Annotated in this window: 50 protein-coding genes and 1 pseudogene (2 of these 51 only partly in view); 31 read left to right on the forward strand and 20 right to left on the reverse strand. The window is 71.8% G+C overall.

The genetic code is table 11. From position 1 onward, the window contains the following. The 3 genes from ACFQ79_RS08120 to ACFQ79_RS08130 all read right to left on the reverse strand — a co-directional run. On the reverse strand, positions 1–700 hold the 5' portion of the coding sequence (locus ACFQ79_RS08120; RefSeq protein ID WP_383580118.1) for a crotonase/enoyl-CoA hydratase family protein. The gene continues 185 nt to the left of window position 1, outside the view; the window shows 700 of its 885 coding nt (coding positions 1–700); the start codon lies at positions 698–700; its stop codon lies off the left edge, out of view. 35 nt (positions 701–735) lie between these two features. Then, entirely contained in the window at positions 736–1,710 is a 975-nt protein-coding gene (locus tag ACFQ79_RS08125; RefSeq protein WP_383580120.1) for an NAD(P)H-dependent flavin oxidoreductase, read from the reverse strand. 295 nt (positions 1,711–2,005) lie between these two features. Next, a complete protein-coding gene (locus ACFQ79_RS08130) occupies positions 2,006–2,653 on the reverse strand; it encodes a TetR/AcrR family transcriptional regulator (protein ID WP_383580122.1) in 648 nt (215 codons plus the stop codon). A 192-nt stretch (positions 2,654–2,845) separates the two neighbouring features. Between ACFQ79_RS08130 and ACFQ79_RS08135 the strand changes: the two genes are divergently transcribed. The 8 genes from ACFQ79_RS08135 (at position 2,846) to ACFQ79_RS08170 (ending at position 13,501) form a co-directional block, all read left to right on the forward strand. Further along, on the forward strand, positions 2,846–3,601 hold the full coding sequence (locus ACFQ79_RS08135) for an SDR family oxidoreductase (RefSeq protein ID WP_383580124.1): 756 nt from the start codon (positions 2,846–2,848) through the stop codon (positions 3,599–3,601). Further along, on the forward strand, positions 3,601–4,644 hold the full coding sequence (locus ACFQ79_RS08140) for a phosphotransferase family protein (RefSeq protein ID WP_383580126.1): 1,044 nt from the start codon (positions 3,601–3,603) through the stop codon (positions 4,642–4,644). The genes ACFQ79_RS08135 and ACFQ79_RS08140 overlap by 1 nt, the downstream gene beginning before the upstream one ends. 2 nt (positions 4,645–4,646) lie before the next feature. Beyond that, positions 4,647–5,921, forward strand: a complete 1,275-nt coding sequence (locus ACFQ79_RS08145; protein WP_383580127.1) for an acyl-CoA dehydrogenase family protein — start codon at positions 4,647–4,649, stop codon at positions 5,919–5,921. Continuing rightward, complete coding sequence (locus ACFQ79_RS08150) at positions 5,918–7,462, forward strand: flavin-containing monooxygenase (protein WP_383580129.1); 1,545 nt, start codon at positions 5,918–5,920, stop codon at positions 7,460–7,462. The genes ACFQ79_RS08145 and ACFQ79_RS08150 overlap by 4 nt, the downstream gene beginning before the upstream one ends. Further along, entirely contained in the window at positions 7,462–8,394 is a 933-nt protein-coding gene (locus tag ACFQ79_RS08155; protein ID WP_383580130.1) for an alpha/beta hydrolase, read from the forward strand. The genes ACFQ79_RS08150 and ACFQ79_RS08155 overlap by 1 nt, the downstream gene beginning before the upstream one ends. A 102-nt stretch (positions 8,395–8,496) precedes the next feature. Then, positions 8,497–10,050, forward strand: coding sequence for a GMC family oxidoreductase (locus ACFQ79_RS08160; protein ID WP_383580132.1), 1,554 nt, complete (start codon positions 8,497–8,499; stop codon positions 10,048–10,050). After that, positions 10,050–11,765 carry an aldehyde dehydrogenase family protein gene (locus tag ACFQ79_RS08165; RefSeq protein ID WP_383580135.1) on the forward strand — a complete coding sequence of 572 codons (1,716 nt, stop codon included), beginning with the start codon at positions 10,050–10,052 and terminating at the stop codon, positions 11,763–11,765. Before ACFQ79_RS08160 ends, ACFQ79_RS08165 begins: the two co-directional genes overlap by 1 nt. Positions 11,766–11,965: 200 nt before the next feature. Beyond that, positions 11,966–13,501, forward strand: coding sequence for a class I adenylate-forming enzyme family protein (locus tag ACFQ79_RS08170; protein ID WP_383580137.1), 1,536 nt, complete (start codon positions 11,966–11,968; stop codon positions 13,499–13,501). Between the two features lie 97 nt (positions 13,502–13,598). On the opposite strand, the gene ACFQ79_RS08175 is transcribed toward ACFQ79_RS08170, so the two are convergent. Continuing rightward, positions 13,599–14,180 (reverse strand): TetR/AcrR family transcriptional regulator, encoded by a 582-nt coding sequence (locus ACFQ79_RS08175; RefSeq protein ID WP_383580140.1) that lies wholly within the window; start codon positions 14,178–14,180, stop codon positions 13,599–13,601. Between the two features lie 286 nt (positions 14,181–14,466). On the opposite strand from ACFQ79_RS08175, the gene ACFQ79_RS08180 reads away from it, so the two are divergent. Further along, positions 14,467–15,798 (forward strand): NAD(P)/FAD-dependent oxidoreductase, encoded by a 1,332-nt coding sequence (locus tag ACFQ79_RS08180; protein WP_383580143.1) that lies wholly within the window; start codon positions 14,467–14,469, stop codon positions 15,796–15,798. 117 nt (positions 15,799–15,915) lie between these two features. Here the strand turns inward: ACFQ79_RS08180 and ACFQ79_RS08185 are convergent, their stop codons facing one another. The 3 genes from ACFQ79_RS08185 to ACFQ79_RS08195 form a co-directional block, all read right to left on the reverse strand. Continuing rightward, complete coding sequence (locus ACFQ79_RS08185; protein WP_383580146.1) at positions 15,916–16,224, reverse strand: hypothetical protein; 309 nt, start codon at positions 16,222–16,224, stop codon at positions 15,916–15,918. A gap of 300 nt (positions 16,225–16,524) precedes the next feature. After that, on the reverse strand, positions 16,525–16,836 hold the full coding sequence (locus ACFQ79_RS08190; RefSeq protein ID WP_383580149.1) for a hypothetical protein: 312 nt from the start codon (positions 16,834–16,836) through the stop codon (positions 16,525–16,527). A gap of 563 nt (positions 16,837–17,399) precedes the next feature. Beyond that, positions 17,400–18,536 carry a zinc-binding dehydrogenase gene (locus tag ACFQ79_RS08195; RefSeq protein WP_383580151.1) on the reverse strand — a complete coding sequence of 379 codons (1,137 nt, stop codon included), beginning with the start codon at positions 18,534–18,536 and terminating at the stop codon, positions 17,400–17,402. A 259-nt stretch (positions 18,537–18,795) separates the two neighbouring features. Here ACFQ79_RS08195 and ACFQ79_RS08200 point away from each other — a divergent pair, with 259 nt between their 5' ends. The 6 genes from ACFQ79_RS08200 (at position 18,796) to ACFQ79_RS08225 (ending at position 26,579) form a co-directional block, all read left to right on the forward strand. Further along, positions 18,796–19,365: a helix-turn-helix domain-containing protein gene (locus tag ACFQ79_RS08200; protein ID WP_383580154.1), complete on the forward strand. Its 570-nt coding sequence runs from the start codon at positions 18,796–18,798 to the stop codon at positions 19,363–19,365. A 202-nt stretch (positions 19,366–19,567) separates the two neighbouring features. After that, on the forward strand, positions 19,568–21,004 hold the full coding sequence (locus ACFQ79_RS08205) for a gamma-aminobutyraldehyde dehydrogenase (RefSeq protein ID WP_383580157.1): 1,437 nt from the start codon (positions 19,568–19,570) through the stop codon (positions 21,002–21,004). 214 nt (positions 21,005–21,218) lie between these two features. Then, a complete protein-coding gene (locus ACFQ79_RS08210) occupies positions 21,219–22,649 on the forward strand; it encodes a flavin monoamine oxidase family protein (RefSeq protein ID WP_383580160.1) in 1,431 nt (476 codons plus the stop codon). Positions 22,650–22,717: 68 nt separating this feature from the next. After that, entirely contained in the window at positions 22,718–24,247 is a 1,530-nt protein-coding gene (locus ACFQ79_RS08215; protein ID WP_383580162.1) for a flavin-containing monooxygenase, read from the forward strand. Positions 24,248–24,259: 12 nt separating this feature from the next. Next, positions 24,260–25,195 carry an alpha/beta fold hydrolase gene (locus ACFQ79_RS08220; RefSeq protein WP_383580165.1) on the forward strand — a complete coding sequence of 312 codons (936 nt, stop codon included), beginning with the start codon at positions 24,260–24,262 and terminating at the stop codon, positions 25,193–25,195. Positions 25,196–25,316: 121 nt separating this feature from the next. Further along, the gene (locus ACFQ79_RS08225; RefSeq protein WP_383580167.1) at positions 25,317–26,579 is read left to right on the forward strand and encodes a PucR family transcriptional regulator; all 1,263 of its coding nucleotides are present in this window, start codon (positions 25,317–25,319) and stop codon (positions 26,577–26,579) included. A gap of 42 nt (positions 26,580–26,621) precedes the next feature. On the opposite strand, the gene ACFQ79_RS08230 is transcribed toward ACFQ79_RS08225, so the two are convergent. The 3 genes from ACFQ79_RS08230 to ACFQ79_RS08240 form a co-directional block, all read right to left on the reverse strand. Beyond that, a complete protein-coding gene (locus ACFQ79_RS08230) occupies positions 26,622–27,308 on the reverse strand; it encodes an FAD-dependent oxidoreductase (RefSeq protein ID WP_383580169.1) in 687 nt (228 codons plus the stop codon). Further along, a complete protein-coding gene (locus tag ACFQ79_RS08235) occupies positions 27,305–27,793 on the reverse strand; it encodes an SRPBCC family protein (RefSeq protein ID WP_383580170.1) in 489 nt (162 codons plus the stop codon). The genes ACFQ79_RS08230 and ACFQ79_RS08235 overlap by 4 nt, the downstream gene beginning before the upstream one ends. Positions 27,794–27,879: 86 nt before the next feature. Then, the gene (locus ACFQ79_RS08240) at positions 27,880–28,488 is read right to left on the reverse strand and encodes a TetR/AcrR family transcriptional regulator (protein WP_383580174.1); all 609 of its coding nucleotides are present in this window, start codon (positions 28,486–28,488) and stop codon (positions 27,880–27,882) included. A gap of 108 nt (positions 28,489–28,596) precedes the next feature. Between ACFQ79_RS08240 and ACFQ79_RS08245 the strand changes: the two genes are divergently transcribed. Continuing rightward, positions 28,597–30,789 carry an MMPL family transporter gene (locus ACFQ79_RS08245; RefSeq protein ID WP_383580177.1) on the forward strand — a complete coding sequence of 731 codons (2,193 nt, stop codon included), beginning with the start codon at positions 28,597–28,599 and terminating at the stop codon, positions 30,787–30,789. An 88-nt stretch (positions 30,790–30,877) separates the two neighbouring features. Here ACFQ79_RS08245 and ACFQ79_RS08250 read toward each other — a convergent pair whose 3' ends face one another. Then, positions 30,878–32,527, reverse strand: coding sequence for a cation acetate symporter (locus tag ACFQ79_RS08250; RefSeq protein ID WP_383580180.1), 1,650 nt, complete (start codon positions 32,525–32,527; stop codon positions 30,878–30,880). Next, entirely contained in the window at positions 32,524–32,862 is a 339-nt protein-coding gene (locus ACFQ79_RS08255; RefSeq protein ID WP_383580183.1) for a hypothetical protein, read from the reverse strand. Before ACFQ79_RS08255 ends, ACFQ79_RS08250 begins: the two co-directional genes overlap by 4 nt. 581 nt (positions 32,863–33,443) lie before the next feature. Between ACFQ79_RS08255 and ACFQ79_RS08260 the strand changes: the two genes are divergently transcribed. Continuing rightward, a complete protein-coding gene (locus tag ACFQ79_RS08260; protein WP_383580186.1) occupies positions 33,444–34,307 on the forward strand; it encodes a phytanoyl-CoA dioxygenase family protein in 864 nt (287 codons plus the stop codon). A gap of 20 nt (positions 34,308–34,327) precedes the next feature. Here ACFQ79_RS08260 and ACFQ79_RS08265 read toward each other — a convergent pair. Beyond that, positions 34,328–34,465: pseudogene (locus ACFQ79_RS08265) on the reverse strand (DNA-binding protein); the annotation flags it as partial. Positions 34,466–34,758: 293 nt separating this feature from the next. Between ACFQ79_RS08265 and panD the strand changes: the two are divergent. From panD to ACFQ79_RS08285, 4 genes are all read left to right on the forward strand, one after another. Next, complete coding sequence (panD, locus tag ACFQ79_RS08270) at positions 34,759–35,196, forward strand: aspartate 1-decarboxylase (protein ID WP_383580188.1); 438 nt, start codon at positions 34,759–34,761, stop codon at positions 35,194–35,196. 28 nt (positions 35,197–35,224) lie between these two features. Continuing rightward, positions 35,225–35,569, forward strand: a complete 345-nt coding sequence (locus tag ACFQ79_RS08275) for a GNAT family N-acetyltransferase (protein ID WP_383580191.1) — start codon at positions 35,225–35,227, stop codon at positions 35,567–35,569. Then, positions 35,563–36,234, forward strand: coding sequence for an arylsulfatase (locus tag ACFQ79_RS08280; RefSeq protein ID WP_383580193.1), 672 nt, complete (start codon positions 35,563–35,565; stop codon positions 36,232–36,234). The genes ACFQ79_RS08275 and ACFQ79_RS08280 overlap by 7 nt, the downstream gene beginning before the upstream one ends. 384 nt (positions 36,235–36,618) lie before the next feature. Further along, a complete protein-coding gene (locus ACFQ79_RS08285; protein ID WP_383580195.1) occupies positions 36,619–38,046 on the forward strand; it encodes a transglycosylase family protein in 1,428 nt (475 codons plus the stop codon). Here the strand turns inward: ACFQ79_RS08285 and ACFQ79_RS08290 are convergent. Then, on the reverse strand, positions 37,927–38,934 hold the full coding sequence (locus tag ACFQ79_RS08290; RefSeq protein WP_383580197.1) for a DMT family transporter: 1,008 nt from the start codon (positions 38,932–38,934) through the stop codon (positions 37,927–37,929). The two genes, ACFQ79_RS08285 and ACFQ79_RS08290, sit on opposite strands and share 120 nt — an antisense overlap. 246 nt (positions 38,935–39,180) lie before the next feature. On the opposite strand from ACFQ79_RS08290, the gene ACFQ79_RS08295 reads away from it, so the two are divergent. The 3 genes from ACFQ79_RS08295 to ACFQ79_RS08305 all read left to right on the forward strand — a co-directional run bounded on the left by ACFQ79_RS08295 (position 39,181) and on the right by ACFQ79_RS08305 (position 41,934). Then, positions 39,181–39,894 carry a (2Fe-2S)-binding protein gene (locus tag ACFQ79_RS08295; protein WP_383580199.1) on the forward strand — a complete coding sequence of 238 codons (714 nt, stop codon included), beginning with the start codon at positions 39,181–39,183 and terminating at the stop codon, positions 39,892–39,894. A gap of 86 nt (positions 39,895–39,980) precedes the next feature. Beyond that, positions 39,981–41,465, forward strand: a complete 1,485-nt coding sequence (locus ACFQ79_RS08300; RefSeq protein WP_383580201.1) for an SDR family NAD(P)-dependent oxidoreductase — start codon at positions 39,981–39,983, stop codon at positions 41,463–41,465. A 298-nt stretch (positions 41,466–41,763) separates the two neighbouring features. After that, positions 41,764–41,934, forward strand: a complete 171-nt coding sequence (locus ACFQ79_RS08305; protein ID WP_383580204.1) for a hypothetical protein — start codon at positions 41,764–41,766, stop codon at positions 41,932–41,934. 55 nt (positions 41,935–41,989) lie between these two features. Here ACFQ79_RS08305 and ACFQ79_RS08310 read toward each other — a convergent pair whose 3' ends face one another. From ACFQ79_RS08310 to ACFQ79_RS08320, 3 genes are read right to left on the reverse strand one after another with little or no spacing between them, the layout of a single operon-like run. Beyond that, on the reverse strand, positions 41,990–43,414 hold the full coding sequence (locus ACFQ79_RS08310) for a lipase maturation factor family protein (protein ID WP_383580207.1): 1,425 nt from the start codon (positions 43,412–43,414) through the stop codon (positions 41,990–41,992). A 22-nt stretch (positions 43,415–43,436) separates the two neighbouring features. Next, the gene (locus tag ACFQ79_RS08315; protein WP_383580209.1) at positions 43,437–43,988 is read right to left on the reverse strand and encodes a DUF1990 family protein; all 552 of its coding nucleotides are present in this window, start codon (positions 43,986–43,988) and stop codon (positions 43,437–43,439) included. Further along, positions 43,985–44,905 (reverse strand): YndJ family protein, encoded by a 921-nt coding sequence (locus ACFQ79_RS08320; protein ID WP_383580256.1) that lies wholly within the window; start codon positions 44,903–44,905, stop codon positions 43,985–43,987. The genes ACFQ79_RS08315 and ACFQ79_RS08320 overlap by 4 nt, the downstream gene beginning before the upstream one ends. A gap of 195 nt (positions 44,906–45,100) precedes the next feature. Here ACFQ79_RS08320 and ACFQ79_RS08325 point away from each other — a divergent pair, with 195 nt between their 5' ends. From ACFQ79_RS08325 to ACFQ79_RS08335, 3 genes are all read left to right on the forward strand, one after another. Beyond that, positions 45,101–46,528 carry a DUF6777 domain-containing protein gene (locus ACFQ79_RS08325; protein ID WP_383580211.1) on the forward strand — a complete coding sequence of 476 codons (1,428 nt, stop codon included), beginning with the start codon at positions 45,101–45,103 and terminating at the stop codon, positions 46,526–46,528. Positions 46,529–46,688: 160 nt separating this feature from the next. After that, a complete protein-coding gene (locus tag ACFQ79_RS08330; RefSeq protein WP_383580259.1) occupies positions 46,689–48,668 on the forward strand; it encodes a SpoIIE family protein phosphatase in 1,980 nt (659 codons plus the stop codon). 142 nt (positions 48,669–48,810) lie between these two features. Next, entirely contained in the window at positions 48,811–50,157 is a 1,347-nt protein-coding gene (locus ACFQ79_RS08335; protein ID WP_383580214.1) for a wax ester/triacylglycerol synthase family O-acyltransferase, read from the forward strand. Between the two features lie 9 nt (positions 50,158–50,166). Here ACFQ79_RS08335 and ACFQ79_RS08340 read toward each other — a convergent pair whose 3' ends face one another. From ACFQ79_RS08340 to ACFQ79_RS08350, 3 genes are all read right to left on the reverse strand, one after another. Beyond that, positions 50,167–51,828 (reverse strand): alpha/beta hydrolase, encoded by a 1,662-nt coding sequence (locus tag ACFQ79_RS08340; protein ID WP_383580217.1) that lies wholly within the window; start codon positions 51,826–51,828, stop codon positions 50,167–50,169. Positions 51,829–52,100: 272 nt separating this feature from the next. Then, positions 52,101–53,477 (reverse strand): sensor histidine kinase, encoded by a 1,377-nt coding sequence (locus ACFQ79_RS08345; RefSeq protein ID WP_383580220.1) that lies wholly within the window; start codon positions 53,475–53,477, stop codon positions 52,101–52,103. After that, entirely contained in the window at positions 53,474–54,148 is a 675-nt protein-coding gene (locus ACFQ79_RS08350) for a response regulator transcription factor (RefSeq protein WP_383580223.1), read from the reverse strand. Before ACFQ79_RS08350 ends, ACFQ79_RS08345 begins: the two co-directional genes overlap by 4 nt. 106 nt (positions 54,149–54,254) lie before the next feature. On the opposite strand from ACFQ79_RS08350, the gene ACFQ79_RS08355 reads away from it, so the two are divergent. From ACFQ79_RS08355 to ACFQ79_RS08370, 4 genes are all read left to right on the forward strand, one after another. Next, positions 54,255–55,127 carry an Fpg/Nei family DNA glycosylase gene (locus tag ACFQ79_RS08355; protein WP_383580225.1) on the forward strand — a complete coding sequence of 291 codons (873 nt, stop codon included), beginning with the start codon at positions 54,255–54,257 and terminating at the stop codon, positions 55,125–55,127. A gap of 127 nt (positions 55,128–55,254) precedes the next feature. Next, positions 55,255–56,022 carry a LytR/AlgR family response regulator transcription factor gene (locus ACFQ79_RS08360; protein WP_383580228.1) on the forward strand — a complete coding sequence of 256 codons (768 nt, stop codon included), beginning with the start codon at positions 55,255–55,257 and terminating at the stop codon, positions 56,020–56,022. A gap of 100 nt (positions 56,023–56,122) precedes the next feature. Beyond that, positions 56,123–56,539, forward strand: coding sequence for a hypothetical protein (locus ACFQ79_RS08365; RefSeq protein ID WP_383580231.1), 417 nt, complete (start codon positions 56,123–56,125; stop codon positions 56,537–56,539). Between the two features lie 7 nt (positions 56,540–56,546). Next, on the forward strand, positions 56,547–57,142 hold the 5' portion of the coding sequence (locus ACFQ79_RS08370) for a cation acetate symporter (RefSeq protein WP_383580234.1). The gene runs 1,183 nt beyond the window's last position; 596 of the gene's 1,779 nt are visible here — the first part of the coding sequence; the start codon lies at positions 56,547–56,549; its stop codon lies beyond the right edge, outside the window.

Here is a 57,142-nt window from a genome sequence, read left to right on the forward strand (position 1 = left end):
TGCGGACCGTCATCTGCCGGGTGAGGGCGGTCGCGACGCGCGAGCGTCCCAGCGTCCAGCGGTCCGCCAGCGCCCGTGCCTGCGCGTACAACTGGTCCGGGGCGTGGACCGCTTGGGTGATTCCGGCGGTGGCGGCGGCCTCGGCGTCGAGGATCTCCGCGGAGTACAGCAGGTCCAGGGCCTTCGGCAGGCCGACCAGGCGGGGCAGGAACCAGGTGGAGGCGGCCTCGGGCGTGATGCCGAGCCGGCCGAAGACCAGACCGAAACGTGCCGTCGTCGACATCAGCCGCGCGTCCATCGCGAGTGTCATCGTCGCCCCGATGCCCACGGCGGGGCCGTTGATCGCGGCGATCACGGGCTTCCGGCAGCCGTGGATCGCCAGCGTGACCCTGCCTCCGGTGTCCCGAACCCGGCGGATGTCGGGGCTGTCCAGGTCGGCCATGTCGGCCAGCGTGGGGGAGCGTGACTCGTCGAGGCCGAAGACGTTGCCCTCCGAGCTGAGGTCCATGCCGGCGCAGAAGGCCTTTCCGGCGCCGGTCACGATGACGGCGCGCACGTCGTCGTCTTCGTTGACCTCGGTGAACGTCTGCTCGAGCTCCGCGGCCATCGTGGGCGTGAACGCGTTGAGGTGCCCGGGCCGGTCGAGGGTGACGGTGAGGATGCCGTCGTCGACGCGGTGGTGGAGGGTGGTCCAGGTCATGGTGTGCTTCCTGTTGTCGTCAGGGGTGTACGGGCTCATCCGCGCAGTCCGGCGAGCTGGTCGATGATCTTCTCGGCGTCGGTCACGATGCCGCTGACGATCTCGTCGCAGGTGGCGACGGACTCGATGAGCCCCTGCGCCTGGCCTGCCCACCACAGACCGTCGTCCATCCGCCCTTCCTGGAGCACGCGGGTACGGCCGCGGATGCCCGAAGCCAGCTCGGCGACGTCCTCGAAGACGGCTCCGGGGCGCCGAGACCGGATGACGATCTCCTCGGAGATCGCGTTGCGGGCGACTCGGCCGGTGTTGCCGAACTCCCGGAAGACGAGCTGGGTGGCCCGTTCGTCGTGGGCGACGATCTGCGCCTTGACGTTGGGGTGCACCGGCGCCTCCGTGCTGGCGACGAACCGTGTGCCCATGTTGATGGCGCAGGCCCCGAGCGAGAGGGCGGCGGCGAGGCCGCTGCCGGTCGCGAAGCCGCCGCTGGCGATGACCGGGATGTCCAGCTGTCGCACGGCGGCGGGGATGAGGACGAGGCCGGGGATGTCCTCCTCGCCCGGGTGCCCCGCGCACTCGAAGCCGTCGATGCTCACCGCGTCCACACCGAGCTTCTGCGCCTTGACGGCATGGCGCACGGCCACCGCCTTGTGGATCACCTTGACGCCCGCCGCCTTGAAGGCGGCCACGTGCTCGGCCGGATTGCTGCCGGCCGTCTCCACCACCTTGATTCCGCTCTCGATGATCGCTGCCCGGTACTCCGCGTAGGGCACCGGCTCGAGGGTGGGGAGGATGGTCAGATTGATGCCGAACGGCTTGTCGGTCATCTCGCGGCATCGCGCGATCTCCCGCGCCAGCGCCTCCGGAGTGGGCTGGGTCAGGGCCGTGAGGAACCCCAGGGCGCCGGCCTCGGCCACGGCGGAGATGAGCTCCGCCGTGCCGACGCCGGTCATACCGCCGCAGACGACCGGGTGGTCCACCCCGAATGTCTCGGTGAAGCGAGTCGCGATCATGTGAGTCCTTCTCCGTCTGGCGCCGTCGCCGATGGGCGAGCAGCAGGGCATAAACTTGATATCGAATCAAAGTCGAGTTTTGACTCTAGAGGTCTCCGCCGAGAGCCTGTCAAGCTCCGTCCGGCCGGTGGAATGCGGAAGCGCGCCGGCGGCACAGCGGTCGGAGCCCATGCGTGGCAGCAGCGCGTGGACCGGCCCGGAAACGGTGGGGGGAGGAGATCGTCGGCACGGTGCAGACGGTCAGCCGCCTCTGAGGGCATGCTCCGGTCTGCGCGGTGTCGGACGTCCAGGAGGGTCAGTCCCGCCCGGCGCGCCCTTCGGTGACGTAGGACTCCACGTACGCGATCACGATGCGGCGTGCTTCGCGGATGGTGGCGTCGTTGCCCTCCGGTGAGCGTCGGAAGGCCGCTTCGAAGAGCCGGTTGCCCACCTCGAAGGCGAGCTGCACGACGAGGAGGGGCAGGTCGGTGGGGACGAGGTCGCGTGCGACCAGGAGCTTCCAGACCCGCTCGGCTTGGGCCTCGTCGAAGGCGCGAACGTGTGCGCCGACCGTCTCGGAGCTCCCCTTGAACCACAGTTCGGTACAGCTGGGGTGGCCGCGGAAGTAGTCGAGCAGCGGGTCGATGACCGCGTCGGCCACGTCGGAGAGCGTGCGCGGCCGCTTGCCGGCCGGCGTGGCGCCGATGCGGGTGTCGAGCTCGTGGGCATGGCGCCGCAGGAGTTCGGCCTCGACCTGATGGCGGTGAGAGAAGTAGTGGTAGACGGAGGCGACGGGAATGCCCGCGCGCTCTCCGATCGCCTTCAGCGTGGCCGCCTCGTAGCCCTGCCCGCCGAGCAGTGCCTCGGCGGCGTCGAGTATGGCCCGCCGCCGTGCGATCCCGCGCCGCTGCGTCGCCCCGACGGGTCGCGAGGGTGTCTGCACCGTCAAGCTTTTCTCGAACACGATTCGAGATCATATCAGGCGCACCTGCTGATCCCTGCTGTCCGGAGGGTTGACAGCTCGGAGGTGCGCCCTAAACTCAAATTCAAGTCGATTTTGGGTTCTGTTACGAGGTGAGCGGCTCCACCCGCGGGCGACTTCCTGCCGACGGCCACCTCCGCAGTCCACTCCCCGTTCGAGGAGAAGCAAGGAACCATGTCCGACAGATTCGCGGGACAGACCGCGATCATCACCGGCGCCAGCCGTGGCATCGGTCTCGCGATAGCCGAACGACTCGTCGCCGAAGGTGCGAAGGTCGTGATCACCGGACGCAAGGCGGACGCACTGGCCGATGCCGTCGCCCGCCTCGGCGGGCCCGACCACGCCCTCGGCGTCGCCGGGCACGCCGCCGACACCGCCCACCAGGACGAAGCCGTCACCCGGGCCATCGACACCTTCGGCAGCGCCGACCTGCTGGTCAACAGCACCGGCGTCAACCCGGTGTACGGGCCGCTGATGGAGCTCGATCCCACGGTGGCCCGCAACGTGGTCGAGGTCAACGTCCTCTCCGCGCTGTCATGGGTCCAGAAGACCTACAAGGCATGGATGTCCGGACACGGCGGCGCGATCGTCAACGTCGCCTCGCTCAGCGGGATCCGGCCGGAGCCCGGCATCGGAATGTACGGCGCCAGCAAGGCGATGCTGATGCACCTCACCAAGGAACTGGCCGTCGAGATGAGCCCGCGTGTCCGGGTCAACGCGGTCGCGCCCGCCGTGGTGAAGACGCGGTTCGCCGCCGCGCTCTACGAGGGGCGGGAGGACGCCGTCGCGGCGGAGTATCCGCTGATGCGGCTCGGAGCCCCCGAGGACATCGCCGGCGTCGTGGCGTTCCTGCTCTCCGGGGACGCGGCGTGGATGACGGGTCGGACCCTGGTCGTCGACGGCGGCCTCGCAGCCGCGGGCGGTGCCTGATGGGAGTGCACGAGGAGGACGCGACTCCGGGGCTCGACCTCGCCCGGCTCCGCCCCTGGTTCACCGAGACCGTGCCGGCGGCGCGGGCAGGCATGCTGACGGCCACCCTGATCACCGGCGGCAAGTCCAATCTGACCTACCGCCTCACCGACGGCGCGTCCCACTGGATCCTTCGCCGGCCGCCCCTGGGCCACATCCTCGCCACGGCCCACGACATGGGACGCGAGTACGCGGTGATGGCGGCGCTCGCCGACACCCCCGTCCCCGTACCCGCCATGCACGGACTCTGTCTCGACACCGGCGTCCTGGGCGCCGAGTTCTACGTGATGGAAGCGGTACCCGGCAGGCCGTACCGCACGGCGGCCGACCTGAAGCCGCTCGGCCCACACCGGGTCCGGCGGATCTCCGGCGCCCTCGTCGACACCCTCGCCGACCTCCACACGGTGGACCCGGACGCAGTCGGGCTCGGCGGCTTCGGCCGCCCCGAGGGCTTCCTCACCCGGCAGGTCGCGCGCTGGCGACACCAGTTGGGTGCCTCGTACTCCCGCGACCTGCCCGACGCCGTCACCCTGCACGCCGCGCTGGAGGAGCGGGCCCCGGCGGCGGACGCCGCGGCCCGGCCCGGAATCGTCCACGGCGACTTCCGCCTCGACAACGCCCTGGTCGACGGCGACGACCGGCTCCGCGCGGTCGTCGACTGGGAGATGGCCACCGTCGGCGACCCGGTCACCGACCTGGCGCTGATGCTGCTCTACACCCGGCTCGCCCGGCTCGTCGGCGCCGAGGTCGCCCCCGACGCCGGCCTGGCGCCCGGCTTTCTGACCGAGACGGAGATCGTCGCCCGCTACGCCACCCGCAGCGCACGCGACCTGGGCGACCTCGGTTTCCACCTCGGCCTCGCCGCCTTCAAGCTCGCCGCGATCCTCGAAGGCATCCACTACCGCCACCTCAAGGGGCAGACGGTCGGCCCCGGCTTCGACCGGATCGGCGACGTGGTCCTCCCCCTTCTGGACGCCGGACTCGCCGCACTCAAGGAACACTGACCATGCACTTCGCGTTCGACCGCCGCACCGAGATGCTCCGCGAGAACCTCCAGGACCTGATGTGGAGCCACATCCACCCCGCGGAAGCCGTGTTCGAGCGGCAGCTCGGGGTTCTGGAGGAGCGCTGGGCCTGGGACTCGGTACCCGTGCTCGACGAGCTGCGGGCCGAGGCCCGTCGCCGCGGCCTGTGGAACCTCTTCCTTCCCGGTGAGGAGGGCGCCGGGCTCACCAACCTGCAGTACGCGCCCCTCGCCGAGATCACCGGCCGCTCGCCGGAACTCGCGCCCGCCGCACTCAACTGCGCGGCACCGGACACCGGCAACATGGAAGTGCTGTCCATGTTCGGCACCGGGGCCCAGCGCAAGGAGTGGCTGGAACCGCTGCTCGCGGGCGAGATCCGCTCCGCCTTCGCGATGACGGAGCCCGACGTCGCGTCCTCCGATGCCACGAACATCGCCACGTCGATCGTCCGTGACGGCGACCACTACGTGATCAACGGGCGGAAGTGGTGGATCACCGGGGCGATGAACCCCAACGCCCGGGTGTTCATCGTGATGGGCAGGACCGACCCAGAGGCCGATCGGCACCGTCGGCAGTCGATGATCCTCGTCCCCCGCGACACTCCCGGCCTCGAGATCAGGCGGTCCATGGAGGTCTTCGGGTACGACGACCATGACCACGGCGGCCACGCCGAGATGGTGTTCCACGACGTACGGGTCCCGGTGGCGAACCTCATCGGCGGGGAAGGCGACGGATTCACGATCGCCCAGGCCCGCCTCGGCCCGGGACGGATTCACCACTGCATGCGCTTCATCGGCGTCGCCGAGCGGGCCATCGAGCTGATGTGCGCCCGGGCCGAGGAGCGGGTGGCCTTCGGCAAGCCGCTCGCCCGCCAGGGCGTGATCCGCGACTGGATCGCCGAGTCGAGGGTGCGGATCGAGCAACTGCGCCTCCTCGTCCTCAAGACCGCCTGGCTGATGGACACCGTCGGCAACAAGGGCGCCCACACGGAGATCCAGGCCATCAAGATCGCCACGCCCCGGACGGTCCAGTGGATTCTCGACAAGGCGATCCAGATCCACGGAGCCGGCGGCCTGTCCCAGGACTTCCCGCTCGCCCGCGCCTACGCCGGCTGCCGCTCGCTGCGCTTCGCCGACGGTCCCGACGAGGTGCACAAGAACGCCCTCGCACGAACCGAACTCGCCCGGAGGGCCACTCGGGCGGCGGGCGCCGGACCTGCGCATTCCCTCACCCCCGCGGCCAGGAGGCACCTGTGACCAGCACGACCACCAGCGGAACGTCCTCCGGGGCAGCCGCTCACGATGACGTCGACGTACTGATCATCGGTGCGGGGATCTCGGGCATCGGCATGGCCAGTCACCTCCGTGCCCATCGCCCCGGCACGTCGTTCGCGATCCTGGAGGCACGGGACGAGGTCGGCGGCACGTGGAGTCTGTTCCAGTACCCCGGCATCCGCTCCGACTCGGACATGCCGACGTTCGGGTTCGGATTCAGGCCGTGGACCCACCAGAAGTCGATCGCCGACGGGCATCTCATCCTCGACTACCTGCGGCAGACGGCCGCCGAGAACGATCTGACCGGACACATCCGTCTCGGTCACCGCGTGATCGGTGCCGACTTCTCGAGGGCGACCGGTCGCTGGACCGTCACGGCCCAGCCGTCCGGTGGCCGCACGACGGTACGGTTCACGGCGCGGTTCCTGTTCGTGGGCACCGGTCCGTACGACCACGACGCCGGCTTCACCCCCGAGTTCCCCGGCATCGAGGACTTCGCAGGCCAGGTCGTCCACCCGCAGCACTGGCCGCACGAACTGGACTACGCGGGCAAGCGGGTGGTGGTGATCGGCAGCGGCGCCACCGCCGTCACCCTGATCCCCTCCATGGCCCGCACGGCGGCCCACGTCACGATGCTCCAGCGGTCGCCCGGCTACGTGTTCTCGATGCCGGCCGAGGACGCGATCGCCAACGCGCTCAGGACACTGCTCGGCCACCGACGCGCCCACGAGGTCATCCGGCGCAAGAACGTCCTCGTCACCCGCGGGCTCTTCAAGGCCTGCCGTCGCGCGCCGAGGCTGACGCGCAAGCTGCTGATCGCCGGTGTGCGACGGCAACTGCCCCGGCACTTCGACGTCGACACCCACTTCACGCCGCACTACGCGCCCTGGGACCAGCGGCTCTGCGTGGTACCCGACGGAGACCTCTTCAAGGCGATCTCATCCGGCCGTGCCTCGGTCGTCACGGACCACATCGAACGCTTCACCGAGACCGGCATCCGGCTGAAGTCCGGCCAGGAACTCGCCGCCGACGTCGTCGTCACCGCGACCGGACTCACCATGGCGGTGTTCGGCAAGATCCGGCTGAGCATCGGCAGGCAGCGGGTGCACGTACCGGACACGACGGCGTACAAGGCCATGATGCTCTCCGGTGTGCCCAACTTCGTGTACGCGCTGGGCTACACGAACCTCTCCTGGACGCTCAAGGTCGACCTGGTCTGCGCGCACTTCTGTCGCCTGCTCGACCACATGGACGCCCACGGCTACTCCACCGTCGAACCGGTCCTGACGGACCCCTCGATGGACCGCCTGCCCTACATGGACCTGACCTCGGGCTACGTCCAGCGCGGGATCGGAGCGTTCCCCCGCCGCGGGACCAAGGGACCGTGGACGGTCGAGATGGCGTACGAGAAGGACATCGAGCGGCTGCGCGAGGAGCCGGTCGACGACGACGCGCTGCAGTTCACCAGGTGCGCCGCCCCCGTGGCGCCCGCCCGGTCGCGGTCCCGGTCGGAGGGAGCGTGATGAAGAGGGAGATCCGCTTCACCAGCCACGGCGTCACCTGCGCGGCCTGGCACGTGCCCGCCGTGAACGAGGCACTGGCGGGTCCGGGCGGGCGGCCGTGCGTCGTGATGGCCCACGGCTTCGGCGGGACCCGTGACAGCGGCCTGCTGAACTACGCCGAGCCCTTCGCCGAGGCCGGCATCGACTCGCTCGTCTTCGACTACCGCGGCTTCGGGGACTCCGGCGGCAGGCCACGCCAGGACGTCTCGGTCCGGCGCCAGCGGCAGGACTACCACGCGGCCCTCGCGGCCGCCCGCCGGCTGCCCGGCGTCGACCCGGACAGGGTCGCGCTGTGGGGCGCCTCGTACGCCGGCGGTCATGCCCTGGTGGTCGCGGCGCAGGACGGCCGGACCGCTGCGGTCGTGTCCCTGACGCCGGTGACGGACGGCCTCGCCTCGCTGGCACATCTCCTGCGTCACGCCGGGGTCCGCCCGCTGCGCCGCCTGGCCGGGCACGGGTTGCGGGACGCCGTTCGCGCCCTCGCCGGCCGCCCGCCGCACCACGTGCCGGTCGTGGGGGATCCCGGCTCCCTCGCGATGATGACCCTCCCCGACGCCCTGAAGACCGCCGCCTCGTTCGCGGGCCCCACCTTCCGCAACGAGGTGTGCGCCCGTGCGGCGCTCAAGGTCGGACTGAACCGGCCCAGCACCTTCGTCGGACGTCTGACCTGCCCGATTCTGGTGCAGGTCGGCACGGACGATCGCATCGCGCCGCCCGAGGCGGCGCGCCGGACGGCCGCCAGGGCCGGCACGCCGGCACAGCTGCGCGCGTACCCGGTCGACCATCTCGACGTCTACGACGGACCGGGACAGGCGCGGGCACTCGCCGATCAGCTCGACTTCCTGACGCATTGCCTCGATCCGCGGAGTTCACCCCGGCGCCCCGGGCGCTGACGGCCCCCGGAGACAGCCGCATGCCGGAGTGCGCATGGCCCCCAGCACGTGCTCCTCACACCCCTTCGTTCGTGACCACGCACGCTTCATTCAAGGGACGGGATGAATTTGTACGACTACGTCATTGTCGGTGCAGGATCCGCAGGCTGTGTCCTCGCGGCGCGACTCTCGGAGGACCCTGCGGTCCGAGTGGCCCTGATCGAGGCCGGCGGCCCCGACACGGCACAGGAGATCCACGTCCCGGCGGCCTTCCCGCAGCTGTTCAAGTCCGGCGTCGACTGGGACCTGGACACCGACCCTGAGCCGGGCATCGGCGGACGGCGGGCCTACCTGCCCCGGGGCAGGGTGTTCGGCGGTTCCAGCTCGATCAACGCGATGATCTACATCCGGGGCAGCCGTGCCGACTACGACGGCTGGGCCGCGGCCGGGGCGACCGGCTGGTCGTACGACGAGGTGCTGCCGTACTTCAAGCGGGGCGAGGACAACGAGCGGGGCGAGGACGCCTTCCACGGCGTCGGCGGTCCGCTGGCGGTCAGCGACGGCAGGTCCGGGCACCCGCTCTCCTCCGCCTTCGTACAGGCCGCCCAGCAGGCCGGGCACAAGACCAACGACGACTTCAACGGCGAAACGCAGGAAGGCGTCGGCCGCTACCAGCTGACCCAGCGGGGCGGACTGCGCTGCAGCGCCGCTGTCGCCTACCTCCACCCGGCCCTCACGCGTCCCAACCTCACGGTGCTCCCCGAGGCCCACGCCCACCGCGTGGTGATCGAGGGCGGCCGGGCGACGGGCGTCGAGGTGGAGCGGGACGGCAGCACGGAGGTCGTCCGCGCCGAGCGAGAGGTGATCCTCTCGGCGGGCGCCTACGAGTCGCCCAAGCTGCTCATGCTCTCGGGCGTCGGGCCCGGCGCGGCCCTGTCCGCCTTCGGCATCGACGTCGTCCAGGACCTGCCGGTCGGCCAGGGCCTCCAGGACCACTACATGACCCTGCTGAACTTCCGTACCGACACCGAGTCGCTCATCGGAGCGGCCACCGCGGAGAACGCCGCCCTGCTGCAGAGCGAGGGGCGCGGCCCGCTGACCTCCAACATCGGTGAGGCCGGCGGCTTCTTCCGCAGCCGGCCCGAACTGGAAGCTCCGGACGTGCAGTTCCACGCAGCACCCGTGCTCTTCCACCAGGAAGGGCTCGGCGCCCCCGTCGGGCACGGCTTCTCCTTCGGCCCGTGCGTGCTCGCCCCGACGAGCCGGGGAGCGGTGACGCTCCGCTCCGGACGCCCGGACGCGGCGCCGCGGATCGTGCACAACTACCTGACGACGGACGAGGACCGGGACGCGATCGTCGCGGGCATCCGGATCGCCCTGGAGATCGCCGCGCAGTCGGCCGTCGCCGACCTGGTCACGGAGCCGTTCGACGTACCGGCCCCGGACTCCGACGCGGACCTCCTCGCCTGGGCCCGGCGGTCCGGCCAGACGCTGTTCCACCCGACGTCGACCTGTGCCATCGGCTCGGTGGTCGACTCCGAGCTGCGCGTGTTCGGCGTGCGGGGCCTGCGCGTCGTCGACGCCTCGGTCTTCCCGTCGGTGCCGCGCGGCAACACCAACGCGCCCACGATCATGGCCGCGGAGAAGGCGGCCGACCTCATCAGGGGAGCCGTCTGATGGCCACGTCGTCGCCGACCACCGAGCAGGTGTGGGAGATCGACCGGGCCGTCGAGGACCTGGTCCGCGGCGAGGCCGCCTGGGCCGCCTGCGACCTGGCGGAACGGCGCGCGCTCCTGGAGCGGATGCGTGTCGCCACCGCCGAGCACGCGGAGGAGTGGGTGCGCGCGGCCGTCGCGTACAAGCACCTGCCGGAGGACAGCTCGCTCGTCGGCGAGGAGTGGATCACCGGCCCGTACCCCGTCCTCACGTCCCTGGGTTCGCTCGCCGCCAGCATCGAGGCCCTGGAGGAGAGCCGCAGCCCCGTCGACGGCTTCTCCTTCGGCCGGGCGCCCGGCGGGCGCGTGTTCGTCCGAGTGCTGCCGCACAGCATCTGGGACCAGTTGCTCCTGAACGGCTTCAGCGCCGAGGTGTGGATGCCTCCCGGCGTCACCAAGGAGGAGGTACGGACGCGCGCGGGCCTCGCCCAGCTCCGCCCGGCCGAGACGAACGGCGTGGGCGTCGTGCTCGGCGCGGGGAACATCACCTCGATCCCGATCCTGGACGTGCTGTACGAGCTGTACGCGAACAACCGGGTGGTGGCCCTCAAGCTCAACCCGGTCACCGACGGCCTCCTCGACGTCTTCCGCGAGGTCCTCGCCCCGCTGATCGACCTGGGCGCGGTACGGATCCTCACCGGCGGCGCCGACGTGGGCGGGTACCTCGTGAACCATCCGAAGGTCTCCCACGTCCACATGACCGGCAGCGCCGCCACCCATGACGCGATCGTCTTCGGGCCGGGCGCGGACGGCGCCGCCCGGAAGGCGGCCGGCGCTCCGCTGCTCGGCAAGCCGGTGACGAGCGAACTGGGAGGGGTCTCCCCGACGATCGTGATCCCGGGCGCCTGGTCGGAGGCGGACCTGCGCTACCAGGCCGAGCACATCGCCACCCAGAAGCTGCACAACGGCGGCTACAACTGCGTCGCCAGCCAGGTCGTCGTCATCAGCTCCGACTGGGCACAGAAGGACCGCTTCCTCACCCATCTGCGGCAGGCGCTGTCCGACGCGCCGGTGCGCCCCGCCTACTACCCGGGCAGTGACGCCCGTGTGGGCCGGGCCGTCGACGCGTACGCCCACGCGCGGCGCCTCGCCGGGGGCAGGGTGCTCCTCACGGACCTCGACCCGGCCGATCCTGGCCCCGCCCTGACCACCGAGTACTTCGGACCGGTGCTCGCCGTGCTGGAACTCCCCGGAGACATGGGACAGTTCCTCGACGAGGCGATCCACACCGCGAACGCGAGGCTCGCCGGAACGCTCGGCGTGAACCTGATCGCGCACCCCCGGACCATCGCCACGCTCGGAGAGGCGCTCGACAAGGTCATCGCCGAACTCCGTTACGGGACGGTCGCCCTGAACGCCTGGACGGGTGTCGGCTACCTCACCGCGACCGCCAGCTGGGGCGCCTACCCCGGCCACACCCTCGACGACGTGCAGAGCGGCATCGGCGTCGTGCACAACGCCCTCCTCCTGGACGGGCCGGAACGCACCGTCGTCCGCGGTCCGTTCCACCCGGCGCCCCGGGCCATCCTGCACGGAGAGACGACCCTGTCTCCCAAGCCCCCGTGGTTCGTCAGCAACCGCACGGCGGCCACCACGGGCCGGCTCCTCGCCGACTTCGCGGCCTCGCCCCGCTGGACGGCCCTGCCGAAGATCTTCGCCTCCGCCCTGCGCGGATGACCAGGTGCCGGCCCGATCCGCGCCGGCACCCCGCGCCACCAAGACGTCGAGTCGGCGCCCCAGGGAGGCTCCCGACCCGACTCCGACCAGGGCGTCGCCGCGACCTCGCACCGGGGAGGTCGAGTCGCCGCGACGTCCTGGTCACCCCGCACACCGTGCGTACGCCGACGGTCCACGCCCTTCCGAGGAGAGCCGCTGCCATGCCCCACGCCATCATTCCCCTCACGCGCGCGCGTGATCCCTTTCCCCAGGACGACCTGACGAGGGACGCGAACGGCCACCCTCACTACACGGACCTGCCCGCGACGCTCCTCGACCTGCTCCGCAAGCACGTCGAGGAACGGCCCGACGCCGAAGCCCTCGTCGAGCTCGGCGGGGAACGACTCACCTACGGGCAGCTGTGGGAGCGCGCGACGCGCGTCGCCGGCGGGCTTCGCGCCCTCGGCGTGGCACACGGGGACCGGGTGGCCGTGCGATACCCGGCCGGTACGAACTGGGTGCTCGCCTTCTGGGGCACCGTCATGGCCGGCGGCATCGCCGTCGCGGTCAACACCCGGTCCGCCCGGCCGGAGGTCGAGTTCGTCCTCGAGGACGCCGGCGTGCGGGTGGACCTGTCGGCCGACGCCCCGCTGCCCGACGGGCTCCCGTACGTGACGGCGGACCCCGACCGCGACGATGTCGCCGCGCTCTTCTACACCTCGGGGACGACCGGGCATCCCAAGGGGGTGCCGACCACCCACGAGGCATTCGTCAGCAGCGCGGAGAACATGGTCCGCTGCCTCGGCATACCGCGCGACGCGGGTCCCGGCCTGCGGACGCTGATCTCCGTGCCGTTGTTCCACGTCACCGCCTGCAACGCGCAGCTCATGGTTGCCGCGTACGTCGGCGGCACGTCCGTGATCATGCCCGCGCTGGACCTGCCGGCGCTGCCGGAGGCGATCACTTCCGAGCGGATCTCCTTCCTGGTCACCGTGCCCGCGGTGTACGCCCTGCTGCTGCGCCACCCGGCGTTCACCGGTGCCGACGTGTCGGGCGTGCGCACGGTGGCGTACGGGGGCGCGCCGATCGCCCCCGTCCTGGTGCGGTCCCTCAGAGAGGCGTTTCCGCAGGCCAGAGTCATCAACGGGTACGGCATGACCGAGACGGCCTCGCTGATCACCGTCCTGCCCGACGAGGACGCGGTGGAGCACGCGGATTCCGTGGGCTACGCGGTCCCGTCGGTGGACCTCGGCATCGTCCCCATCGGGGACGACGTGAGTTTCGGGGAACTGGTGGTCCGCGGGGCCAACGTGACGGTCGGCTACTGGCGAAGGCCGGGGGCCACGGCAGCGGCGGTCGTGGACGGGTGGCTGCACACCGGCGACGTCGTCCGGGTGGACGACGCCGGACGTGTCCGCATCGTCGACCGGATCAAGGACATCATCAACCGCGGCGGCGAGAACGTCTCCAGCGTGGAGGTCGAGGCGGTCCTGCTCTCCGCCCCCGGCGTCACGGACGCCGCGGTCCTCGGTGTGCCCGACGACGTGATGGGCGAGAAGGTCGGGGCAGTCCTCCACGGCGACCCGGGCGCGATCGACCTCGCCGCCGTCCTTGCGCACTGCCGGGACCGGCTCGCCGACTTCAAGGTCCCCCAGTACGCCACTGTCGTGACCGAGGCGCTCCCGCGCAACGCGGGGGGCAAGCTCCTCAAGGGCCGGATCCGTGAAGAGGTGCGGTGGGGCGCCCCGCTGCGGTGACGTACCGCCGGGGGCGGGCCGTCGACGGCCCGCCCCGCCCTCGGCGTGCGGCGCCGCGGAAGGGCCCGGGCACCGTCTGGTGCCCGGGCCCGGGATGTCAGTCGGCCCGGTCGGCCGTGCCCTTCTCCGCGTAGGTCTCGAGATAGGCGGTCACCATCCGCTTCGCCTCGGTCATCGTCCTCTCGTCCCCGTTCGGGTCCTGCTGGAAGGCGACGTCGAAGAGGCGTCCGCCGGCTTCGAACGCCAGCCTCATCACGAGGAGCGGTGTGTCGACGCGCAGCAGTCCGCGACCGATCCCCAGCCGCCACAGGCGTTCCGCGACCTGGTCATCGAACTTCTGGAACTGGGCACTCAGGGCCTCGTGACGACCGGAGAACCAGAGCTGGACACAACTCGGGTGCGCCCGGAAGTACTCGACGATCGGGTCGAACGCCAGACCCACGACCTCGGAGACCGATCCGAACGCCTCGCCGTCGACGCCGTCGAGCACGCCGAGCAGCGCGTCGCTGTGACGCGTGATGATGGCCGCGTCCACCTGGTAGCGGTCCTTGAAGTAGTGGTAGACGGACGGCGTCGGGATGCCCGCCCGTTCTCCGATCGCCTTGAGGGTGGCCGCTTCGTAGCCGCCCTCGGCCAGGATCTCCTCCGCGGCGTCCAGGATCGCCTTGACCCGGGCCACCCCGCGACGCTGCAGTGCCGCTTCCGGGCGCGCAGGGGCCTGAGGCACTCCCGCGGTGGCGGTTGCCGAGCGGCCGCGTTTCGGCTCGTCGGTACGTTCCTCAGCCACGCGAACCCCCGGCCGGAGAAGCAAAGTCGATCATGAGTCGACAGTCTAGCAAGCAGCCCTCCGGCGGCATCGCGTCCTTGCGCTTGACATCGTTGGGCCTCGATATCAAACTCGAATCGAGTTTGATATCGAGGAATGCCCGCACCACGGGTGCGGCGCACGCGCAAGGAACGGTGAGATGGCGAGCCACAGCATCGACTACAGGACGTTCACCGGATGGATCGAGGAGCCCTGCGACGTGGGTCCAGCGCTGGAAGGCCGGCTGACCTGTGAAGTGGTGGTCGTGGGCGGCGGGCTCGGTGGTATGTCGACCGCCCTGCGTCTGGCCGAACGCGGAGTCGACGTCGTTCTGCTCGAGGCGGAGTTCTGCGGCCATGGCTCCAGCTCGCGAAACGCCGGACAGCTGGCCGGCGGGCCCGGCGGCGACATCCAGCTGCTCAACCTCCTCTACCCCAAGCGCCTGCCCGCCATCGTGAGGTTCGCCGAGAACTCCGCCCACTTCATCGAGGCCCTCATCGACCGCCTCGGCATCGAGTGCGACTACGAGCCGACGGGCAACGTCGGCGTCGCGGTGTCGAAGGGCCAGATGGGCAGGGTCCGCAGGGTCGCCAGGATCCTCGCCGCGGCGGGTGCGACGGTCGAGGTCGGGGACAGCGCCGAACTCGGCATCCCGCGGGGCTTCATCGGCGGGGTGCGCGAACCGGTGGGCGGCATGCTGGACCCGGGGAAACTGACCATGGGCGTGCGTCGCGCCCTGCTCGCCTCGACGGTACGCGTCTACGAACGCACACGTGTCGAGAACGTCGAGGCGTCCGCCGCCGGTGTACGGGTCTCGGTGCCCGGTGGTCACGTCCGGGCCGACCGGGTGGTGCTGGCCGCGAACGCCTTCGGCGGAGAGCTGGCGGTCACCCCGAAGCGACTCGCCTCGCCGATCTGGGTCACGGAGGCCGAGACCGCGCCGATCGATCCCGCCCGCCTCGCCGCTCTGGGCTGGACGAGCCGGTCCGGACTCGTCACGCAGCACGCCATCATGCAGAACTTCCGGCTGACTCCGCGCAACACGATCGTCACCGGCGTGCGCAGGCTCCAGCGCGGGAAGTACCCGCTGTCGCCGGGGCGCACGGCCGACGAGGCGGTGGTCGTCGGCCTCCTGGAGGGGTTCAGGAGGCACTTCCCCTCCCTCGCGGACGTCGAGTTCGACCGCGCGTGGGGCGGCTGGGTGGCGGTCACGCCCAGCTGGCTGCCCGTGGCGGGCCGGGTCGCCGACAACATCCACTACTCGATCGGCTGCAACGGACACGGCCTGGGGCAAGCCCCCTACCTCGGGCAGCTGATCGCCGACCAGATCGCCGGCGATGCCCCGCACGAGGACCTCCTCGCCCTGTGGCGCGAGAAGCCCCGTTTCCTCCCCGCGCCGGCCATGTCCAGGGCCGGTCTCCGTGCGGTCTGGCTCGTGGATCGCATGGCCGATCGATTCAACGGCGGCCGACGCGACGGCCGGCGGGCCTGAGGGGGCAGCCGTGGAAGGGGCAACCATGGAAGGCGGGGGCGGGCGCTGCGGGCGGAACCCGGCGTAGCCGAGGAGGTTCGGGGTCGGAAGGCCGCCGAAGTGAACGCGGTGTGGGCTTCAGACCCGCTCCCACCAGCCGAGCGCCAGGACGACTCCCTTCTTGGCCGCGCATCTCGGCGTGTGCCCCCTGAAGGAGAAGAAGAGCGAGGAGAGTGCGGCCGCTCCAGCGGTCACCGCGATGATGGCTGTGCCCATCTCCCAGGAGATGAAGAATCCCAGGAGCAGGGCCGGTATGAGCATGATCAGGCTTCCGACGGCCGCTTCACGGAGTACCCGGTTCCAGCTCGCCTTCTGCCATTCACGCGCTCTGCCGGAGTACCCCCGAAGGTCGACGTGTCGGGTGGTGCCGCAGGCTTCGGTGTTCATCGGGGTGCGCTCGCGACGGCATGGCTGTCGATGGTCCCGTTCATGGGTTCGTGCTCCTGCCTGCCCAGCCGTGCGGACCGGCGCGCTGACCGACGATCCGCGCGGCCCGGCCACGATCAGCTGAGATCTCGCTGGTGGGTGGTGAGTCAAGAGAAGCGAAGTTCGAATTTGATTCCACTTCGAGTTTAAGGTGTTCCGGCGAGGGGTTGTCAAATGTCGATCGAGCGTTGCCCCGGTCCCCCCGGGGCGGGCGGGCCGGGGTCCTCCCGCCCGGGCGACGGCTCCCTGGACGCGGCCTCGCTACTGCCCGGCGGTCGGGAGAGATGCGGCGCTTCGGCGGGGGGTGACCGCGGGGCCGGAGCTGTAGAGCGTCGACATCCAGATGTTGTAGAGGACGTCGACGACGACCCCTGGATCGGCGCGCGGTTCGCGGCCGAGGGCTTCGGAGAGGTACCGCTCGTCCATCCAGATGAGCGCACGGGCCGTCTGCTCGACATCCGCGAGTTCGCCGATTCGACCGCGGGCCTGCTCGTCTCGGATGTGCCGGACGGTGGCGTCGATGAAGCGCTGCACGAGCGCGTTGTAGGCGCGCTCGACCTTCTCGTCGCTCAAAGATCATGGTGTTCCTCTGTGCCCTTAGGCCTCGCAGGGTGGGACTTTTGCCAATTTATGGAGGAGTGAGTGCCGGGTTCTGCGCCGACTTGCTGCGCTTTTCGCGGCTCGTGGTGCAGGTTGTTGCATCGCGGGCAGGCCGAGGGCGATGTGGGGGAGTGGGGTGCGACTGTTCACAGCACGGCGTCCAGTGCGTAGGTCCTGGACATAGCGACCGCGCACCTTCCGCGCCTTACCTGCGCCACGCCAAGTCGGTGGAAGGGGGCGGCACATCTGCGGATCCCTCACCGAGAGCTAGGGCGTCCGATACGCCGACGAGGGCAAGACTGTCTGGGCGGACTGGCCGTGGACACGGCTGGATCGTCCCGCTCACGCTGCCGACGGCGGCGCGGCTTCCCGCCGTCAGGAAGCCGCGTGCAACGTGAATGTCGCAGACGTCCAGCACTGCGTGTGGGCCCATGGCCGTGACTGGAAAGGGGTCAGTGTGCCCTGCCTCGCCCTGCGGGCGGAGGGCTCAGGTGCCCTGCGAAGTGGGTGTTCGTCGGATCCAGCGATCCTGCGGGCTATGCGTCCTTGGTAGTGAGCAGGGTGCGCAGGGCGCGGCCGGCGGCGAGGTCGTCGAGTGCGGCCTGGGCCTGGTCGAGCGGGCGGCGGGTGGAGATCATGGATTCCAGGTCGAGCAGGCCGTCCATGTAGAGGTCGACCAGGTGCGGGATGTCTCGCTGGGGATCGACGGATCCGTAGTTCGACCCGAGGATGCGCTGGTTGGCCTCGGCCAGGGTGAGGGGGTCGAACCGGGCGGTGGAGCCGGTGGGAGGCAGGCCGACGATGACGGCGGCCCCGCCCTGGCCGAGCGCGGCGAGGGCCTGCTCGGTGGTGGCGATCTTGCCGATGGCGTCGAAGACGTAGTCCAGGCCCTCGGGCACGGCGGCCCTCAGCGCGTGGTCGGCATCCACCTGTGAGGAGTCGACGGTGTCGGTGGCCCCCAGGTGGCGGGCGGTGTCCAGCTTCGAGCTGTCGATGTCGACGGCGACGATCCGGGAGGCCCCTGCCAGCCGGGCGCCCTGGACGCACGACAGGCCCACTCCGCCGCAGCCGATCACGGCGACGGTGGCGCCTTCCTCGACCGCGGCGGTGTTGCGGACGGCCCCGACGCCGGTGGCTACGGCGCAGCCGATCAGGGCGACGACGTCCAGGGGTGCGTCCCGCCGGATCCGTATGGCGCCCGATGCCGGGACCACGACGCGCTCGGCGAAGGAGGAAACGCCCAGGTAGTGGTGGAGGGTGCCTCCGTCGCGGCTCCAGCGGCTGGTGCCGTCGAACAGAACGCCGCCGGATGCGATGACGGAGGCAACGGGCTCGCACTGCCACGGCCGGCCGAGTCGGCACTGCCGGCAGGCTCCGCAGCTGGGAACCCACGAGAGCACCACGTGGTCGCCCACCTCCAGGCCGGTCACGTCGGCACCGAGGGCGGTGACGATCCCCGCGCCCTCGTGGCCGAGCACCGCGGGTGCGGGGACTTCCCACTCGCCCTTGAGGACGTGCAGGTCGGAGTGGCAGACGCCGGCCGCGGTGATGGCCACTTCGACTTCTCCGGGGCCGGGGGCGGCCAGTTGGACGTCAGTTATCTCGAGAGGTACTCCCGGGCGGCTGAAGACGGCGGCGCGGACGGTGCGTCCAGGGCGTGGAGGTGTGCTCATGGCGTACTCCAGGGCTGTGGCCGCGGCGAGGGCGGCAGGAGGGCGGAGGACGGGGGCCGGCCGGACCGGCTGATGCAAGTTTAGTGAAACTAAACTTCCTAAGGAGGTTTTACACCGCTAAACTCGCTCGTGGGAAGCCCCACCGCCGCATCCACCGCCCCGTCTCGCCCGGGACCCGGCCGTCCGAAGGAAGCGAGACAGCGTGACGCCCTCCACTCCGCAGTCCCAGGAATCCGAGCAGGACACAGCGGATCCCCGTATGTCCCGGCTCGGCCCCAAGCTGCGCGCCCACCGCCAGCGGCGGGGGCTCACGCTGCAGGCGGTGGCCGTACTCGCGGACGTCACCAAAGGCTTCCTCAGCCTTGTGGAACGCGGCCGCACCACCATTTCGGTACCGACGCTGCTGCGTGTGTGCGAAGCCCTCGACATCTCGGTCGGCTCGCTGTTCGACTACCCGGACGAAGCTGTGGTCCGCAGTGGCCTGGGGGCTCCGCTGGAGATGGGTGGCGAGAAGATCCGCGAATATCTCCTCACACCCGCGACCGAACAACACGTCCAGGTGATGCGTACCATCCTGGATCCCGGTGGCGGCTCCGGCGGTGCCTACACCCTGGATTCCGAGACCGTCTTCGTGGTCGTCGTCCGTGGCAGCCTGCACCTGGCCGTCGACGGCCAGGAGATCCTGCTGGAGGCCGGAGACTCCCACACGTTCTCCGCGCGGTCGGCCCACGCGTGGGACAACCCGGCGGCGGACGAGGCCGAGGTGCTGTGGTCCATCGCCCCGCCCATCCCCGGAGAGCAGTCCCAGCGCGTCCACGACGCCTCCTGAGGCCGGTCACGCTCTCTGTGGGCGGACCGATGTCGCGACTCAACCGCCCCGTCGATCCCACAACCTGACACGACCTCATCGGGAGGCGACAGCCGCCATGGCGGCCGCCGCCCGGTCCTGTCATGCCTCTTGCCGATCAGCGAACCCTCATTCCGCGGCGTCGAACGCGGCGCCCGCACCTCGTGAACAAGGAGTCGAACCCATGAGCAAGCCCATACGTCTGCGCAATTACGTCAACGGCACGTTCACCGATGCGGTGGACGGCCGCACCATCGAAGTGGTCAACCCGGCCACGGGTGAGGTGTACGCCACCGCGCCGCTCTCCGGCCGGGCCGACGTAGACGCCGCCATGGCCGCCGCCGCTGCCGCGTTCGGCACCTGGCGGGACACCACCCCCGCCGAGCGTCAACTGGCCCTGCTGAAGATCGCCGACGCGATCGAGGCCCGCGCGGACGAACTCGTGGCGGTCGAGTCCAGGAACACCGGAAAGCCTCTCGCCCTGACGGCGGCGGACGAGGTGCCCGCCATGGTGGACCAGATCCGGTTCTTCGCGGGCGCCGCCCGAATGCTGGAGGGCAAATCCGCCGGCGAGTACATGGAGGGCATGACCTCCATCGTCCGCCGCGAGCCGGTCGGCGTCTGTGCCCAGGTCGCGCCGTGGAACTACCCGATGATGATGGCCGTGTGGAAGTTCGCCCCGGCGCTCGCCGCGGGCAACACCGTCGTCCTCAAGCCCTCGGACACCACCCCGGACTCGACCTTGCTGCTTGCCGAGATCGTCGGCGAGATCCTTCCGCCGGGCGTCTTCAACGTCGTCTGCGGCGACCGCGAGACGGGCAAGGCGATGGTCGAGCACCCGACCCCCGCCATGGCCTCCATCACCGGCTCCGTACGCGCCGGCATGCAGGTCGCCGAGTCGGCCGCCAAGGACGTCAAGCGCGTCCACCTGGAGCTGGGCGGCAAGGCCCCGGTCGTGGTCTTCGACGATGCCGACATCGCCAAGGCCGTCGAGGACATAGCCCTGGCCGGATACTCGAACGCCGGCCAGGACTGCACCGCCGCCACCCGCGTGCTCGTCCACGAGTCCATCCACGACGAGTTCGTCGCTGCCCTCGCCCTGGCTGCGCGTGAAACGAAGACCGGTCAGCCGGACGACGAGGACGTGCTCTACGGCCCGCTCAACAACGCCAACCAGCTGAAGCAGGTCACCGGCTTCATCGACCGCCTCCCGGCGCACGCCAAGGTTCGGGCCGGCGGCCACCGGGTCGGCGACAAGGGCTACTTCTACGCCCCGACCGTCGTCTCCGGCCTCAAGCAGGACGACGAGATCATCCAGAACGAGGTCTTCGGCCCCGTCATCACCGTCCAGTCCTTCGAGGACGAGGCGCAGGCCCTGGAGTTCGCGAACGGCGTCGAGTACGCCCTCGCCTCCTCCGTCTGGACCAAGGACCACGCGCGCGCCATGCGCATGTCCAAGTCCCTCGACTTCGGCTGCGTGTGGATCAACACCCACATCCCGCTGGTCGCCGAGATGCCCCACGGCGGCTTCAAGAAGTCCGGCTACGGCAAGGACCTCTCCGCCTACGGCTTCGAGGACTACACGCGCATCAAGCACGTCATGACCTCACTGGACGGATAGGTCTCGGCCTTCGGCCTCGCCACTCGCGCGTCTGAGGCGGTGATCACGTTCCGCCTCGGTCACCGCCTCGTTCCCCTCCCGGACACCGTGGTGCAACCTGCACACCTCTCGCCGTCAGGCCGGAGCAGAGAGGTGTGGAGACGCCCCTTCCGCAAGCCGCAGGCTGCACAGTGCAGCAGCGCATCGCCTCGGAACCACCGCGGAGAGGAACGTCATGAACAGGTCGACGCACACACCACAGAGCGCAGACGTCGTCGTCATCGGTGCAGGAGTCTCAGGCCTCACGGCTGCCCGGAGGCTGACGGAGGCGGGTCGCTCGGTGATCGTCATCGAGGCGAACGACAGGGTCGGCGGGCGCACCGTCAACCTCGACGTCGGCGACGGCGTGATCACCGAGGGCGGCGGGCAGTGGGTCGGTCCGGGGCAGGACCGGGTTCTGGCACTCCTGGACGAGCTCGGCATCGAGACCTTCAAGACGTACGTCGAGGGCAAGTCGATCTACCGCCGCAAGGGGAGGACCAAGCTCTACACCGGGACGATCCCGCCACTGGGCCCGGTCGTCCTCGCCGACTACGCCCAGGCGCAGCTGCGTCTGGAGCGCATGGCGGCTTCGGTGCCGCTCGACGCGCCGTGGACCGCCAAGAACGCGCGCAAGTGGGACAACACCACATTCGGTCACTGGATCGACGCCAACACCTTCACCGAAGAGGTCCGCCTGCTGTTCACGCTCGCCTTCAGCGTGACCGACGGGGAGGACCTCCACAGCACCTCGCTGCTCGTCCAGCTCGCTCGCATCGCGGGCTGCGGCGGGATCGACCACCTGGTCAACATCACCGGCGGAGCCCAGGAATCCCGGGTCGTGGGCGGCACCCAGGTCATCTCGCTCCGCATGGCCGAGCAGCTCGGGGACCGCGTTGTCCTGGACTCGCCGGTCTCCGAGATCCACCAAGGCGACCAGGGCGTCCTGGTGAGGTCGGAGCGGATCGACGTACGCGCCGACCGCGTCATCGTCGCCATGGCTCCCTCCGACGCCAACCGCATCCGCTTCACGCCCGACCTGCCCACGCGCCGGGCCATGCTCCAGCGGCGGTGGTGCAACGGAACCGAGAGCAAGATATTCGCGGTCTACGACCGTCCCTTCTGGCGGGAGCGGGGCTTCAGCGGCCAGGCCGTCACGGATCTCCCCGTCGCGAGCTACGTCGTAGACAACTCACCGCCCGACGGCAGCGTGGGCATCCTGCTCACCTTCGTCGGCACGGCAGGGTCCGGCTACGGCCTGCGCTGGACCGACGAGATCCTGGACGACCCCGAGGCACGCCGGGCGGCTTTCCTGGCCGACCTGACCACCCTGTTCGGCCCCGATGCGGCCCGTCCCACCGACTACCTCGAGCAGGACTGGACGCACGAGCCCTGGATCGGCGGCTGCGTGAGCTCGCGTCCCCCGGGCGTACTCACCCAGTACACCGACGCGGACCGCCGGCCGGTCGGGCGGATCCACTGGGCCGGTACGGAGACCGCGGTCCTCAACCAGGGTTACATCGACGGCGCGGTCAGCGCCGGCGAGCGGGCGGCCGAGGAGGTACGGCGCGCGGCGGGTGTGCAGAGTGCACCGTCCGTGGCCGCAAGCCGCCGCATGACGGCGTAGTGGGCGCCGAATCCCCGCGGGCAAGGTTGTCCGTATCGCGAAAGCGAGCCGAACAAAGGGTGAATGTGATGAGTGAATCGAAGAGCGCCCCCGAGGAATTCGACATCGTGATCATCGGTGCCGGCATCTCCGGCATCGGCGCCGCCCGCTACGTGAACGAGGCGTTTCCCCACAAGAAGGTGGTCGTCCTCGAAGGGCGGGCCGACATCGGGGGCACCTGGGACCTGTTCCGATATCCCGGCATCCGCTCGGACTCGGATCTGCACACCTTCGGGTACGAGTTCAAGGCGTGGAAGGACCGGGCCGCCATCGCCGACGCCCCCCTCATCCGGGACTACCTGCACGAGGCCGTGGAGGAGAACCGGCTCGACCGTCTGATCCGGCTCCGGCACCGGGTCGTCTCCGGTCACTGGTCCACTGCGGACGCCGCGTGGACGCTGACCGTGGAGGTCGACGGCGCGGCGGGCGAGGCACCGGTACGCAAGGAGATCAAGACGAACTGGGTCTTCGCCGGTACCGGCTACTACCGCTACGAGGAAGGATTCACACCCCGCTTCGAGGGCCGCGAGGACTTCACCGGCGACATCCTGCACCCGCAGCACTGGCCCGAGGGCTACGACTACGCCGGCAAGAGGGTCGTGGTGATCGGCAGCGGAGCCACGGCGATCACCATCGTCCCGTCGATGGCCACCGGCCCGGGCGCCGCCGCACACGTGACGATGCTGCAGCGCACACCCACCTACGTGCTGCCGGCTCCCCGGGTGGACTCGCTGGCGCTCCTGCTGACCAGGATGTTCGGCGAGCAGCGGGGGTACGCGCTGACCCGGTTCAAGAACATCTGGATGGACCGGGGGATCGTGGTCGGCCTTCGCACGTACCCGCGTGCCGGAAGGGCGTTGATCCGTTACGTCAACAAGAAGTCCCTTCCCGAGGGCTTCGACGTCGACAAGCACTTCAACCCCCCGTACAAGCCGTGGGACCAGCGTCTGTGTCTGGCGCCGGACGGGGACTTCTTCAAGGCGATCAGGGACGGTCACGCCTCGGTGGAGACGGACAAGATCGTCCGTTTCACCGAGAAGGGAATCCTGCTGGCATCCGGCCGCGAACTGGAGGCCGACGTCATCGTCACCGCGACCGGCCTGAACATGCGCGTGCTGGGCGGAATCGACCTCTTCAAGGACGGCGAGCCCATCGACACCTCCAAGTCGATCGCCTATCGCGGCACGCTCATGTCGGGGATTCCCAACTGGGCCATGGCCGTCGGATACACGACCTCGTCATGGACCTTGAAGATCAGCCTCGTCTGCCGATACTTCTGCAGCCTGGTCAAGCACATGGACGCGTTCGGCTACGACACCGCGGTCGCCGTGGCCGAGCCCGGCATGGAGACGCGCCCCGTCATGGACATCAGCGCCGGATACGCGCAGCGGTCCAGCGGCATCATCCCCCGTCAGGGGACGGAGCAGCCCTGGAAGATGGCGCTGTCCTACCCGGAGGACGCCAAGCTGCTGCGCGGGCCGCTGTTCGACGACAGCCTGCGGTTCACCTCGCGCGCCGACCGGCCGTTCCGCGAGCCGGTCGCCCGCGTCGGCGCGTAGGGGAGCGGGTCGATGTCCGAGATGAAGGAAGCCACCACCGCTTCACAGGATCGATTCGTCCGGCTGCCTCACGGCACCCGGCTCTGCTACCGCCTCGACGGCGAGACCGGTGCACCACCTGTCCTGCTGCTCGGCGGACTCGGCGAGGACCTCACCACCTGGTCGTCGCACTTCGTCAGCAGCCTCGCATCCCACGGCCTCCACGTCATTCGCATGGACAACCGCGACTGCGGCCGGTCGACCTTCGCCCAGGACCCTCCGCCGAGCGTCCTGCGCCAGCTCCTGGTAAGGCCCCGCGCCGACGCCTACACGTTGGCCGATCTCGCCACGGACAGCGCCTTGCTGCTGGAGCACCTCGGCGTCGGACCGGCCCACGTGGTGGGGAGATCCATGGGCGGCATGATCGCGCAGTCCATGGCCGCTCGATTCCCCGAGCGTACGAGATCGCTCGTCTCGATCTACTCGACGACCGGTGATCCCCGGGTCGGTCAGCCGGCGGCTTCCACCAAACTGCTCCTGGCGAGCGCCCCGCCCCGCACCCGGGCACAGGCGGTCCGCGCACACCTGAGGCTCACCGCGCATCTGGCCGGGACACGCCATCCGGTCGACGAGGTGGCCGAGGCCGCCCACGCGGTCAGCACCTGGGACAGGACGGCCGGGGACGGTGCCGCCGGTTCGGCTCGCCAGATCCAGGCGATCCAGGCGTCGGGAGACCGGACCGCCGAGTTGGGGACGGTCACCGCCCCGACCCTCGTCATCCACGGAGACCGGGACCCCATGGTCCATCCGACGGGCGGCCACGCCACCGCCATCGCCATCGCGGGCGCGAGGCTGACCGTCGTACCGGGCATGGGCCATCACCTTCCGGACTCGCTGGCGGAACAGGTGATCGCCGAGATCGCCGCCCACATCACGAGCGCACAGCGGACCTCCGACCGGACGCGCTGAAACACGTGCTCCGAGGCCCGGCGGGGCACCGAGACCTCCCCACTCGGTGCGACGCCGGGCTCTCCAGCGTGGTTGGGACAGCCTGACACCGAGCCTGGGGGCGATGGTGCACCATGCACATATGGAACAGACCGGACCCGCTCCGGAAGGAGCACCGGAGAACGAAGAACTGTGGCCCCCGCCGAGAGAAGCGGTGGGTGCGCTGATGCGCTCGGTCGCCGAGCGGCTTCTGGAGACGGCCCCGGGGTTCGTCGACGAGCTGCTGGCGGCCTCGCAGAGAGGCACCCGGTACCGGGCGATCGTTGACGACCCGGTGCTCGCCGAGGGGGACCGGCGCATGAACAAGGCCAGTGCGCTGCACTGGCTCACCGCGAACATGCACAGCCCTGGCCGGCGCGTCCCGCCTCTCGTCGAGCAGGAGACCCTCGTCTTCGCACGCGACCTGGTGCGACGGGGCATGGACATCGACGACCTCGGCTCCTGGCGAGCCGTGCAGAGGGTCGCGTGGCGCCTGTGGATCGACGCCTGCTTCGCCGTCACGGACGACCGGGAGGATCTGCGGGACCTGCTGGAGGTGTCGGAGTACTCGATAGCGGCCTACGTCGACGACTCGATCAGCGCGCTGTCCGCCCGTATCGACGAGGAACGGCAGGACCTGGCCCGCGGTGTGCAGGCCGAACGCCAGGCGACGGTTCAGCTGCTGCTTGAAGGAGCCCCGATCAGCAGAGCGAGGGCGGAGGCACAACTCGGCTATGCCCTGACGGGGGACCACATCGCGGCGATCGTGTGGGTGGACGCCATCGACCGTGCCCGTCGTCTGGAGAACGCGGCGGAGCGGGTGATGCGTGTCTGTGGTGCCCAACGGCGGCTGACGATCGTCGCGAGCACGGCCGCCCTGTGGCTGTGGATGCCCGCCGACCGCACGCCACCCGTGGAGGTCGTCGAGCGCGAGCTGACCGACCTGTCAGGTGTACGGGTGACGCTGGGTCGGCCTGCGAAAGATCTTGAGGGATTCCGTCGCAGCCACCTGGATGCAGCAGCCTCGCAGCGGGTGCTGGCCCGGCTGGGTTCCTCGCGTGCCGTCGCCCGCTACGAGGACGTCCAGCTGGTGTCCGTCCTGACGGCCGATCTGGCGCAGGCGGAGCGGTTCGTGACCGACACGTTGGGGGATCTCGCGACGGCGGACACCCAGCTGCGGGAGACGGTGCTCGCCTATGTGAGTGAACGGTTCAACGCGTCGAGTACCGCCGACCGTCTGTACACCCACCGGAACACCGTCGAACGCCGCCTCGCCCGCGCCGATCAGCTGCTGCCGCTGCCGCTGGCCCAGAACGCGCCCAGCGTCGCGGCCGCGTTGATGCTCGTGCAACTGCGCGACGGGTGATCGCCACGGGCGAGGAGTACGTGCATGGCTTACGTCCGCGGCTCAGCCCTCTCGTCGGCCGCGCCGGTCCGACAGCCTGTCGACGGCCCAGGCGGCCCGCACCGCGGTGGCACTGGAAGCGGGGGAGGGCGAGAACCACGGGCGCCGGCGCCACAGGGTCTGCAGGTCCTCGTGGGGGTCGTCGCCGGCGAGCCGGTCGGCGAGCAGGGCGCCGAGGAAGGCGTCCGGCAGGCCAAACTCGCGGCCGTCGACGAACTCGGCGTCTGCACCGGCTTCGACCAGGATCCCGGCGTTGTGCCGAGACCGCTTCAGCTGCCCCTCGGTGACGGCGGCTATGACGTTCCCCGTGCGCTCGTAGTCGCACTCGATGCCGTGCCGTTCGATCAGCCCGTTCGAGAACTCGACCGATGCGTCGGCGAACCGGATGGCCTTGCGCAGGCGCCGCGGGTGCAGCGCGGCCAGCATCTGGGCATCCCCGGCCAGGGTGTTGGTGAGGTGTCCGGCATTGCGCGAGGCCGCGCCCCACCCGCAGAACCGGCTGTCCAGCAGGGCCACGTCGATGCCCCGCTCGGCCAGCCGCAAGGCGGTGCCCATGCCGAGGTAGCCCCCGCCGACAACCACCACATCGGCGTCGACCTGGCCTTCCAGCGCCGGAGCGTGGTCGGACGGGCGGTCGATCCATCCGCTGAACGACGAGTACTGGATCCCGGCCGTCACCTGCGCGCTCATGCCGCTCCTCCCTTCTCGCCCACGGCCGCCGGATGGCGAACGGCCAGTTGCTCAAGGCCCGCCAGAGACGCGGTGAACTCAGCAGTGAGCATCCCCCTCAGCAGGCGCGCCACGACGGGGTGGAGCGCGAGTGACGAGCCGTAGGTCACGTAGGTGTTCTCCCTGCCGGACGAGTCGATCACCGGCTGGAACCGGAGGAAGGGACGGACCTCGCCGACGCCGGGGAATCCCCGTCCCGTGTACGTCCGCTCGTGGTGGAAGTCGCTGCTCAGCAGCGTCCACCTCGTGATGACCGTCCAGGGGCCGACCACGACGCTCCGCTCCTCGAAGCTCTGGCCCACCTCCAAGATGGAGTCGGCTCGGGTCACCCGCCGCACGTTGTTGACCCACTCTGCGTTGCGGCGCGGGTTGCTGGCGACGTCCCACACCGCTGCCACGGGGACCGGCATCAGCCGGGAGGCGCTGAATTCTCGAAAGGTAGGCATGCCGCAACAGTGCCGAGGGTGCCGAGCCCGCCTCTACGCAGGAGTGCACCGGGGGCCAGCCGGAGGTGCGACAGAGTGCACCGACGTCACTCCGGCGCTGGGCCGGCGCCGGTCGCCAGACCACCGACCAGGTCCGCGACGAGGCTCGCGGCCTGCCCCCGGGCCTGCTCCGGGTCGTCGGACTCGGAGATGGTGAGCGCCAGTTCGGTCAGCGCGCCGTAGAACGCTCCGGCGATCAGGTCCGCCGGGTAGGAACGGACCCGGCCGGCCGCGAGTGCCGCGTCGACGATGCCGAGGAGCGTGCCGCCGAGGTGGCGCTGGTCCAGCTCCCGCCAGCGCGCCCAGCCCAGGGCGATGGGGCCCTGCTGGAGCACGATGTGCCGGTAGGTGGGTTCGGTGCTGACGTCGAGGAGCGTGCGGACGGCTCGGTCGGCGCGTTCCAGCGGGTCGGTGAGGTCGGCGACCGCCGCTCCGATGCGCTCGGTCGCCTGGCGCTCCAGCTCTTCGAAGACGGCCTCGAAGAGTCCGGGCTTGCCGTTGAAGTGGTGGTAGAGCGCACCGCGGGTCAGCCCGGCCGTACGCACGAGCTCCTCGGCCGAGACGGCCGAGAAGTCCCGTTCGGCGAAGAGGCGCAGCCCCGTGTCGAGCAGAACCCGTCGGGTGTTCTCCGCGTACTTGTCTCGCAGCTTTTCCACCCGCCATGGATATCACATACACTCTGCATGTCAGATGCGTTGCGTATGTGCGGTGAGCGCTGCCCGCCTGCGCCTGCGTGTCGCTCTTCCCTATCTCCGGAGTCACTCATGGCTGTCCTCCTGTACCGGTTGGGGCGCAGTGCCCACGAACACCGAAACCTCGTCCTCGGCATGTGGCTGGCCGTGCTGGCCACTCTCATCGCCTGCGTGGGAGTCTCCGGAGGCAGTACCGACGACCGCTTCTCCGTGCCCGGGACCGAGTCGCAGCGGGCCCTGGACGACCTCCGCGAGACGCTGCCCGAAGCCGTCGGAGCGAACGCGCAGGTCGTGTTCTCCGCACCCGAAGGCCAAAGGATCACCAATCCCCGATACGGCGAAGCCCTCGCCGAAGCCACGGCTGCGGCGCAGAATGCGCCTCAGGTCAGCGCCGCGGTCGACCCCCTCACCTCCGGCGCGGTGTCGCCCGACGGGAGCACGGCGATCGTCCAGGTGCTGTACCCGGTCGAGTACGTCGATGTCGACGACTCGTCAGTCGAGGCGATCGAGGCCATTGCGGAGAGGGGCGAACGCGACGGGCTGGAGACCTCGGTCGGCGGCACCGTCTACTCCAGCTCGGGCATCCACATCGGACCCTCGGAGATCGTCGGCGTCGGCGTCGCGGTGATCGTCCTCGTGGTCACCTTCGGCTCCCTGCTCGCCGCCGGCATGTCGCTGGCGTCCGCCCTGGTCGGTGTCGGTGTGGGGCTGACCGGACTGCTCGCCCTGATGCCTCTGCTGGACATCTCCTCGACGGCCCTCACCCTCGCCCTCATGCTGGGCCTCGCCGTCGGCATCGACTACGTGCTGTTCATCCTGGCCCGGCACCGACAGCAGCTGGCGCGGGGCACCGATCCCCAGGAGTCCATCGCCCTGGCCGTGGGAACGGCCGGCAGCGCCGTCGTGTTCGCCGGCAGCACCGTGATCATCGCGCTCGCCGCCCTGAGCGTCATCGGCATCCCGTTCCTGACCACCATGGGCCTGGGCGCCGCGGGAGCCGTCCTCATCTCCGTCCTCGCGGCGATCACCCTGACTCCCGCCCTGGCGGGCTACGCGGGCACTCGCCTGGCACCCGGGCCCGGCAGCCCCGCCGCCCGGAGGGCCGCCGACGCGGACAAGGGCAAGCCCACCCTGGGCACCCGCTGGATCCGCACCGCCGTCAAGAAGCCCTTGATCACAGTCCTCGTCGTCGCGGGCGCCCTCGCGGCGATGGCGCTGCCGGCCGCCGACCTGCGCCTGGCCCTGCCCGACAACGGCTCGGCCCCGACCGGATCCACCGAACGCATCGCGTACGACAAGGTGAGCGACAAGTTCGGCCCGGGATTCAACGGCCCCCTGCTCGTCCTCGTCGATGCCCGGGCCGAGGTGGGCGCGAAGACCGGGGCGGAGGTGGCTCAGCGACTGCAAGGCGTGAAGGGGGTCGCGGCCGTACTGCCGCCCGAGCCCACCCGCGACCCGGCGCAGTCCGTCGTACAGGTGATCCCGGCGAGCGGCCCGGACAGCACCGGGACCGAGCGGCTGGTCCGGGACATCCGGGAGGCCGCGTCCGGCATCGAGAACTCGACCGACGCCTCCCTCGCCGTCACCGGCACCACCGCCGTCACCATCGACCTGTCCAACCGCCTCAGCGACTCGCTGGTGCCGTTCGTCCTGATCGTCGTCGGACTGAGCCTGATCCTGCTGACGGTCGTCTTCCGCTCGCTGCTCATCCCGGTGAAGGCCGCCTTCGGATTCCTGCTCTCGGTGGCCGCTTCACTCGGCGCCGTGGTGGCGGTCTTCCAGTGGGGCTGGCTCGCCGACCTGATCGGCGTCCCGCACACCGGACCGGTCGTCAGCTTCCTGCCCATCATTCTCATCGGCGTCCTGTTCGGTCTCGCGATGGACTACGAGGTGTTCCTGGTCTCCGGCATACGGGAGGAGTGGGTCCACACGGGCCGGGCGCGCCGGTCGGTGGTCGACGGCGCACGGCACAGCGTGCGGGTCGTCACCGCGGCGGCACTGATCATGTTCACCGTCTTCGCCGGGTTCGTGCCCCTGGACGACGCCCTGATCAAGCCGATCGCCTTCGCCCTGGCCGTGGGCGTGGTCATCGACGCCTTCGCCGTCCGCCTCACCCTCGTGCCCGCCGTCCTCGCGCTGGCCGGCCGGTACGCCTGGTGGCTGCCGAAGGACCTCGACCGGCTTCTGCCCGACCTCGATGTGGAAGGAACGACCCTGCAGAAGCGCCCGGCCGGCAAACACGCGAAGCCCCGCGAGCACGTCTGAGGCAAGCAGCCGGCAGCCGCCGCCGTCGCTCGACGGTGGCGGCTGCCGACAAGTGGATCGAGACCGCCACGGGCTGACGGCTCAGCGGCTACTCGGAGCCTGCGAGCGTGGTTCTGATCTCGCCTCCCGTCAGGGCGCGGCACTCGGCGTCCTCGACATCGCGTGCGGAACCCTTCGACGACGTCCTGCTGCCGATCCACCCGAGGAAGAAGGCAGCGGGGACAGAGACCAGCCCCGGGTTCTGCAGCGGGTACCAGTCGAACTCCGCGTCAGGCCACACCGCGTAGGGAGTCCCGGAGACCGTGGGAGAGAAGACCGTCAGCGCGACACACAGAAACAGTCCGCCGTAGGCGGACCACAGGAGACCACGACGGTTGAACCCGCGCCAGAGGAAGGAGAGGACCAGCACGGGAAAGATACAGGTGGCGGCCACGCACGTGGCGAAGGTGACCAGGAACTCGACGGGGTACCGATGGGTGGCGGCGGCCAGCGAGAGGCCCGCCAGACACAGGACGGCAACCCCCAGCCGCAGCGCCCGTACCTCTCCCGCGCTCGTGTCCGAACGCCCCGCCCGGACGGCCATCGGAGCGAACACGTCGTGGGCGAAGGAGACCGCGGCGGCGAAAGCGACACTCGTCACGGTCGTGAGCACCGCCAGGAAGATGACACAGGCAACGACGGTGATGAGCACGGTGCGCGAGGTGGAGTGATCGGGGAGCACGCCGGCGGCCAGCAGGATCGGAGACGCCTGCCCCATGGCATCGACGGCACGGATGTCGTCGCTGCCCACCACAGCCGCCGCGGCGAAGCCGGTCGTCGTCAGCAGCAGGACGAAGAGGCCCACCAGCCCCGTGGCGACGCTGACGGAACGGCGAGCAGCGCGTCCCGTCCGCGATGCGCTGACACGCAGGATCAGGTAGGGCGTCACGGCGGTGCCCAGGATGACGACCACGTGTCCGCTCAACGTGTTGAGCGGCTCCAGGTCCGTCGAGAAGGCCCAGAGCCCGGGCTCCAGGTAGGCGTCAGGAGCCACGCTGTTGCCCACTGCGGCCGACAGCAGCGCATCGGGGCTCCAGTCGAACTTCTCGAGGGCCAGGAACGTGACCGCTGCCAGCGTCAGCAGGGTGAGAGGCACCTTCACGACCTGCATGAAGCTCGTGCCCCGGAGATCACCCACCGCGGCGAAGCATGTGACCAGACACCCCAGCAGTACCGTGCAGAGCACCTGGACATGGCTGGCCGACATGCCGAGCAGAAGCGCGGTGCTGACCCCGGCTGCCCGTAGCTGGATCATGATCAAGGGGAGCGTGACGGTCAACGTGATCACGGCTGCGGCGATGCGAGGAGCCGTTCCCCAGGCGCGCAGGTTGAACAGGTCGCCGAGCGTGTATCGGCCACTGTCGCGGATCTTCTGGGCGAGCAGCAGCAGGATGCCGACGGTGATGAGGCCGTCTATGGCGGCGGTGTACCCGTCGTATCCGAACAGAGCGATGGCCCCCGGGACGGTCATCAGAGTGATGACCGAGATCTGCTCGCCCGCCATGGCGAACCCGTTGAACCGGGGGGAGAGCGATCGGCCGGCCAGGTAGAGCCTCTCCGGTTCGTCCTCTTTGGTGGTGAGGGTGATGAGCCACAGGAGGGACAAGCCGATGAAGACGAGGAAGGCCATGATCACGGGGGCTCTTGCGTCCGCGCCGATCGAGGCGGCCATTCCCGGGCTCAGAGCGTGAGGGCTCATCGACCCACCGCCGATGGATTGTCGGCGCTGAATGCGTCGAACGTTGTGGCGGCGCCGGGGCGGCTTGGGAGCAGGGACTCCTCGTGGGGATCGCACTCACGCGTGGATCGAGTCTCGTACCGCCAGGCGGTGGCGACGAGGAGGCCGCACTGCAGCAGACCCCACAGCAGGCCGAGAGTGACCTGTCCGTATACGGGTGTTGCGGGTACGTCGGTGAAGGTGGACAGGTAGACGCCCGCAGCGAGGGGGACACCGTTGGCGGTCAGAAAGTCACGCTGCAAGCGCTTCGCGTGCGCGCGGGACCGCGCGGCGTGCTGAAACCGCCCGTCGTCCATCGACGATCCCTGTGCCCCGGAGGGCACAGGCGCGGGCAGGGGGGACTGAGGGGACACGGAACCTCCGGGGTTGGGAGCAGGCCGCGGGACGAGCCTTGACGCAGGGTTCGGGGCGTGGGTGTGGAGCAGTCAGGTTCCGCGCGGATCATCGACATCAAGGAGCCCGTCCGCTCAGGGGCAGGGGACGTGTGAACCCTTGTACGGCCCTGGCAGTGCATGGTCGGCTCGGCCGGCGACGGCCGAACGATGAGCGCTCAGGCGAGTGCCTGACGACAGTCGCGCATGGATAGAACGTGAGTGCCGGGGGCTGGGCGCACGTGCGCCTTCCGCGGCGGCGCCTCAGTTTTCGGCCGGAGCGACGTCGCCGCCAGGTGCATCCTTCACCTGGTGAGGGCGGAACTCAGGGCGACTTGGCGTGGAAGCGTGCCACACCCGGGCGGGATTGTGGGCCCAGGCCACCAAGGCCGAAGAGTCGTCGACCGGATCCTTCGGACGCCGGCCCGTGGCCAGGCGAGGCAATGCCACGAGTCGACACCTCCCCGGTCGACACTCCTTCCCCAGCGAGGAGTTGGAGAGTCGTCATGTCGGAACCCGACACCGCCCGGCTACGCACTATCGCGAGTTCGGCGCCGATCGACGAGATCCTCGGCATCTTCCGTGAGGACGGCGGGGTCATCATCCAGGGGTTGCTCGACCGAGACCAGGTCGATCGGCTCAACAGGGAGATCGAGCCGGCCATACGGGATTTGAGCCCCGGTTCGAGGCACGACGACGAGCTCGCGGCGGAATTCCACGGACGGAACACCAAGCGGCTCACGAACCTTGTCACGCGCAGCGAAACCTTCGGACGCGAGGTGGTCGACCACGACCTCGTGCATGCCCTGGCGGACGCCGTGTTCCTTGAGGAGTCCGGCACGTACTGGATGACCACGGCCCAAGTGATCGAGATCGGTCCGGGCAACGCGGCGCAGATCCTCCACCGCGACCTCGAGAACTGGTACCCGTTCGTCGGCATGGGGCCCGCAGGCCCGGAGGCGGCCGTCAACTTCCTCATCGCCCTGAGCGAGTTCACCGACGAGAACGGTGCGACCCGCGTCATCCCGGGAAGTCACACCTGGTCCGACTTCGAGGACCGAGGGACTCCCGACCAGACGGTTCCCGCCGAGATGAGGCCCGGCGATGCCCTGTTCTTCAGCGGAAAGACCGCCCACGGCGGTGGGGCCAACGTCACGAAGGACGAGTACCGGCGAGCGGTCTCCTTCGCGCTCAACCCCGGCTTCCTGGTGGGCGAGGAGGCCTACCCCTTCCTGGTCGACCGGGAACGGGCGAGGACCCTCTCCCCGAGAGTCCAGGGCCTCATCGGCTTCCGCTCGCAGTACCCGAAGGGCTCACCCGGACTCTGGCAGGTCGACTACGGGGAGCTCGCGGACTACTTGGGACTCTGACGTCCGCGCTCCGTTCAACGTCAAGCCGGTCCAGTGCCAAGTGATCGGTGGTGAGCACTGAGCACGGTGATGTCCTCGACGTCGGACGTCAGGACGGTGACGCGGCCTGGTGGGGCGAGGGCGGCAGCGCAGAGCATGGCGTCGATGGCGTACTTGTGTGGCGGGCAGCGTCCAACCGGTGTGCAGGAGTGCCCCCGGTCACCGCCGCGGCGGCGGGTGTGGGTGCGGCGACGAGGTCTCTCTCTCCCCCCCCCGCCGGCGGAGGGGCCGGTTGTCCAGGCCGCTCGGTCGAGGGAGGCGTCGGTAAAGGCACGAAAGCCCAGGTGAGGTCACATATCGCCTGACCGGGGCGATGTTCCTCACAAACATCGTTCGGTACGTCCGGGTGTACAGTCGAGGCCGCCCTTGACCTGCAGGAAGCAGGCAGGGAGCCGTCTTCGAGGAGTCCACAGTGCTGCGCACTCTGTTCAAGTCCAAGATCCACCGGGCCACCGTGACCCAGGCCGACCTGCACTACGTCGGCTCGGTCACGGTCGACGCCGATCTGATGGAGGCGGCCGACCTCCTGCCCGGCGAGCTCGTGCACATCGTCGACATCGACAACGGCGCCCGCCTCGAGACCTATGTCATCGAGGGGGAGCGCGGTTCGGGTGTCATCGGGATCAACGGCGCCGCCGCCCATCTCGTACACCCCGGCGACCTCGTCATCCTCATCAGCTACGCGCAGGTCGAGAACGCCGAGGCCCGGACGTTCGTGCCGCGCGTCGTGCACGTCGACGCCGACAACCGCATCGTGGAGCTGGGGACCGACGCCTCCGCGCCCGTCCCCGGGAGCGACACGGTGCGCGGCCCGCACGCCGTGCCCGCGCCCGCCGCCGCGCACATCTGACCGATCCACGCCGAGGGAGCGCCGCCGCATGGCCGAGCCTGAGATCCGTGACGACCGGGCGAACGGACGCCTGGAGGCCTTCGAGGACGGCACCTCCGTCGGTGTCGTCGTCTACTTCGTGCTGACCGCCGAGCCCCACGCCCTCGTCGCCGTGCACACGGTCGTCGAGGACGGCCACGAGGGCAAGGGCATCGCGGGGGCGCTCGTGCGCGAGTTCTACGCGATCGCCGCACGGGAGGGTGTTCCCGTCGTGCCGCTCTGCCCGTACGCCGCCGCCTGGGCCGAGCGTCACCCGGACGAGGCGCCGGTCGCCCCGTCCGAGGTGGTCGGCGCGGCGAAGCTCCAGCTGAAGGCCTCCCCGGGCCTGTGGTGACCACGACCGGCACCCTGGTCCTGCTGCACACCTCGCCGGTCCACGTCCCCGTGTTCGACGGGCTCCGCGACCGGCACCACCCCGGGCTCGTCCTGCGGCACCTCGTCGACGAGGAGTTGCTGGCACGTGCCCGGGCGGCGGGGCCCGAGGCGGTCGCCGGGGCGGTGACCGCGGCGCTCGCGGGGGCCGTCGCGGACGGCGCCGAGGCCGTGCTCTGCACCTGCTCCACGATCGGCGGGATCGCCGAGCGGCAGGCGGGCACCCTCGGCGTGCCCGTGCTCCGGGTGGACCGGCCGATGGCCGCCGAGGCCGCCCGGTACCGCCGGATCGTCGTCGTGGCGGCGCTGCGCTCCACCCTCGAACCCACCGTCGCCCTCATCGCCGAGGAGGCGGGACCGGAGACACCGCGCATCGACACCGTCGTGGTGGAGGGGGCCTGGGCGCTGTTCGAGGCGGGGGACCGGGACGGCTACCTCGACGCCGTGGCGGCGGCCGTGGACGGCGTGCCTCCTGCGGAGGACGGAGTCGTCGTCCTCGCACAGGCGTCCATGGCCGACGCCGTCGACCGGACGACCACCTCGCGTCCGGTCCTGGCGAGTCCACGCCTCGGACTCGCCGCCGCGGCCGGCGCGGTGTCCGGTCCGCGCGGCGCGGCCGGCGACTGACCCGAAGGACGGGGCCCGGCGGGCGCGGCGCCGCCCGCCGGGCCACCCTGGGGAGGGAGGAACCCGTCGACCGAGAGGTCCGTGATGACCCACCCGTACCCCGATCCGCTGCCCCCCTCGCCCATTCCGCCGCCGGTTCCCACACCGCCGCCGGTTCCCCCGCCGAACCCGGTCCCCGTCCCTCCGGACCCCGATCCGAGCCCGGCGCCGCAGCCCGGCGGACCCGTACCGGAACCCGAGCCTCAGCCCCAGCCGGGCCCCGCCGGTCGCCGTCCGGCGTCAACGGGAAGGTGACATACGGGCCTTGGGCTTTGACGAATCCCTTGTCACGGAGCGTGCGCCACCCCTAACTTGGACGGCTGCTGCTGTGTTCAAGGGGGGCCCATGGCCGTACGCGGACGTCACCGCCGCCACCAGCCGAGCCGGATCAACCGTGCCTCGCTCACCGTCACCGCGGGAGGCGCCGGAATGGCGCTTCCCTTCATCGGCGCGGGCACCGTTCACGCCGCCTCGCTGGATGTCTGGGAGAAGGTCGCGTCCTGCGAGTCGACCTCCAACTGGCACATCAACACGGGCAACGGCTACTTCGGCGGTCTGCAGTTCAGCCAGTCCACCTGGGAGGCCTACGGAGGCACGCACTACGCGCCGCGCGCCGACCTCGCCTCCAAGGACCAGCAGATCGCGATCGCCGAGCGGGTCCTGAAGGGCCAGGGGCCCGGCGCGTGGCCGTCCTGCGGCCCCGGCGCGGGCCTCGCCCGGGGCGGAGACGCCCCGGACCTCTCGCCCGATACGACGACCACGAAGGCGTCCCGAGGCGGGAACGCGCCCAGCACCGCCTCCCTGCCCGGCCAGCGCGCGTTATCCGAGCGGCCGGCCAGGAACGTCGGCCCGACCGCCGTCCCCACCGTCCGTGAGATGTACACGGTGACGCCCGGCGACTCCCTGTCGAAGATCGCCCGCGACGAGCGGGTCCAGGGCGGCTGGAAGCGCCTGTACGACGCGAACCGGCCCGTCGTCGGCGACGACCCCGACCTCATCCATCCCGGCCAGCGCCTGACCCTGCGCATCGCCGCCCCGAAGAAGCCCCCGACGAAGGCGCCCTCGACGAAGGCGCCCTCGGTGAAGGCACCCTCGGCGAAGCCGGTCGCGAAGCCGATCGCGAAGCCGGTCGCCCAGCAGCCCGTGGCGAAGCCGGGGACCAAGCCCGTCGCGAAGTCCGCGGCCAAGCCGCCGGTGAAGCAGGTGTCCAAGCCCGTCACGAAGCCCGCGGCCAAGCCGCCGGTGAAGCAGGTGTCCAAGCCGGTCACGAAGCCTGCGGCCAAGCCGCCGGTGAAGCAGGTGTCCAAGCCCGTCACGAAACCCGCTCCCCGGCCCGCCTCCAAGCCGCGGCCGGCCGCCGCTGCGGAGGACCGCTACTCCGCCCCCGTCTCCGCCGACATCGGCACCCGCTACGGCAAGCCCGGTTCCTCCTGGTCCAGCGGCTATCACACCGGCGTCGACTTCCCCGTGCCCACCGGCACCTCCGTCAAGGCCGTGGCGGGGGGACGGATCGTCTCCGCCGGGTGGGGAGGCGCGTACGGCTACCAGATCGTGCTCCGCCACGACGACGGCCGCTACAGCCAGTACGCCCATCTCTCCGCGCTCGCCGTCCGCGAGGGCCAGCGGGTCACCGCCGGCCAGCGCATCGGCCGCTCAGGATCGACCGGCAACAGCTCGGGACCGCACCTGCACTTCGAGGTACGGACGGGTCCCGGGTACGGCTCCGACATCGACCCCCTGGCCTACCTCAGGGCGCGCGGGGTCTCCCTCTGACCCCGCCGCTGGTCCGGAGTCCGGCGCACGCCCCTGACCCGACGCCGGGAGCGAGGCGGCCGGCTCCGTCATCCGGTCCAGCGTGAGCTGGATCAGGCCGCCCGCGGCCACCGCGCCGCTGATCAGCGCGGCGACGGTGCCCGCCGTGCCGTAGCGGAAGCTCTCGCCGAACAGGGTCAGGCCCACGGCCGCGGCCACCACCGGGTTGACCACCGTGACCGTGGCCAGCGGGGCCGCGAGCCCCGCGCCCCGGTACGAGGCCTGGGACAGCAGCAGCCCGGTCACGGCGAGCGCCGAGAGCACGAGGAGCGCGGTCCACTCGGCGAGCGGCGCGCCGGGCGTCCACTCCTCCGCCACCGACTTCGTGAAGACCGAGGCGATGCCGAAGGCGACACCCGCGGCGGCGGCCAGGACGACGCTGCGCAGCACCGACCTGCCCACCAGGTGCGCGGCCGCGAACAGCACGGCGACCACCGCGAAGGTGCAGCCCGCGAGCAGCCACCGGTCGCCGTCGGACAGGGACCGGGCCTCGGCACCGCTCGTCAGACTGAGCAGCCCGGCGAGACCGACCGTGGCCATCACGGCGCCGCGCCAGGCCCGGGATCCGGCCCTGCGGCCGACGAACAGCGCCGCCATGGGCAGCGCGAACACGATCGTGAGCGCACCCAGCGGCTGGACCAGGCTGAGCGGTCCGTACGCGAGGGCGGCGACGTGCAGGGTCGCGCCGACGCCGTTGAGCAGGACGGAGCCCCACCAGGCCGGGCTGCGCAGCGGCGCGTAGCGCGGACCTGCGGCGGAGGCCGCGACCCGCTCCTGCACGATCGCCGCGGCCGCGTAGGCGACCGCCGAGACCAGGGCCAGGAGGACGGACAGCAGGAGGGGACTCATACCTTCCACGATCTCTCTTCGCGGCCGATCGCGTCGTCGTACCAGGGGACGTCTTCGCGGGTACACCTGGCGCAGTACATGGGCCCGACGTACGCCTGGAGATGTACACCCGTGCAGGTCAGAACGGGTGCAAAGCGACTTTTTCGAGTCGTTGGGGGCGCTCGCGGAGAGGCGCTACGGTGGTCGGAAATCATCGGATCCGGACCCACGGGACCGACCGGCCGACAGAACCAGGGGGAGCTCGGGGTGGATCTCGGCGAGAGCAGTTCGGTGGGCGGATTCTTCGCCCTGCGCACCGGCGCGCCGGTGGCCGGCGGAGCACACCGGCCGCTCGCGCGCCTGTACGCGGGCGACGACGGGCCCCTCCACGCGCGCGTGGACCGGGTCGCCGCCCGGCTGGGCGCCCCCGAGCGGCGCGTCGGGGCGTCCGTCGCCCACCTCGGGCTGGCCGCCCGGCTCTGGTCGACCGCCCTCGGGCCGGCCGCCCTGTACGGCCGTCTCCCCGCCCTCGACCCCGCGGAGCTGTACTGGGACGGGGCCCTCACCTCGCCCGACGACCTGTGGTGGGCCGGCTCCGACACCCGCCCCGGGACCGTCGACGAGATCCGCGCGGCCGTCCAGGAGGCCCACCTCGTGCCGCTCCACGCGGCCCTCCGCCGTGACGGGCACATCTCCCCGCGCCTGCTCTGGGGCAACGCGGGCTCCGCCCTGGCCGGAGCCCTGCGCGAGCTGACCCGCTGGGCGCACGCCCACGGCCGCCCGGAGGCCGCCGCACGGGCCGCCGACCTGGTCTCCGGACTCCTCGACCACCCCGACCTCGCGGGCACGGTCCGCGGCCCCCGGCTGCGCCGCGCCAGTTGCTGCCTCTACTACCGCTGCCCCGGCGCGGGACTGTGCGGCGACTGTGTCTTCGACCACGCCCCCCGAACGGGTTTGGAGGGGCGGCCCCCCGCTCCGTAAAGTTGGCGGGGTTGCCGTCTTCCGATCCCACGGACGGTGACTGCCCACGAACGGTGACGTACGAGCGAACGAGGAACCCGAAGGCCATGACGGTGACCGAAGAAAACCAGGACTACGGGCCGGGCATCGACCCCGATCGCCTGGCCGTCTGCCTCGGCGTCCTCGACGAGCTCGACAAGCTGGACGTCGACCACCCGGACGCCATCCGCGTCCGGCGCGCCACCGCCGGGATCTACCGGACCGTGAAGCAGCGCCGACGCCAGGAGCGCCGGGCGTTCAAGACCGCCAACGACAAGGCGGTCACCGAGGCCACGGCCACCGGCTCCGCGCAGCGCATCGACGACGAGACCGAGGGCATCCTGCCCTCCTCCGTCACTGAGGAAGGCCGGATCGCGGGGATACTCCAGCGTCCGCGCTCCTGCTACGTCTGCAAGACGCGGTTCGTCGAGGTCGACTACTTCTACCACCAGCTCTGCCAGCCCTGCGCCGCGGAGAACCGGGCCAGGCGCGAGGCCCGCGCCGACCTCACGGGCAAGCGCGCCCTGCTCACCGGCGGCCGGGCGAAGATCGGCATGTACATTGCGCTGCGGCTGCTGCGCGACGGCGCCCACACCACCATCACCACCCGCTTCCCCAAGGACGCCATCCGCCGCTTCAAGGCGATGGAGGACTCGGCCGACTGGATGCACCGCCTCGAAGTCGTCGGCATCGATCTGCGCGACCCGGCCCAGGCCGTGGCGCTCGCCGACCAGATGACCGAGGCCGGGCCGCTGGACATCCTCATCAACAACGCGACGCAGACCGTGCGCCGCCTGCCGTCCGCGTACGCCGCCCTGGTCGAGGGCGAGAACGCCGCGCTGCCGGCCGGCGAGCTGCCCGCCCACCATGTGATCGGCGCCTTCAACTCCGGCGCGGTCGGCGAGCTCGTCGGATCGTCCGAGCTTCCCGCCGGCGTGCGTGACCTGGAAGCCCAGCAGGTCGCCGACCTCGCGCTCGTCGCGGGGAACGCGACCATCGCCAAGCACCTCGACGGCACCGCCATCGACGCGGGCGGTCTGGTCCCGGACGTCGTCGACTCCAACACCTGGGTGCAGAGCATCGAGCAGATCTCCCCGGTGGAGCTCCTCGAGACCCAGCTGTGCAACTACACGGCGCCGTTCATCCTCATCAGCAAGCTGCGTCCGGTGATGGCCGAGGCGGCGAAGAAGGCCGCCAGCGGCCGTTCCTACGTCGTGAACGTCTCCGCCATGGAGGGCGTCTTCAGCCGCGGCTACAAGGGCGCGGGCCACCCGAACACCAACGCCGCCAAGGCCGCGATGAACATGGTGACGCGGACCAGCGGTGAGGAGATGTTCAAGACCGACGGCATCCTCATGACCTCGGTCGACACCGGCTGGATCACCGACGAGCGTCCCCACTTCGACAAGCTGCGCCTGGCCGAGGCCGGCTTCCACGCCCCGCTCGACCTGGTCGACGGCGCGGCCCGGGTCTACGACCCGATCGTGCGCGGCGAGGACGGCGTGGACCTCTACGGCTGCTTCCTGAAGGACTACGCCCCCGCGAACTGGTAGAAACCGTCCGCGATCGGACGTACAAGCGGTTTCCGCTGTTCCGGCAAGAGCGCCTCACCGGCCAGGTGGGGCGCTCTTTCGGCTTGGTTCACCCGATTGCGTCACAGTTCGGAGCCCGGTAGAGCGCAGGCGTGCTCATTTGGTTACTGTGGGGTCCACGGTCGGCCACCGAGGAGACACACCGTCCTCACGGTCTTCCAGGGACAGGCCTGCCACCAAGGCCGCGGTCCCGCCCGACAACGGCGCCACCGCGACCGACCGGCACCTGTCCTACCTACGCGACACAGAGGAGTGCGCGGTGACACCAGAACTGACGAAGCAGGAATCGCGACCGGCCGAACCCAACGACCGGACGCGCAGGAACGGCGAGCTGGGGAGCCTCGACGTGTGGGCCCACGCGGCCCCGATCCGGCTCGCGGGCTACGAGGACGACCTCGCGGAGCCCCACATCCTGCCCAGCATCGACTGATCCCCGCTTCACCCCCGGTGCCCCCGGCCGTTCGCGGCCCGGGGCACCGGTGCGTTCAGCGGCCGCGCACCGGTTCCCGCAGCCGGGTCGGCGGCAGGTACTCGCGCACGAGCGTCCGGTGCCACCAGGCCCCGGTCGCGCGCAGCTCGCGCCAGCTCGTGTAGCGGTACCGGTAGAGCCGGGCGCGGACGAACGCCGGTGGCGCGTCGGGGAACGGGTTGTGCCCCAGCAGCTTCAGGGTGTCCCGGTCGCCGTCGAGCAGCCGCTCGACGAACGGGCCGAACCAGTCGCGCGCGTACCCCGGGCTGAGCGCCGCGAACCACATCAGCCAGTCGAGCCGCAGGTGGTACGGGGCGAACTGCCGGGGCAGCCGGCGTGGATCGCCGGGCTTGCCCTTGAAGCCGTACTCCCGCCACACCGTGCCCGCGTGCGGCACCGGGTCGTCGGTGCCCTCGACCACGATCTCGTCCCTGATCCGCCCGACCGTGCCGAACGCTCCGTACGTGTTGACCAGGTGGTACGGGTCGTACGAGCGGTTCATGGCCTGGTTCCGGGAGAGCAGGTTGCGCACCGGGCGGTAGCTCCTGACCAGGACGAACGCGGTGACCGCGACGACCAGGACCACGTACCAGAGCGGCGGATCCGGCTGGGGGTGCTCGCCGGTGACGGGGGAGGCGTCCACGACCGAGAGCGCGAGCACGATGGTGATCCAGTTCAGCCAGGCGAAGTTGCCGGACAGCACCAGCCACAGCTGGGTCGCGATCATCAGACCGGCCGCGACCGTGGCCACCGGCTGCGGGGTGAACAGCAGGAACGGCACGAAGAGCTGGACGACGTGGTTGGCCGCCACCTCCACCCGGTGCAGCGGGCGCGGCAGGTGGTGGAAGAACCAGCTCAGCGGTCCGGGCATCGGCTGGGTCTCGTGGTGGTGGTAGAGGCAGGTCAGATTCCGCCAGCACGGGTCGCCGCGGATCTTGATGAGCCCGGCGCCGAACTCGACGCGGAAGAGCAGCCAGCGCAGCAGGAAGAGCACGAGGACCGGCGGCCCGGTGTCGTCGTTGCCGAGGAAGACCGCCAGGAACCCGGTCTCCAGGAGCAGCGACTCCCAGCCGAAGGCGTACCAGGTCTGGCCGACGTTCACGATCGACAGGTACAGCGCCCAGAGGACCAGCCACAGCAGCATCGACACCGGCAGCGGCACCGCGTCCCCGGCGCCCGCGAGCAGGGCGAGGGCGAGCGCGGCGCCGGACCAGGCGACGGCCGCGAAGAGGCGGTCGGAGTACCGCCAGTGGAAGAGCGACGGAGTGTGCCGCGGCCGGGTCCCGCGCACGTGGTCCGGTACGGGGAGCATGCCTCGCTCTCCGATCAGCGCCCGGAACTGCAGGGCCGCCGAAAGGAACGCCACGCAGTACAGCCCGGCGAGGCCCCGCTGGAAGACGATCCGGCCCAGCCAGTGGTCGGGTGCGGTGAACCACTCCATCGCTTCCAGTATCGGCCCGGGATCACGTCCTGACGAGGCGCCGCAGGGTCCGGCCCAGCTGACGCGCGTACGCCCGCTGGAGGAGGGGGACCACGGGGCCGCCGAGCCGGGTGTACCAGGCGGCGGGGCGGCTGAACGCGGTGACCGCGAACCGGACCGTGCCGTCCGCCTCCAGGTGGACCATGAAGGACTCCTCGCCGCACTCGGGGTGCCCGGTGAGGGTTCCGTAGGCGAAGCCGATGCGCCGTTCCTCGTACGCCGTCCAGATCACCGAGCAGGGGGCGCCCAGCCGGAGCGGGCCGAGGCCCGCCGATACCTCGACGGTCACGCCGGGCGCGGCACGGTCGGAGTCGGCGAGGAGGCGCGCCCCGGTCGCGCGGTGCATCCGCCAGGTGGTGACGGCGGCTCCGGCGGCCTCGAAGGCGGCCCGGCCGTGGCCGACGACCGCGCTGTACCGCAGGTGGTGGTAGCCCTCGGGGAGGGCGGCAGGGGTGCGGGTGGCGGCGACCTCGCGGTAGCTGAGGGTCGGGCGGGGACGGTCGGGCCGGGACAGGCTGCTCATGAGGCGGGTCATGCCGGAAGCTCCGTTCGCGGGTGAGCCATGGGATGGGCGGGGTTCGTGGGGGCTGAGGGGGCGGGGAGGTGTGGCGAAGCCGGGTGCGGCGCCGAGGGGGCCGGCCGGAGGCGGCGGTGGGCGAGCAGCGCGCAGACCGCGAAGCCCAGGGCGTTGCCCAGGCCGTGGGTCGCGGCCGTCCAGGTCAGATCGAGGTGCGGAAGGCCGGTCGCCTCGCCCAGTGCCCAGCTCAGCGCGAGCAGCATGGTGACGAAGAGGACCAGGGCGGAGACGGCGAGCAGTCCCCGGGTGAGGCGGTCGGCCGCCAGGGCGCGGCGCTCGCGCAGGGTCAGGACCGCGACCGCCGTCATGCCGGCCGTGAGGACGACGGCGCCGAGCAGCTCGGCCCAGTCGTCGACGAAGTAGCCGAGCAGGACGAGCAGGGTGCCCGCGGGGACGCTGAGCGCGGCGAAACGGGCGGTGGGGCCGTCGGCGACGCGGCAGAGGAGGCCGGCGACGAGGGCGGCGGCGAAGCCCGCGAAGTGGAAGTGCGGGACGGTCAGCGCCAGGATGTCCAGGTCGAAGCCGAAGAGCGGGTACGAGGCCCGTTCCGCGACCAGGGCGAGGCCGGCGACGGAGGGCGCGACCAGGGCGGTGAGGACCGCGACCTCGCCCGGCCGCAGGGAGCGGGTCAGGATCAGCCGGGCCGGGGCCTGGAGCGCGAGGGCCAGCGTGGCGAGGGCGTAGACGGCGGCGAGCGCGGTCGAGAGCCCCGAGCGGGGCAGCCACAGGGCGAGCGCGCCGGGGGCGGCGAACAGGGGCCAGGCGCGGCGGAGCGGGTCCCATCCCGGTGGCCGGGGGCCGTCGAGGAGCGCGAGCCCCGTCGGGACCACCCAGAACATGCCGATCGTGACGACCGTGCCCACCAGGACCGTCAGTGCGGTCATCGCGCACCCCCACTTGAACGTGTTCAACTCGCATGGCCGAGCGTAGAGGCTTTCTTGAACGTGTTCAAGTGGATGGGGGACACGGTCGGCGGCCCTCCGCTTGCGGGGCCCCGCGCACTGCGACAGACATGAAGGACTGGCCGGAACCGGGCGCCGTGGCCCGGGGAGAGAAAGCGGGAGAACCAGGTGCGCTCACCCCACTGCCGGACGCGGCGAACCCCCACCGCTCCCGGCGCGACCCACCCGACCGCTCTCGACCCGACCCCCGCCCGGGCGACCGCCCCGACCGTTCGCGCGGCGACCGCCCCGACCTCCCGTGCGGTGACCGCCCCGACCTCCCGTGCGGTGACCGCCCGGACCGCTCGTGCGGCGACCGCCCCGACCTCCCGTGCGGTGACCGCCCGGACCGCTCGTGCGGCGACCGCCCCGACCCCCCGCCGCGCGACCCCCCGCGCCGCCGTCGCCCGTTCCGCGCTCGCGGCGCTCGCCGCCTCGCTCCTCCTCGCGGGGTGCACCTCCGTCTGGGAGGGTGCCCGGGGCGGCGCCCAGCCCGCCGCGGCCGGTCCGACGCAGGACGTCCTCCTCCAGCCGCTCGCCGCCCGGGGACCCGACCCCTTCACCGAGTCCTCGGCCCGGGCCACCGCACAGCCGGCCTCGCCGGCCCGTGGCACGGACACCGACGGCGCGCAGGTCCGTGAGGTCACCGGCTCCACCCCCGGCCTCTACGGCGGCACGCGCGCGGAGGGCAGCTGCGACGTCGAGCAGCAGGCCGCGTTCCTCTCCGCCGACGAGAACAGGACCCGGGCCTTCGCCGAGGCCGCCGGAATCCCCGAGACCAACCTCGGCGACTGGCTGCGCGGGCTGACCCCGGTCGTCCTCCGCTCGGACACCCGGGTCACCAACCACCGCTACCGCGAGGGCAGGGCCAACGCCTTCCAGTCCGTCCTCCAGACCGGTACGGCGGTCCTCGTCGACCAGTACGGCTCCCCGCGCGTCCGCTGCGCGTGCGGCAACCCGCTCCGCACCCCGGCCGCGGTCGGGGACGGCATCCACCAGGGCGAACCCTGGGACGGCTTCGACCCCGAGCGCGTGATCGTCATCCGCCCGACCACCACCGTGGTCACCAGCCTGGTCATCGTCAACAACGCCGACCGCAGCTGGATCGAGCGGGCCACCGGCAGCGACGGGGCCCAGGACCGCAAGCCCGCCGTGGAACCCGACTGCGACCCGGACGCCTGCGCCCTCGCCGACGCGACGCCCGACGGCGCCACGCCCGACCCGAGCGCCCCCGGCCGCCGTCCGTCCCCCGACTCCGCCTCCCCGGACAACCCCTCCCGGGCGCCCGTCCCGCCCTCGCCGGAGAACCCCCTGCCCGACGCGTCAGGGACCGGTGGCACCGGCACCGCCCCGAGCCCCGCCGACCCCGACCCGTACCCCGTGCCCGACGCGGATCCGTACCAGGACCCGAACACCGATCCCCGTGTGCAGCCGGACCCCGCCGACCCCTACGCGGAGCCCCCCGGCGAGCCGACCGTCCCGGACGGCGAACTGCCGCCCGAGGAGCTGTTCCCCGCCCGGCCGGTCCCCGACCAGCCCGAGACCTTCGAGGGATGAAACGGATCTTCATGGTGCGCACGGGCGGGGCTGCGCCTAGCGTGGCCCCATGAACGCGGGCAACGGGGGAGGGGATGCGGTCGAGCGGCTCAGCCGCGCCCTGGAGGGAGCGGACGCCGGGAGGGCACGGATCCTGGCCGAGATCGGTACGGCCTTCCGGATGGGCGGCTTCGACTGGGATCTCGTCGACGGCACGATGATCATGGACGAGGCCGCCCTCGACGTCTTCGACATGGACCGGGCCGACTACGACGACCACCCCGACTCGCTCGGCTCGCGGGTCCTGCCGGACGAGGCCCGCCGCCTCGACACCCTGGTCGCGCAGGCGCTCAAGGACGGCAGCGCGGAGTACGGCGCGTACTTCCGCATCCGCCGCCGGAACGGCGTGCACCAGTGGACCCACACCCAGGGGATCGTCCACCGGGACGACGCCGGCCGCCCGGTCCGCATCGTCGGCGTCGTCCGGGACGCCACCCATGAACTCAGCGAGTCCGCCGCCCGGCTCGGCCTCGACGAGGGGCGGCGCCGGCGCGCCGGGGTCGTCGAGGGCACCACGGCCGCCCTCGCCTACGCGCGGACCGTCCAGGACGTCATCGACCTGCTCAACGACTCCCACGCCCTGGAGCACTTCGGCGCCGCCAGCCTCGTCATGGGCCTCCTCGACGCCGGCCGCATCCATCTGGTCGCCGAGGGCCCCGACGGCGCCTTCGTGCCGGGCACCCGGTTCACCCGGGTGGACGAGCCGTACCCGATGAGCGAGGTGATCCGCACCCTGCGGCCGCGGTTCATCGAGTCGCCCCGGGACTTCGCCGACTCCTTCCCGGTGCTCTGGCCGCACATCAGCGGACTCGGCATCACCGCCGCCGTCTATCTGCCGCTCATCGCCCAGGCCCGGCCCATCGGCGCGCTCGGACTCCTCTACAGCGACAAGACCGGCTTCAGCGAGGACGAGCGGACCCTGCTCGTCGCCCTCGGCAGCAGCATCGCCCAGAGCCTCCAGCGGGCCATGCTGTACGAGCAGGAGCACGACCTCGCCGAGGGGCTCCAGCAGGCGATGCTGCCCCGCAGGATCCCCGACGTGCCGGGCGCCCAGACGGCCGTCCGCTACCGTTCGGCCCGCCTCGGCCGGGACATCGGCGGCGACTGGTACGACATCATCGCGCTCCCCGGCGGGCGGGTCGGCGCCGTCATCGGGGACGTCCAGGGCCACGACACCCACGCGGCTGCCGTCATGGGCCAGCTGCGGATCGTGCTGCGCGCGTACGCCGCCGAGGGGCACACCCCGGCCACGGTGATGGCCCGCGCCTCCGTCTTCCTGCACGAACTCGACACCGAACGCTTCGCCACCTGCACCTACGCCGAGGTCGACCTCGGCACCGGGGTCGTCCAGGTGGTGCGCGCCGGACATGTCGACCCGCTGATCCGGGAGATGGACGGGCGCTGCCGCAGGATCCCCGTGGAGGGCGGACTGCCGCTCGGGCTCTCCGCCGAGTTCGGCCGGCTCGACTATCCGGTGACGACGCTGGAACTGGACCCCGGGCAGACCCTGCTGCTCTACACCGACGGCCTGGTCGAGAAGCCCGGCTCCGACCTCGACGAAGGCCTCCAGTGGCTGTCCGCCCTCGTCCGGCGCGGGCCCGCCGACCTCCAGGAACTCGCCGACCACCTGTGCGACGTGGTCGCCGACCGGGGCGGCGAGGACGACGTGGCGATCCTGCTCCTGCGCCGCGAGGCCGCGACCGCCGGCCATGGCGCCGGCCGCTTCCAGCAGCACGTGGCCCAGAACGACCCCGAGGCGCTGAGCTCGGCCCGGCACATGATCAGGGCCGCCGTCCGGGCCTGGGGCGCCGAGGAACGGGCCGACGAGATCGAGCTGGTCGCCGACGAGCTCATGACCAACGCGCTGATGCACACCGACGGCGGGGCCATCGTGACCCTGCGGATCCTCGGCGGGGCCGAACGGCGGCTCCGGGTGGAGGTCGAGGACCGCTCCAGCGCGCTGCCCCGCCGCCGCGAGGCGGGGGAGGCGGGCGTCTCCGGGCGCGGACTGCTGCTCGTCGACCAGATCTCCGACGTCTGGGGAGTGGAGTCGCGGGGGAGCGGCAAGTGCGTGTGGTGCGAGTTCACCGTGCAGAACTGAGCCCGTCACAGAGAGGTGCGACTGTTAACAGAAGACCGCGACTGTTAACAGAGCGTGCACTGATCGCCCTTGACCGTAACTGTCGGTACGCGATTGACTTCGTGCTTCCGGCTCTCCGCGCAGCATGTACGTGAGGACACGAGTGAGCAGCGAGCTACTGGCACCGCTAGACCTGGCCTTCTGGCACCTGGAATCCACCGCGCACCCCCTGCACCTCGGGGCGCTCGCCCACTTCGGCCCCGCCCCGACGGCCGGCGGCCAGGAGCCACCGGACGTCCTCGGCCTGCTCGCCCGCCGCGCCGCCGCCGTCCCCCGGCTCCGGATGCGCGTCCGCGACGTCCTGCTCCCCGTCGGCGGCGCCGCCTGGAGCGCCGACCCCGACTTCGACGTACGCCGGCACGTCCACGAGATCGCCCTCCCCGGCGCCGACTTCCCCGCCGAGGCCGCCCGCCTCGCCGCCGAACTCATGGAACGGCCCGTCGCCCGCGGCCTGCCGCCCTGGGAGATGTACCTGCTCAGCGGCGCACCCGACGGCTCCTTCGCCGTCCTCGTGAAGCTCCACCACGCCCTCGCCGACGGCATGCGCGCGGTCGCCATCGGCGCCGGCATCTTCGACGAGATCGCCGCGGGCCGCCGCACGGCGGGCGGCGCCCGTCCCGTACCCCCGCGCCCCTGGCTCCCCGGGCCCGGACGGCTCCTCGGCATGGCCCGCGACCGGCTCGGCGACCTCGGCCGGGCCGTCGAGGTCGGCGCCTCCGTCGTCCGTGCCAGCCGCCTCGACGGACGGCCCACCGCCGTCCTCGCCGCCGAGTCCAGCGGCACCCGCAGGATCGCCACCGCTTCGCTGCCCCTGGAGCGGGTCCACCGGATCCGCCGCACCACCGGCGGCACCGCCAACGACGTCCTCCTCGCCCTCGTCGCCGGAGCCCTGCGCCGCTGGTTCGACGGGCGCGGACCCTCCCTCCCGGGAGCCGACCTCCGGGCCCTCGTCCCCGTCTCCCGGCGCCGGCCCGGCACCCCGCCCGGCCCCGGGAACAGCCTCTCCGGCTACCTCCTCGACCTGCCCGTCACCGAGGCCGACCCGGCGAACCGGCTGGCCTCGGTCCGGAGCGCCATGGACCGCAACAAGGCCGCGGGCCCCCTCAGGGGCGCCGGGGCCGTCGCCCTCCTCGCCGACCAACTGCCGCCGCTCGCCCACCGCTTCGGCGCGCCGTTCGCCTCCGGCGCCGCCCGGCTCCTCTTCGACCTCCTGGTCACCCAGGTGCCGCTGCCCCGCTCCGCGCTCTCCCTCGGCGGGGCGCCGCTGCAAGCGCTCTTCCCCATGGCCCCGCTGGCCCGCGGTCAGTCCCTGGCCGTCGCCATGTCCCCGTACGGCGGCCAGGTGCACATCGGTCTCGTCGCCGACGGCGAGGCCGTCCCCGACCTCGACGCGCTGGCCGACGCCCTCAGGGCCGAACTCGACCTCCTGGACCCGCCGGAGACGCCGTAGCCCCGCCGCCTACGCGGTGCAGGTCGTGCCGGGCCGCACCTTCGTGAGGCGGATCAGGTACTCCTCGACCTTCCTGTCGACGCAGGGGTTGCGGCCGTACCCGGTGTGGCCGGGGGCCTCGAAGGACAGCAGCATGCCGCCGGGGAACTGGCGCGCCAGACTCACCGCCTCGGCGTACGGCGTCGCAGGGTCCCCGGCCGTGCCCACGACCAGGACCGGCGGGACGCCCGCCGCCCGCACCCGGTGCGGGCGGCCGCGGCCGGCCGGCCAGTCCTCGCAGACCAGCTCGGCCGTCACGCCGGTCGTGCCGTAGACGCCCGCCGCCTTCTCGGCGGGGCCGAGCGCGTCCCAGTAGGCCTGGGCGTCGCGGGGGTGGGGGACGTCGAGGCAGTTGATCGCGATGAGGGCGGCCTCGCTGTTGTCCTCGGGGACGGTGTCGGCGGGCTCGGCCTCGGGGCCGGTGCCCGGATCGGCGTTGGGATCGGTGTCCGAGTCGGCGTCGGTGTCCGAGTCGGCGTCGGGGTCGGTGGCGGGCGGCTCCTCCTCTCCCGCCGCCAGGGCCGCCAGCTTCGTACCGTCCCCGCCGTCCGCCGCCCCCAGGGCCTCGGACAGGGCCGCCCACTGCTCCTCCGGTGTGTACATGGACAGGCTCAGGGCTGAGACCAGGGCCGCGGCGTCGAGACCGTACGCGGAACCGTCGACCGGCAGCGGCTCGCGCCGCGCCCGCTCGACGAGCCGGTCGATCAGCCCGCGTATCTCCTCGGGCGTCGCGCCGGGGCAGCCGTCACCGACCACGTCGGCGCAGGACGTGGCGTACTCCTCGACCGCGTCCCGGAACCCGGTGGCCTGACCGAGCGTCCGCTGCCGCCAGTCGAGCGACGGATCGACCGCCCCGTCCAGGACCATCGCCCGTACGCGGCGGGGGAACTGCTCGGCGTACGAGGTTCCCAGGCTCGTGCCGTACGACCAGCCGACGTACGTCAGCCGCCGGTCGCCGAGCGCCGCCCGCAGGACGTCCAGGTCGCGGGCGGCGTCGTCCGTGCCGACGTGCGCGAGCAGCGGCCCGCTGGCCTTCCGGCAGCCGTCGGCGGTGGCCCGCGCCTCCGCGAGGGCGTCGGCGCGCTCCGCGTCCGTACGGGGGACGAGGGGGGAGACGGATGCGTCGGCGCCCGGGGCGTCGTCCGTGGATCCCGCAGGGGCGCAGGTCAGCGCCGGCCTGCTCTCCCCGACGCCGCGCGGATCGAAGGACACGACGTCGAACCGCTCGCGCACACCCCGGCCCATCGCGTCGGCGCCGCCGTCCCTGATGAGCCGCACGCCGCGCTCGCCGGGGCCTCCGGGGTTGAGGACGACCGACCCGACGCGCTTCCCTGGCACCGCGGTGGCCGCCTTCGCGACCGGCAGGACGAAGGTCCTGCCGTCGGCGGGACGGGCGTAGTCCATCGGAACGGTGAGCGAGGCGCACAGATGGTCGCCGCACGGCTTCCAGGCGAGCTTCTGGCCGTAGAAGCGCCGGAGGTCGGGACGGTCCGCCGGATCGGCGGCCCCGGCCGACGACCTCGGCCGGCTCCCGTCCGGGCCGGACCCGGCCGTACAGGCGCCGAGGGAGGCGACGCCGAGTACGGCGAGGGCGAGAGCGAGCGCCTGGCGGCGGGCGGGGGCGGTGATCACGAGGTACTCCCATGGGGTGGTCGGTCCAGGGAAGGATCGCGCGCGGATGCTGAGGATTTGCTGAGGCCGGGGAGGCCGGGGAGGCCGGGGAGGCCGGGGAGGCCGGGGAGGCCGGGGAGGCCGGGGAGGCCGGGGAGGCGGGAAAAGGGACAGAGGGCCGGGGCGGCGGGGGAGGGGCGGGGCGTCCGCGCGTTCATCCGGTGGCCGGGACCGTCCCGAGGCCGTGTTCATCCGGAGGGCACGACCGGGACCGGACGCGTCGGCCCCACCGCTCAGTCCGGTGTCGGCAGCCTCAGGACGAACCTCGCCCCGCCCCCCTCCGCCCGCCCCGCCGTGAGCGTGCCGCCATGGGCATGGGCGACCCAGGACGCGATCGACAGACCGAGGCCGGTCGAGCCGGATCCGCTGCGGAAGCGTTCGAACAGGGCCTCGGCGACCTCCGGCGGCAGGCCGGGCCCCGCGTCCTCGACGGTCAGCGTGCCGTCCCGGGTCACCGTGATCCGTACCTCCGCCGGAACACCGGGCTCGTGGCCGTGCGCGAGCGCGTTCCCCAGCAGGTTGCCGACGGCGCGGCGGACCAGATCGGGGTCGGCGACCACGATCGTGTCCTCCGCCTCGACCCGGACGCGATGCCCCTCCCCGGGGGCCTCCGCCTCCTGGACGACCGCCTCCACCACCTGGTCGAGCCGCAGCGGCTGGCGCGCCACCGTGGCCGTGCCGGACATGAGGCGGGCCCGCGTCAGCAGCCCGTCGACCAGCCGGCCCATGCCCTCCGCGAGGCGCAGCGTGCGCCGGTGCACCTCGGTGCTGTCCGTGTCCCCGCGCAGCGCCGTCTCCGCGAGCGTCCGCAGCGAGGCCGCCGGGGTCCGCAGATCGTGCGCCGCGTCCGCCAGGAACGCCTCCTGCTGGCCGAGCGCGGTGAGCGCCGGCCGGACCGCCCGCCCCGACAGGGCGTGCCCGACGGCCGCCGAGAGGAGGACGAGGATCGCGCAGCCGCCCGTCACCACCCCCACCAGCCGCCGGTGGTCGTCGCCCTGGGCCGACGCGTCGGTCAGGGTCACCAGGACGCCCTGCGGCCCCGCGTCCTCCGCCGCCTCCGACGGGTAGAAGGGCAGCGCGAAGACCCGTACCGGCTCTCCGTCCGCCGTACGCCGGTCGAAGCCCCGCGCCTCTCCGGCCCGCACCGCCGCACGACCGGCCTCCATGACCACCCCGGGACCGGCCGTCAGGCACGGCGCGGAAGGCGCGTGCTGGACGGTCAGATCGTCGTCGTCGGCGGCGGTCCCGGTCCCGCCGGTCCCGCCGGTCCCGCCGGTCCCGGCCTCCGCCTCCGTGGCCACGAGGAGCACGGTCAGCGGTGGGCAGTCGGTGTTCACCGTGTCCGCGAGGACGTCCGTGGCCAGCCTTCCGTCCTCGTCGGTCTCCAGCAGACCGAGGGCCCAGCTGGAGTCCGTCTCCATCGCGTGGTCGAGCTGCTCCCGCCAGCGCGCGCTGTCGCTCCGTACGGCGAGTACGGCCATCGCGATCAGGCCCACGGCGCTGGTCAGCGCGAACAGCAGACTGATCCGACGGCGCAGCCGCAGGACCCGCTCCGTCGGCGTGAGCGCGCCCGAGGACGCCGCCGACCGGCGGGAGAGAGCCCGCCTCACCGCGTGCCGTCGGGCAGCGCGAGCCGGTAGCCGACCCCGCGCACGGTGCGGATGAGCGGCGGGTCCCCGAGCTTGCGGCGGAGCTGGGAGACGAGCACCTCGAGGACGTTGGACTGCGGGTCGGCCATCTCGTCCCAGCAGCTCTCGATCAGCTCGGCCCGAGGGACCGCCTGGTCGGCGCGGGCCGCCAGGACCTCAAGGACGGCGAACTCCCTGGTGGTGAGCGTGAGGAGCACCCCGGCCCGGCGGACCAGCCGACGGGCGGTGTCGACCTCCAGGTCGCCGACGTGACGCACCGGAGGACGGACGACGGCGGAGCGCCGGCACAGGCTGCGCACCCGGGCGACCAGCTCCGGCACGGCGAACGGCTTCACCAGGTAGTCGTCGCCGCCGCTCGCGAAGCCCTCCACCCGGTCGGCCACCGTGTCGCGCGCGGTCAGGAAGAGCACGGGCACGGCACGGCCGTCACGCCGCAGCCCCTCGACGTAGGCGGCGGCGTCCCCGGACGGCAGCATCCGGTCGAAGACCGCGCAGTCGTACGCGGTCACGAACAGGGCCTCGTCGGCCCGGGGCAGATCGGCGGCCTCGTCGACGGCGAGCCCGGCGGCCCGCAGGGCGGCGGCCACCCCGAACCGGAGGTCTTCGTCGTCCTCGACGAGCAGTACGCGCACGTCACCCACCCTAGGGGGTGCGCCGTGCGGCCCGTCCGGGCCCCGGTGGACACGCCCCGGGGGTGTCCGGCGAGCGGCCCCGTCACCCGTGCGGCAGGGTGGAACCATGCCCGAACTCCCCGAGGTGGAAGCGCTCCGCGCGTTCCTCGACACGCACCTGGTGGGCAAGGAGATCGCCCGTGTGCTGCCCGTCGCGATCAGCGTCCTCAAGACGTACGACCCGCCCCTGAGCGCCGTCGAGGGGGCCGAGGTCACCGCGGTCGGACGGCACGGGAAGTTTCTCGACCTCACCGCCGCGGGACCCGCCGGCGAGCTGCACCTGCTGTTCCACCTCGCCCGCGCGGGCTGGCTCCGCTGGCAGGACCCGCTGCCCTCGGGACCGCCCAAGCCCGGCAAGGGCCCGCTGGCGCTGCGGACCGCGCTCACCGGCGGCGACGGCTTCGACCTCACCGAGGCGGGCACCACCAAGCGCCTCGCCGTGTACGTGGTGCGCGACCCGCGGGAGGTCCCGGGCGTCGCGCGGCTGGGACCCGATCCGCTCGCCGAGGAGTTCGGCCCGGAGGAGTTCGCCGCCCTCCTCTCCGGCGAACGGCGCCAGATCAAGGGCGCCCTGCGCGACCAGAGCCTCATCGCCGGCATCGGCAACGCGTACAGCGACGAGATCCTCCACGCCGCGAGGATGTCCCCCTTCAAACCCACCCAGAACCTCACCCCGGACGAGACCGCCGACCTCTACACGGCGATGCGGACCACCCTCCACGAGGCCGTCGAACGCTCCCACGGCCTTGCCGCGGGGAAGCTCAAGGCCGAGAAGAAGAGCGGCCTGCGCGTCCACGGCCGCACCGGCGAACCCTGCCCCGTGTGCGGGGACACGATCCGCGAGGTCTCGTTCAGCGACTCCTCCCTCCAGTACTGCCCCACCTGCCAGACCGGCGGGAAGCCGCTCGCCGACCGCCGTCTGTCGAAGCTCCTCAAGTAGCCCGAGTCCGAGCCCGGGTCCGAGCCTGAGTCCGAGCCTGAGTCCGAGCCGGAGCCCGAGCCCGAGCCCGAGCCCGCGGAGCTCGCGGTCTCGGAGGTGCCCGCGGCCGCCCGTTACACTCCGCCGCATGCTGCGCGTACTGGCCGTCGACGACGAGGAACCCGCCCTCGGAGAGCTGCTCTACCTGCTGCGCGCCGACCCCCGTGTGCGCTCCGCCGAGGGCGCGGGGGACACCACCGCCGCCCTCCGCCGGATCGGGCGGGCCCTGGAGACCGGGCCGGACGGCGACGACGCCGTCGACGTCGTCTTCCTCGACATCCACATGCCCGGCCTCACCGGACTCGACGTGGCCCGACTGCTCGCCGGCTTCGCCCGCCCGCCGCTCGTCGTCTTCGTCACCGCCCACGAGGGCTTCGCGCTCCAGGCCTTCGACCTGAAGGCGGTCGACTACGTCCTGAAGCCCGTCCGCCGCGAACGCCTCGCCGAGGCCGTCCGCCGTGTCCACGACCTCGTGCACGCCACCGCCGCCCCGGCCCCGGCGGGGCCCGCCGCACCCGCCGTGCCCGAGCAGATCCCCGTCGAGCTCGGCGGGATCACCCGGTTCGTCTCCGTCGACGACATCGTGTACGTCGAGGCCCACGGCGACTACGCCCGCCTCCACACCGACCACGGCAGCCATCTCGTCCGCATCCCGCTCTCCACCCTCGAGGAGCGGTGGGCGGCCCGGGGGTTCGTCCGCATCCACCGCAGCCATCTCGTCGCGCTCGCCCGGATCGACGAGCTCCGCCTCGACGGCGGCGCCACCTCCGTCCGGGTCGGCGACACCGACCTGGCGGTCAGCCGGCGGCACGCCCGCCCCCTGCGGGACCTGCTGATGCGCCGCGCCGGGGGCTGAGACCGACCTGCGCCGCCCCCTACCGCGGGTGCTCCCACCTGCGTAGACTCCACGCGACCCGGGCCCCGAGGGCCGCTACTTCCGAGGGAAGCGGACGACGATGTCCGAGCAGCACCCTCCCCCGGCCTTCGGGCGGGGGGACCCCCAGCGCCGACCCCGCCGCGAGACCGTCACGTACGCCTCCGCCCACGGCGCCGGGACGACCGCGCCGGGCCCCGCCCGGCGCCGCCCCGTCCACCCGCCGGCACGCTCCGAGATCGACGAGCAGACCACCCTCGGCCACACCTACGTCCGCTCCCTGATGCGCAGCCAGCTGCGCGCCGCCCTCACCGCCCTGGGCGCGCTCGCGCTGCTCGTCGGCTCGCTGCCGCTGCTCCTCGCCCTGCCCGCCCCCGAGGCCTTCGTCTGGCTCGCCCTCGGTGTCGGGGTGTACCCCATCGTCTGGGGGATCGCCCACTGGTACGTACGGCGCGCCGAACGCAACGAGCGCGACTTCACCGGCCTCGTCGAACGCTGACCGCCGCGTGAACCAGACCTACGCCGTCGCGGCCGTCACCGCCGTCGTCCTCGCCACCGTCCTCATCGGCGCCCTCGGCCTGCGGATCTCCCGGACGACCTCAGACTTCTACGTGGCCTCGCGCACCGTGCGGCCCGGCCTCAACGCCGCCGCCATCAGCGGCGAGTACCTCTCCGCAGCCTCCTTCCTCGGCATCGCCGGGCTCGTCCTCGTCCAGGGCCCCGCCATGCTCTGGTACCCGGTCGGCTACACCGCCGGCTACCTCGTGCTCCTTGTCCTCGTCGCCGCCCCGCTGCGCCGCTCCGGGGCGTACACCCTCTCCGACTTCGCCGAGGCCCGCCTCGAGTCCCCGCAGGTGCGCCGGCTCGCCAGCCTCTTCGTCGTCGGCATCGGCTGGCTCTACCTCCTGCCCCAACTCCAGGGCGCCGGGCTCACCCTGGAGATCCTCACCGGCGCGCCCGACTGGGTCGGCGGACTGCTCGTCGCCCTCGTGGTCACCGGCACGGTCGCCGCGGGCGGGATGCGCAGCATCACCTTCGTGCAGGCCTTCCAGTACTGGCTGAAGCTGACCGCCCTGCTCGTCCCCGTCCTCTTCCTGCTCGC

It is taken from the genome of Streptomyces sp. NPDC056480 (genome assembly GCF_042795405.1).
GTDB lineage: Bacteria > Actinomycetota > Actinomycetes > Streptomycetales > Streptomycetaceae > Streptomyces.

Bases quoted from the DNA above. Each gene is read 5' to 3' on its own strand.
- ACFQ79_RS08125 (WP_383580120.1), bottom strand. From the start codon at position 1,710: ATGATCGCGACTCGCTTCACCGAGACATTCGGGGTGGACCACCCGGTC.
- ACFQ79_RS08135 (WP_383580124.1), top strand. From the start codon at position 2,846: ATGTCCGACAGATTCGCGGGACAGACCGCGATCATCACCGGCGCCAGC.
- ACFQ79_RS08140 (WP_383580126.1), top strand. From the start codon at position 3,601: ATGGGAGTGCACGAGGAGGACGCGACTCCGGGGCTCGACCTCGCCCGG.
- ACFQ79_RS08145 (WP_383580127.1), top strand. From the start codon at position 4,647: ATGCACTTCGCGTTCGACCGCCGCACCGAGATGCTCCGCGAGAACCTC.
- ACFQ79_RS08155 (WP_383580130.1), top strand. From the start codon at position 7,462: ATGAAGAGGGAGATCCGCTTCACCAGCCACGGCGTCACCTGCGCGGCC.
- ACFQ79_RS08160 (WP_383580132.1), top strand. From the start codon at position 8,497: ATGAATTTGTACGACTACGTCATTGTCGGTGCAGGATCCGCAGGCTGT.
- ACFQ79_RS08165 (WP_383580135.1), top strand. From the start codon at position 10,050: ATGGCCACGTCGTCGCCGACCACCGAGCAGGTGTGGGAGATCGACCGG.
- ACFQ79_RS08170 (WP_383580137.1), top strand. From the start codon at position 11,966: ATGCCCCACGCCATCATTCCCCTCACGCGCGCGCGTGATCCCTTTCCC.
- ACFQ79_RS08180 (WP_383580143.1), top strand. From the start codon at position 14,467: ATGGCGAGCCACAGCATCGACTACAGGACGTTCACCGGATGGATCGAG.
- ACFQ79_RS08185 (WP_383580146.1), bottom strand. From the start codon at position 16,224: ATGAACACCGAAGCCTGCGGCACCACCCGACACGTCGACCTTCGGGGG.
- ACFQ79_RS08195 (WP_383580151.1), bottom strand. From the start codon at position 18,536: ATGAGCACACCTCCACGCCCTGGACGCACCGTCCGCGCCGCCGTCTTC.
- ACFQ79_RS08200 (WP_383580154.1), top strand. From the start codon at position 18,796: ATGTCCCGGCTCGGCCCCAAGCTGCGCGCCCACCGCCAGCGGCGGGGG.
- ACFQ79_RS08205 (WP_383580157.1), top strand. From the start codon at position 19,568: ATGAGCAAGCCCATACGTCTGCGCAATTACGTCAACGGCACGTTCACC.
- ACFQ79_RS08210 (WP_383580160.1), top strand. From the start codon at position 21,219: ATGAACAGGTCGACGCACACACCACAGAGCGCAGACGTCGTCGTCATC.
- ACFQ79_RS08215 (WP_383580162.1), top strand. From the start codon at position 22,718: ATGAGTGAATCGAAGAGCGCCCCCGAGGAATTCGACATCGTGATCATC.
- ACFQ79_RS08220 (WP_383580165.1), top strand. From the start codon at position 24,260: ATGTCCGAGATGAAGGAAGCCACCACCGCTTCACAGGATCGATTCGTC.
- ACFQ79_RS08225 (WP_383580167.1), top strand. From the start codon at position 25,317: ATGGAACAGACCGGACCCGCTCCGGAAGGAGCACCGGAGAACGAAGAA.
- ACFQ79_RS08230 (WP_383580169.1), bottom strand. From the start codon at position 27,308: ATGAGCGCGCAGGTGACGGCCGGGATCCAGTACTCGTCGTTCAGCGGA.
- ACFQ79_RS08235 (WP_383580170.1), bottom strand. From the start codon at position 27,793: ATGCCTACCTTTCGAGAATTCAGCGCCTCCCGGCTGATGCCGGTCCCC.
- ACFQ79_RS08245 (WP_383580177.1), top strand. From the start codon at position 28,597: ATGGCTGTCCTCCTGTACCGGTTGGGGCGCAGTGCCCACGAACACCGA.
- ACFQ79_RS08250 (WP_383580180.1), bottom strand. From the start codon at position 32,527: ATGAGCCCTCACGCTCTGAGCCCGGGAATGGCCGCCTCGATCGGCGCG.
- ACFQ79_RS08255 (WP_383580183.1), bottom strand. From the start codon at position 32,862: ATGGACGACGGGCGGTTTCAGCACGCCGCGCGGTCCCGCGCGCACGCG.
- ACFQ79_RS08260 (WP_383580186.1), top strand. From the start codon at position 33,444: ATGTCGGAACCCGACACCGCCCGGCTACGCACTATCGCGAGTTCGGCG.
- ACFQ79_RS08275 (WP_383580191.1), top strand. From the start codon at position 35,225: ATGGCCGAGCCTGAGATCCGTGACGACCGGGCGAACGGACGCCTGGAG.
- ACFQ79_RS08285 (WP_383580195.1), top strand. From the start codon at position 36,619: ATGGCCGTACGCGGACGTCACCGCCGCCACCAGCCGAGCCGGATCAAC.
- ACFQ79_RS08290 (WP_383580197.1), bottom strand. From the start codon at position 38,934: ATGAGTCCCCTCCTGCTGTCCGTCCTCCTGGCCCTGGTCTCGGCGGTC.
- ACFQ79_RS08300 (WP_383580201.1), top strand. From the start codon at position 39,981: ATGACGGTGACCGAAGAAAACCAGGACTACGGGCCGGGCATCGACCCC.
- ACFQ79_RS08310 (WP_383580207.1), bottom strand. From the start codon at position 43,414: ATGGAGTGGTTCACCGCACCCGACCACTGGCTGGGCCGGATCGTCTTC.
- ACFQ79_RS08315 (WP_383580209.1), bottom strand. From the start codon at position 43,988: ATGACCCGCCTCATGAGCAGCCTGTCCCGGCCCGACCGTCCCCGCCCG.
- ACFQ79_RS08330 (WP_383580259.1), top strand. From the start codon at position 46,689: ATGGGCGGCTTCGACTGGGATCTCGTCGACGGCACGATGATCATGGAC.
- ACFQ79_RS08355 (WP_383580225.1), top strand. From the start codon at position 54,255: ATGCCCGAACTCCCCGAGGTGGAAGCGCTCCGCGCGTTCCTCGACACG.
- ACFQ79_RS08360 (WP_383580228.1), top strand. From the start codon at position 55,255: ATGCTGCGCGTACTGGCCGTCGACGACGAGGAACCCGCCCTCGGAGAG.
- ACFQ79_RS08365 (WP_383580231.1), top strand. From the start codon at position 56,123: ATGTCCGAGCAGCACCCTCCCCCGGCCTTCGGGCGGGGGGACCCCCAG.